This is a genomic window from Hydrogenophaga defluvii (assembly GCF_042665235.1).
Classification (GTDB): domain Bacteria; phylum Pseudomonadota; class Gammaproteobacteria; order Burkholderiales; family Burkholderiaceae_C; genus Hydrogenophaga; species Hydrogenophaga defluvii_A.
The window spans coordinates 1-57671 of sequence record NZ_JBHTBZ010000016.1 but is presented as its reverse complement, the minus strand read 5'-3'; the positions used below and the strand labels follow the sequence as shown (position 1 = coordinate 57671).

Annotated in this window: 47 protein-coding genes and 1 pseudogene (1 of these 48 running past the window's edge); 26 read left to right on the top strand and 22 right to left on the bottom strand. The window is 65.9% G+C overall.

What is annotated here, in order from left to right:
• On the bottom strand, positions 1-1522 hold the 5' portion of the coding sequence (locus tag ACFQU0_RS07435; RefSeq protein WP_382199541.1) for a GspE/PulE family protein. It extends 365 nt beyond the left edge of the window; the window shows 1522 of its 1887 coding nt (coding positions 1-1522); the start codon lies at positions 1520-1522; the stop codon falls past the left edge of the window.
• A 142-nt stretch (positions 1523-1664) separates the two neighbouring features.
• Here ACFQU0_RS07435 and ACFQU0_RS07430 point away from each other — a divergent pair, with 142 nt between their 5' ends.
• Entirely contained in the window at positions 1665-3584 is a 1920-nt protein-coding gene (locus ACFQU0_RS07430) for a sensor domain-containing diguanylate cyclase (protein ID WP_382199540.1), read from the top strand.
• A 16-nt stretch (positions 3585-3600) separates the two neighbouring features.
• Here ACFQU0_RS07430 and ACFQU0_RS07425 read toward each other — a convergent pair whose 3' ends face one another.
• From ACFQU0_RS07425 to ACFQU0_RS07400, 6 genes are all read right to left on the bottom strand, one after another.
• Entirely contained in the window at positions 3601-4122 is a 522-nt protein-coding gene (locus ACFQU0_RS07425; RefSeq protein WP_382199539.1) for an LPS-assembly lipoprotein LptE, read from the bottom strand.
• A gap of 2 nt (positions 4123-4124) precedes the next feature.
• A complete protein-coding gene (leuS, locus tag ACFQU0_RS07420; protein ID WP_382199538.1) occupies positions 4125-6812 on the bottom strand; it encodes a leucine--tRNA ligase in 2688 nt (895 codons plus the stop codon).
• A 62-nt stretch (positions 6813-6874) separates the two neighbouring features.
• Positions 6875-7321: an ExbD/TolR family protein gene (locus ACFQU0_RS07415; protein WP_382199537.1), complete on the bottom strand. Its 447-nt coding sequence runs from the start codon at positions 7319-7321 to the stop codon at positions 6875-6877.
• Positions 7318-7986 carry a MotA/TolQ/ExbB proton channel family protein gene (locus ACFQU0_RS07410; protein ID WP_382199536.1) on the bottom strand — a complete coding sequence of 223 codons (669 nt, stop codon included), beginning with the start codon at positions 7984-7986 and terminating at the stop codon, positions 7318-7320. Before ACFQU0_RS07410 ends, ACFQU0_RS07415 begins: the two co-directional genes overlap by 4 nt.
• A gap of 16 nt (positions 7987-8002) precedes the next feature.
• Complete coding sequence (dapB, locus tag ACFQU0_RS07405; protein WP_382199659.1) at positions 8003-8767, bottom strand: 4-hydroxy-tetrahydrodipicolinate reductase; 765 nt, start codon at positions 8765-8767, stop codon at positions 8003-8005.
• 35 nt (positions 8768-8802) lie between these two features.
• On the bottom strand, positions 8803-9405 hold the full coding sequence (locus ACFQU0_RS07400; RefSeq protein WP_382199535.1) for an outer membrane protein assembly factor BamE: 603 nt from the start codon (positions 9403-9405) through the stop codon (positions 8803-8805).
• 104 nt (positions 9406-9509) lie between these two features.
• Here ACFQU0_RS07400 and fur point away from each other — a divergent pair, with 104 nt between their 5' ends.
• Positions 9510-9944 (top strand): ferric iron uptake transcriptional regulator, encoded by a 435-nt coding sequence (gene fur / locus ACFQU0_RS07395; RefSeq protein ID WP_382199534.1) that lies wholly within the window; start codon positions 9510-9512, stop codon positions 9942-9944.
• Positions 9945-10060: 116 nt separating this feature from the next.
• On the opposite strand, the gene hprK is transcribed toward fur, so the two are convergent.
• From hprK to ACFQU0_RS07375, 4 genes are all read right to left on the bottom strand, one after another.
• On the bottom strand, positions 10061-11005 hold the full coding sequence (gene hprK / locus ACFQU0_RS07390) for an HPr(Ser) kinase/phosphatase (RefSeq protein WP_382199533.1): 945 nt from the start codon (positions 11003-11005) through the stop codon (positions 10061-10063).
• A gap of 34 nt (positions 11006-11039) precedes the next feature.
• Positions 11040-11510: a PTS sugar transporter subunit IIA gene (locus ACFQU0_RS07385; protein WP_382199532.1), complete on the bottom strand. Its 471-nt coding sequence runs from the start codon at positions 11508-11510 to the stop codon at positions 11040-11042.
• Positions 11511-11626: 116 nt separating this feature from the next.
• Positions 11627-11956, bottom strand: a complete 330-nt coding sequence (hpf, locus tag ACFQU0_RS07380) for a ribosome hibernation-promoting factor, HPF/YfiA family (RefSeq protein ID WP_382199531.1) — start codon at positions 11954-11956, stop codon at positions 11627-11629.
• 127 nt (positions 11957-12083) lie between these two features.
• The gene (locus ACFQU0_RS07375) at positions 12084-13385 is read right to left on the bottom strand and encodes an MFS transporter (RefSeq protein WP_382199530.1); all 1302 of its coding nucleotides are present in this window, start codon (positions 13383-13385) and stop codon (positions 12084-12086) included.
• Positions 13386-13424: 39 nt separating this feature from the next.
• On the opposite strand from ACFQU0_RS07375, the gene ACFQU0_RS07370 reads away from it, so the two are divergent.
• Both ACFQU0_RS07370 and corA read left to right on the top strand, forming a co-directional pair.
• Positions 13425-14660 carry a patatin-like phospholipase family protein gene (locus ACFQU0_RS07370; protein WP_382199529.1) on the top strand — a complete coding sequence of 412 codons (1236 nt, stop codon included), beginning with the start codon at positions 13425-13427 and terminating at the stop codon, positions 14658-14660.
• Positions 14661-14875: 215 nt separating this feature from the next.
• Positions 14876-15862, top strand: a complete 987-nt coding sequence (gene corA / locus ACFQU0_RS07365) for a magnesium/cobalt transporter CorA (RefSeq protein WP_382199528.1) — start codon at positions 14876-14878, stop codon at positions 15860-15862.
• A gap of 22 nt (positions 15863-15884) precedes the next feature.
• Here the strand turns inward: corA and ACFQU0_RS07360 are convergent, their stop codons facing one another.
• Entirely contained in the window at positions 15885-19019 is a 3135-nt protein-coding gene (locus ACFQU0_RS07360; RefSeq protein WP_382199527.1) for a CHASE2 domain-containing protein, read from the bottom strand.
• A gap of 454 nt (positions 19020-19473) precedes the next feature.
• Between ACFQU0_RS07360 and ACFQU0_RS07355 the strand changes: the two genes are divergently transcribed.
• The 10 genes from ACFQU0_RS07355 (at position 19474) to hutG (ending at position 30248) form a co-directional block, all read left to right on the top strand.
• Complete coding sequence (locus ACFQU0_RS07355) at positions 19474-20430, top strand: ABC transporter substrate-binding protein (protein WP_382199526.1); 957 nt, start codon at positions 19474-19476, stop codon at positions 20428-20430.
• Between the two features lie 5 nt (positions 20431-20435).
• A complete protein-coding gene (locus ACFQU0_RS07350; protein ID WP_382199525.1) occupies positions 20436-21272 on the top strand; it encodes an ABC transporter permease in 837 nt (278 codons plus the stop codon).
• Positions 21269-22051, top strand: coding sequence for an ABC transporter ATP-binding protein (locus ACFQU0_RS07345; protein WP_382199524.1), 783 nt, complete (start codon positions 21269-21271; stop codon positions 22049-22051). The genes ACFQU0_RS07350 and ACFQU0_RS07345 overlap by 4 nt, the downstream gene beginning before the upstream one ends.
• Positions 22052-22060: 9 nt before the next feature.
• Complete coding sequence (hutC, locus tag ACFQU0_RS07340) at positions 22061-22855, top strand: histidine utilization repressor (RefSeq protein WP_382199523.1); 795 nt, start codon at positions 22061-22063, stop codon at positions 22853-22855.
• Positions 22856-22941: 86 nt separating this feature from the next.
• Complete coding sequence (hutH, locus tag ACFQU0_RS07335; RefSeq protein ID WP_382199522.1) at positions 22942-24483, top strand: histidine ammonia-lyase; 1542 nt, start codon at positions 22942-22944, stop codon at positions 24481-24483.
• A gap of 27 nt (positions 24484-24510) precedes the next feature.
• Complete coding sequence (gene hutU, locus ACFQU0_RS07330) at positions 24511-26208, top strand: urocanate hydratase (RefSeq protein WP_382199521.1); 1698 nt, start codon at positions 24511-24513, stop codon at positions 26206-26208.
• A 2-nt stretch (positions 26209-26210) separates the two neighbouring features.
• Positions 26211-26795, top strand: a complete 585-nt coding sequence (locus ACFQU0_RS07325) for a HutD/Ves family protein (protein WP_382199520.1) — start codon at positions 26211-26213, stop codon at positions 26793-26795.
• The gene (hutI, locus tag ACFQU0_RS07320; protein WP_382199519.1) at positions 26792-28033 is read left to right on the top strand and encodes an imidazolonepropionase; all 1242 of its coding nucleotides are present in this window, start codon (positions 26792-26794) and stop codon (positions 28031-28033) included. The genes ACFQU0_RS07325 and hutI overlap by 4 nt, the downstream gene beginning before the upstream one ends.
• Positions 28030-29424, top strand: coding sequence for a formimidoylglutamate deiminase (locus ACFQU0_RS07315; RefSeq protein WP_382199518.1), 1395 nt, complete (start codon positions 28030-28032; stop codon positions 29422-29424). Before hutI ends, ACFQU0_RS07315 begins: the two co-directional genes overlap by 4 nt.
• Positions 29421-30248: an N-formylglutamate deformylase gene (gene hutG / locus ACFQU0_RS07310; protein WP_382199517.1), complete on the top strand. Its 828-nt coding sequence runs from the start codon at positions 29421-29423 to the stop codon at positions 30246-30248. The genes ACFQU0_RS07315 and hutG overlap by 4 nt, the downstream gene beginning before the upstream one ends.
• A 6-nt stretch (positions 30249-30254) precedes the next feature.
• Here the strand turns inward: hutG and ACFQU0_RS07305 are convergent, their stop codons facing one another.
• Positions 30255-31151, bottom strand: coding sequence for a LysR substrate-binding domain-containing protein (locus tag ACFQU0_RS07305; RefSeq protein WP_382199516.1), 897 nt, complete (start codon positions 31149-31151; stop codon positions 30255-30257).
• Positions 31152-31229: 78 nt separating this feature from the next.
• Here ACFQU0_RS07305 and ACFQU0_RS07300 point away from each other — a divergent pair, with 78 nt between their 5' ends.
• From ACFQU0_RS07300 to ACFQU0_RS07285, 4 genes are all read left to right on the top strand, one after another.
• Positions 31230-32441 (top strand): CaiB/BaiF CoA transferase family protein, encoded by a 1212-nt coding sequence (locus tag ACFQU0_RS07300; protein ID WP_382199515.1) that lies wholly within the window; start codon positions 31230-31232, stop codon positions 32439-32441.
• Between the two features lie 30 nt (positions 32442-32471).
• Positions 32472-33614, top strand: a complete 1143-nt coding sequence (locus ACFQU0_RS07295; RefSeq protein WP_382199514.1) for an acyl-CoA dehydrogenase family protein — start codon at positions 32472-32474, stop codon at positions 33612-33614.
• A gap of 133 nt (positions 33615-33747) precedes the next feature.
• Entirely contained in the window at positions 33748-35025 is a 1278-nt protein-coding gene (locus tag ACFQU0_RS07290; protein ID WP_382199513.1) for a C4-dicarboxylate transporter DctA, read from the top strand.
• Between the two features lie 47 nt (positions 35026-35072).
• Positions 35073-35774: a GntR family transcriptional regulator gene (locus ACFQU0_RS07285; protein WP_382199512.1), complete on the top strand. Its 702-nt coding sequence runs from the start codon at positions 35073-35075 to the stop codon at positions 35772-35774.
• 8 nt (positions 35775-35782) lie between these two features.
• Here ACFQU0_RS07285 and ACFQU0_RS07280 read toward each other — a convergent pair whose 3' ends face one another.
• The 4 genes from ACFQU0_RS07280 to ACFQU0_RS07265 all read right to left on the bottom strand — a co-directional run bounded on the left by ACFQU0_RS07280 (position 35783) and on the right by ACFQU0_RS07265 (position 41616).
• The gene (locus ACFQU0_RS07280) at positions 35783-36538 is read right to left on the bottom strand and encodes a 5'-methylthioadenosine/adenosylhomocysteine nucleosidase (RefSeq protein WP_382199511.1); all 756 of its coding nucleotides are present in this window, start codon (positions 36536-36538) and stop codon (positions 35783-35785) included.
• Positions 36539-36659: 121 nt separating this feature from the next.
• Positions 36660-38348, bottom strand: a complete 1689-nt coding sequence (locus ACFQU0_RS07275) for a long-chain-fatty-acid--CoA ligase (RefSeq protein WP_382199510.1) — start codon at positions 38346-38348, stop codon at positions 36660-36662.
• A 195-nt stretch (positions 38349-38543) separates the two neighbouring features.
• Positions 38544-39962 (bottom strand): Re/Si-specific NAD(P)(+) transhydrogenase subunit beta, encoded by a 1419-nt coding sequence (gene pntB / locus ACFQU0_RS07270; RefSeq protein WP_382199509.1) that lies wholly within the window; start codon positions 39960-39962, stop codon positions 38544-38546.
• 16 nt (positions 39963-39978) lie between these two features.
• Positions 39979-41616 carry a Re/Si-specific NAD(P)(+) transhydrogenase subunit alpha gene (locus ACFQU0_RS07265; RefSeq protein WP_382199508.1) on the bottom strand — a complete coding sequence of 546 codons (1638 nt, stop codon included), beginning with the start codon at positions 41614-41616 and terminating at the stop codon, positions 39979-39981.
• A 344-nt stretch (positions 41617-41960) separates the two neighbouring features.
• Between ACFQU0_RS07265 and ACFQU0_RS07260 the strand changes: the two genes are divergently transcribed.
• Genes ACFQU0_RS07260 through ACFQU0_RS07245 form a run of 4 tightly spaced genes read left to right on the top strand, consistent with a single transcriptional unit; the run spans position 41961 to position 47224 of the window.
• Positions 41961-42701 (top strand): response regulator transcription factor, encoded by a 741-nt coding sequence (locus tag ACFQU0_RS07260; RefSeq protein WP_382199507.1) that lies wholly within the window; start codon positions 41961-41963, stop codon positions 42699-42701.
• Between the two features lie 7 nt (positions 42702-42708).
• On the top strand, positions 42709-44352 hold the full coding sequence (locus tag ACFQU0_RS07255; protein WP_382199506.1) for a FecR family protein: 1644 nt from the start codon (positions 42709-42711) through the stop codon (positions 44350-44352).
• 8 nt (positions 44353-44360) lie between these two features.
• The gene (locus tag ACFQU0_RS07250; RefSeq protein WP_382199505.1) at positions 44361-46739 is read left to right on the top strand and encodes a CHASE2 domain-containing protein; all 2379 of its coding nucleotides are present in this window, start codon (positions 44361-44363) and stop codon (positions 46737-46739) included.
• Positions 46736-47224 (top strand): NUDIX hydrolase, encoded by a 489-nt coding sequence (locus ACFQU0_RS07245; protein WP_382199504.1) that lies wholly within the window; start codon positions 46736-46738, stop codon positions 47222-47224. The genes ACFQU0_RS07250 and ACFQU0_RS07245 overlap by 4 nt, the downstream gene beginning before the upstream one ends.
• A 12-nt stretch (positions 47225-47236) precedes the next feature.
• Here the strand turns inward: ACFQU0_RS07245 and ACFQU0_RS07240 are convergent, their stop codons facing one another.
• The gene (locus ACFQU0_RS07240) at positions 47237-47950 is read right to left on the bottom strand and encodes a 16S rRNA (uracil(1498)-N(3))-methyltransferase (protein WP_382199503.1); all 714 of its coding nucleotides are present in this window, start codon (positions 47948-47950) and stop codon (positions 47237-47239) included.
• A gap of 12 nt (positions 47951-47962) precedes the next feature.
• Positions 47963-49051 (bottom strand): aminoglycoside phosphotransferase family protein, encoded by a 1089-nt coding sequence (locus ACFQU0_RS07235; RefSeq protein ID WP_382199502.1) that lies wholly within the window; start codon positions 49049-49051, stop codon positions 47963-47965.
• Positions 49052-49173: 122 nt separating this feature from the next.
• On the opposite strand from ACFQU0_RS07235, the gene ACFQU0_RS07230 reads away from it, so the two are divergent.
• The 3 genes from ACFQU0_RS07230 to rsmA are packed head-to-tail and all read left to right on the top strand — an operon-like array spanning position 49174 to position 53706.
• Positions 49174-51597, top strand: a complete 2424-nt coding sequence (locus ACFQU0_RS07230; RefSeq protein ID WP_382199501.1) for an LPS-assembly protein LptD — start codon at positions 49174-49176, stop codon at positions 51595-51597.
• Positions 51590-52951, top strand: coding sequence for a peptidylprolyl isomerase (locus ACFQU0_RS07225; protein ID WP_382199500.1), 1362 nt, complete (start codon positions 51590-51592; stop codon positions 52949-52951). Before ACFQU0_RS07230 ends, ACFQU0_RS07225 begins: the two co-directional genes overlap by 8 nt.
• A complete protein-coding gene (rsmA, locus tag ACFQU0_RS07220; RefSeq protein WP_382199499.1) occupies positions 52948-53706 on the top strand; it encodes a 16S rRNA (adenine(1518)-N(6)/adenine(1519)-N(6))-dimethyltransferase RsmA in 759 nt (252 codons plus the stop codon). Before ACFQU0_RS07225 ends, rsmA begins: the two co-directional genes overlap by 4 nt.
• 188 nt (positions 53707-53894) lie before the next feature.
• Here the strand turns inward: rsmA and ACFQU0_RS07215 are convergent.
• From ACFQU0_RS07215 to ACFQU0_RS07205, 3 genes and pseudogenes are all read right to left on the bottom strand, one after another.
• Positions 53895-54308, bottom strand: a pseudogene (locus tag ACFQU0_RS07215) (barstar family protein); the annotation flags it as partial.
• Positions 54309-54335: 27 nt separating this feature from the next.
• Positions 54336-54752, bottom strand: a complete 417-nt coding sequence (locus ACFQU0_RS07210; RefSeq protein WP_382199498.1) for a guanyl-specific ribonuclease — start codon at positions 54750-54752, stop codon at positions 54336-54338.
• 217 nt (positions 54753-54969) lie between these two features.
• Positions 54970-57297 carry an NADP-dependent malic enzyme gene (locus ACFQU0_RS07205; protein WP_382199497.1) on the bottom strand — a complete coding sequence of 776 codons (2328 nt, stop codon included), beginning with the start codon at positions 57295-57297 and terminating at the stop codon, positions 54970-54972.
• 238 nt (positions 57298-57535) lie between these two features.
• On the opposite strand from ACFQU0_RS07205, the gene pgk reads away from it, so the two are divergent.
• Positions 57536-57671, top strand: a 136-nt coding sequence (gene pgk, locus ACFQU0_RS07200; RefSeq protein WP_382199658.1) for a phosphoglycerate kinase, incomplete at its 3' end; no start/stop codon positions are given.

Sequence of the window (57671 nt, the reverse complement as noted above, 5' to 3'; positions counted from 1 at the left end):
CCAGGGCCTCCAGTTCGTCCTGCGTGGCGGGTCGGGCGGTCACACAGGCCTTGCACAGGCGGCGCACCAAGCGTTGCGCGAGGATGCCCAGGAGCGAGTCGGAAAAGTTGAACGGGTCGAGGCCAATTTCGAGCAGTCGGCCCACGCTCTCGGGCGCCGAGTTGGTGTGCAGGGTGGACAACACCAGGTGGCCGGTGAGCGAGGCTTCGATGGCGATGCGCGCGGTCTCTTCGTCGCGCATTTCGCCGATCATGATGACGTCGGGGTCGGCGCGCAAAAAGGTGCGCATGGCGGCCGCAAAGGTCCAGCCGATGCGTGGGTTCATCTGCACCTGACGCAGGCCCTCCTGGGTGATTTCGATCGGGTCCTCGGCGGTCCAGATCTTGCGCCCCTCGGTGTTGATGTCGGCGATCAGCGAGTGCAGCGTGGTGGTTTTGCCGCTGCCGGTGGGGCCACACACGAGGATGAGACCGTAGGGTTTTTGCGCCAGGCGCTGCAGTTGGGTGAGGTCGCGCGGGTTCAGGCCGATGGCGTCCACCGGGATGGGCTTGGAGCCCGCCAGCAAACGCAGCACCACGTCTTCGAGGCCGTTGACGGTGGGCACGGTGACCACGCGCAGCTCGGTCTTGCTGCCACCAAAACGGGCGAAGTCGATCTTGCCATCCTGCGGCTTGCGGTGCTCGGAGATGTCCATGCCCGCCATGATCTTGATACGGGCCACCAGCGCGTAACGAAAACGCGACTCCACCTCCAGGTAGCGCTTGAGTTCGCCGTCCAGGCGCAGGCGGATGCGCACCGTCTTGGGCGCTGGCCGCGTTTCAATGTGGATATCGGAGGCCTTCTGTGCAATGGCTTCCTCGATCAGCGAGTTGATCATGCGCACCAGCGTGTTGTCGGACTCGCTGACGATGTCGCCATCGGGTTCGCTCACACCGACATCGCTGCCCGCCATCAGGTTGACGGCCAGATCTTTGGCGGCCATGCGGGTGCCCCCGATGGGTGTGGGGCTGCCCGCGCTGGCCTGGTAGGCACGCTCCAGCGCCGGCATCAGGGTGCCGGGCGCCGCCAGCACGGGCACGATGCGCATCTGCGTCATGAAGCGCAATTCATCGTGCAGGCGCTTGTCCAGCGGGTCCGCCATCAGCACCACCAGCAGGTCTTCGTGCCGCAACAGGGGCAGCACCGACTCGGCCTCGGCCACAGCGCGTGGCACCATGGCCAGGGCCTCGGGGTCAAAACGGTAGTGGCGGGCATCCACCACGCGATTGCCCAGCCAGCCGGCGATCACCTGGCGCAGTTGCGCTTCGCTGAGCACGCCCTTGTCCAGCAATTGACGGCCCAGTTGGCGGTACACGCCCAGCTTGCGCTCCTCCACCTGGGTTTGCAGCGCTTCGGCCAGTTGGCGCACCGTGATGACGCCACTTTGCACCAGCGCATCGCCCAGGTGCTGGGCGCCATGGGCCGTGGACTGGGGGTTTTGCAACAGGCGCCACAGCTCCTCAGGGCTGTGGGGCTGCGGCACGCCATGCACAGGGGGGGCGGACGCGGAGGCTTCGAGCGGATTGGGCATACCCGGTACGGTAAATGAAGCGGCAAAAGTGTCAGCCCCCGTTATAGTCGAATTGTCAAAGCTTGGGCTCCAGGCCCCTCCCCCCCGCCACGCCATGGACTCGCTGCTGCCGCCCACCCACGGCTTCACGCCTGCCAGCAACCCACGCCCACACTTCTGGGGGCTGGACGCGCTGTGGGCGCGCCTGCTGCTGGTGGGCGTGTTGTACGCCGCCACAGGCTGGTTGTCGGTGCGCTTCACGCTCTCACCGGGCGGACCGGCCATGCTGTGGCTACCGAACGCGGTGGTGCTGGCCGCCCTGCTGTTGTCGCCCCGGCGGCAATGGGGGTTTTTTGCCGCCCTGATGGTGCCCGTGGAACTGCTGGTGGACTGGGGCACCTACAGCCCGATGCAAGCGCTGGGTTTTGCCACCGCCAACATTTTGGAAGTCCTGGTCGGCGCCTACGCCATCACGCGGTTGTGCGGGCGGGTGTTCTCTGTGCAGCGGGTGGTCCACGTGGGCTGGTTTGTGGTGCTGGGCGCGGGGCTGGCCAGCGGGCTGTCGGCACTGCTGGGGGCACTGCTGCACCCACAACATCCGGAGGGCCTGGGGCTGTGGGGCCACTGGCTGGTGTGGTGGTTGGGCGATGCGTTGGGCCTGATGGTGCTCACGCCCTTGCTGCTGGACCTCTGGGGGTCACAGTTGAAGAGCGAACACCTGCACCTGCTGCGCAGCTGGCGCTGGTGGCCCGAAACCCTGTTGCTGATCGTGCTCAACCTGCTGGTGTTTGGCGAGCGCTGCACGGGTCTGGGCAGCCCGGCCCTGAGCGTGGTGCTGGTGCTGCCCGCCGTGGCCTGGCTGGCCTTGCGCCACGGCACGGTCGGCGGTGCCTGGGCCAGCCTCTGGACAGCCGCCATCGCCATCGTGCTGACCGCGGCGGAATCAGGCCCCTACGCCAGTGGCAACCTGCCTCGCAGCGACCTGCAGTTGCAGGAATTCCTGCTGGCGGTGGTGTTGTCCGCGCTGGGCCTGGGTGCTTTCGTGCTCGAAGCCCGGCAACGCGAAAACGCCTTGCGTCTGTTCCAGCGCGCGGTGGAGGCGTCGGACGACAGCATCGCCATTGCCGATGCGCAGGTGGACGATTTTCCCGTCGTCTACGTCAACCAGAAATTCCTCAGCAGCACCGGCTACCGCGCCGACGAGGTGCTGGGCCACAACTGCCGCTTCCTGAGTGCCCACGACCGCGACCAGCCCGGCCTGCATGCGGTGCGCCAGGCACTGCAACGAGCGGAGTCGGTGCAGGTGAACCTGCGCAACTACCGCAAAAACGGTGAGCTGTACTGGAACCAGCTCACACTGGCACCGGTGTTCTCCGAACGCGGCGCGTTGACGCATTTCATCGGCGTACAGCACGACATCACCGACATCAAGCGCACACAAGACGAATTGCTCGCCGCCAAGCATGCGCTCGAAACCCAAAACCAGGAGCTGGAAGACCGGGTGCAGGAGCGTACTCACGAACTGGAGTTGCTGTCCACGACAGACCCCCTGACGGGGGCACGCAACCGCCGCTACCTGATGGACCAGGCGGCACTGGAGATCGCCCGCGCGCACCGCTATGGCCACCCGCTGTCCTGCCTGTTGTTTGACATCGACCACTTCAAACGCGTGAACGATGCCCACGGCCACGACGTGGGCGACCGCGTGCTCATCGCCATCTGCATGGCGGTACAAGCCATGCTGCGCCCGGCCGACACGCTGGCGCGCTACGGCGGTGAAGAGTTTGTGGTGTTGCTGCCCGACACCGACGTGGTTCAGGCGCGCTACGCCGGGGAACGCATACGCAAGGCCATGCAGGACATGCCGGTGCCGGCACCGGGCCTGGACACGCCGCTGCGGGTCACGGTCAGTGTGGGCGTGGCCACGCTGTCGGTGCTCCATGCCGACGCCGACGCCCTCTTCAAAGCCGCCGACACGGCCATGTACCAGGCCAAGGAAGGTGGGCGCAACCGGGTGGTGGTGGCGGGAGAGTGACCCCGGCCCGTGGCGTTCAACGCTTGACGACGCTCAGGCGGCGCAGCACCTGCTGGACGATGTCGGTCTGCATGTCCTTGTACATCAGCGCTTCTTCCGCCTCTTTGCCCAGCACGGCGGTTTCGGTGAAGCTGATGTCGCGCGTCTGCAGCAGCTCGCTGTCCTCGATGAGATCGGCGCCCTGGGCGCTGCGCAGGCGAAAACGGAAGCGTGTGCGCAGCTGCAGCTCGCGCACCTGGCCCGTGGCGGTGATGCCCACCACGGCGCGCTCGCGCTGGTCGGCCAACACGTCCATCACCACGTCCACCGGTTCGCTGGCGGGCGGTGGCAGGCCGGGCTGGCGCGGTGGCTCGGGTGGCAACACGCGCACCCCCGCCTGCTCCAGGGCCCGCATCAGCTCGCGTGCCACCGGCGTGGCAAAGTTGCCAGGCGAGCGGATGGTTTCAAAGGCCAGCTTGGGCGGCTGACGCAGCTTGAAGCCGCAGCCCCCCAGCAGCGTCACACCACCAGCCAACACCACAGCGCGGCGTGTGCCCATGGTCACACCACCACGTTGACAAGGCGACCGGGCACCACCACCACCTTCTTCGGCGGAGCGCCGTTGGCGGCCTTGGCAAACGCTTCGCTGGCCAGGGCGGTGGCCTCGATGGTGGCCTTGTCGGCGCCAGCCGGCACCAACACGGAGCCGCGGTGTTTGCCGTTGACTTGCAGCACGAGTTCGATCTCGTCCTGCGCCAAGGCACCCGGATCCACCTGCGGCCAAGGTGCGTCCAGCAGCTCGCCCAGGGTGCCGGCGTAACCCAGCTCGGTCCACAGGGCGTGGGCAATGTGAGGCGTGGCTGGGTACAACACGCGCAGCAAGATGCCGAAGCCTTCGATCACCGCGACCTGTGCGCCCGCGTCGTCGAACTGCTTGAAATCCTCCAGGGCGTTGAGCATCTTCATGGTGCCGGAGACCACAGTGTTGTACTGCATGCGCTGGTAGTCGTAGTCCACCTGCTTGAGCACGGTGTGGATCTCCAGGCGCAGGGCCTTGGCGGCCTTACCGAAGGCCACATCGGCCAGGCTCTTGGCACCGGCGGCCGATTGCGCGGCGGCGGTCCAGTCGGCTTGGCCCAGCTTGACCCCCAGGTTCCAGACGCGGCGCAGGAAGCGGTAGCTGCCCTCCACGGCCGAGTCGTTCCACTCCAGCGTGGCCTCGGGCGGCGCGGTGAACATGGTGTACAGGCGCGCGGTGTCGGCGCCGTATTTCTCGATCAGGTCCTGCGGATCGACGCCGTTGTTCTTGGACTTGGACATGGTGCCCACGCCCTCGTAGTCGATGGGCGTGCCCACCGGCAGATCGCCGACCGCATTCTTCAGCTTCGCGCCAACGATCTTGCCGCCTTCGTCCAGCACATGCTCCACATCGTGTGGCCAGAAGTATTCCTTGGCGCCCTTGTCGGTGCGGCGGCTGTAGATGTGGTTGAGCACCATGCCCTGCGTGAGCAGCTTGGTGAAGGGCTCGTCGACCTTGACCAGATCCAGGTCGCGCATGACCTTGGTCCAGAAACGCGCGTACAGCAGGTGCAGGATGGCGTGTTCGATGCCGCCGATGTACTGGTCCATCGGCATCCAATAGTCTGCGCCTTCGGCCACCATCTTGTCGGCGTTGGTCGGGTCGCAATAGCGCATGAAGTACCAGGACGAATCCACGAAGGTGTCCATGGTGTCGGTCTCGCGCTTGGCCGACTTGCCGCAGATGGGGCAGGTGACACCGGCGTGGAAGCCTTCGTGTTTGTGCAGCGGGTTGCCGCTGCCATCGGGCACGCAGTCCTCGGGCAGCACCACCGGCAGGTCTTTCTCGGGCACCGGCACCGCGCCGTGTTCGTCGCAGTGGATGATGGGGATGGGTGTGCCCCAGTAGCGCTGGCGGCTCACGCCCCAGTCGCGCAGGCGCCAGGTGGTTTTCTTCTCGCCCAGCGGGCCCAGCAACTCGGCCACCTTGTCCACGGCGGCCTTGTAGGCCAGGCCGTCGAGCACGCCGCTGTTGACACACACGCCGCGTTGTTTGTCGCCGTACCAGTCGGCCCACTGGGTGGTGCTGTAGGTCTCGCCTTCCACCGCCACCACTTGCTTGATGGGCAACTGGTACTTGAGTGCAAACGCGAAGTCGCGTTCGTCGTGCGCGGGCACGCCCATCACGGCGCCGTCGCCGTAGCTCATGAGCACGTAGTTGCCCACCCACACGTCGACCTTCGCGCCGGTCAGCGGGTGCGTGACCTGCAGGCCCGTGGGCATGCCCTTCTTTTCCTGCGTGGCCAGTTCGGCCTCGGTGGTGCCACCGGTCTTGCATTCCTCGATGAAGGCGGCCAACGCGGGGTTGCCGGCGGCGGCGTGCGCGGCCAGTGGGTGTTCGGGCGCCACGGCGCAGAAGGTCACGCCCATGATGGTGTCGGCGCGTGTGGTGAACACGTACATGCGGCCATCACCGATCAGTGCGCCCGCGGCATCGCGGATGTCGTGGGTGAAGGCGAAACGCACACCTTCGCTCTTGCCGATCCAGTTCTCCTGCATCAGCCGCACCTTGTCGGGCCAGCCGGTCAGCGTGGCCTTCTCGTTGCCCATCTGGACGTGGTCCAGCAGCTCTTGTGCGTAGTCGGTGATCTTGAGGTAGTAGCCGGGGATCTCGCGCTTTTCCACCAGCGCACCGGTGCGCCAGCCGCGCCCGTCAATGACCTGCTCGTTGGCCAGCACGGTCTGGTCCACCGGGTCCCAGTTGACGACCTGGGTCTTGCGGTAGGCGATGCCTTTTTCCAGCATCTTGAGGAACAGCCATTGGTTCCACTTGTAGTACTCGGGCGAGCAGGTGGCCACCTCGCGCGACCAGTCGATGGCCAGTCCCATCGCCTGCATCTGCTGCTTCATGTAGGCGATGTTTTCGTAGGTCCACTTGGCCGGTGGCACCTTGTTTTTGAGCGCCGCGTTTTCGGCCGGCAGGCCGAAGGCGTCCCAACCCATGGGCATCAAGACGTTGTGGCCCTTCATGCGCAGGTGGCGCGTGAGCATGTCGTTGATGGTGTAGTTGCGCACGTGGCCCATGTGCAGCTTGCCGCTGGGGTAGGGCAGCATGGAGCAGGCGTAGAACTTCTTCTTGTTCTCGTCCTCGGTCACGCGGTAGGCATCGGTGGCCGTCCAGTGGGCGTGGGCTGCGCGCTCCACGTCTTGCGGGGTGTATTTGTCTTGCATGGGGGCGGGGCCAAAAAAGGGGCGCGGCCCGCCTGGGGCCGCCGTGCTGGGATTTTAGGCGCTCAGCGGGCGGTGGCCTGCGTCGGGCCAGGTTCGGCCACGAAGCCGATGCGTGACAGACCAGCCGACTGCACCTGGCCAATGAGCGCGGCCACGCGACCATAAGGCACGGTGGCGTCCACACGCAGCAGCACCTCGGTGTCGGGATCGGTGCGGGCGATCTCGGTGAGTTGGCGCTCCAGTGCATCGGCCGGCACCAGGCGTTCGTCCACGAACAGGCGCAGTTCGCGGTCCAGCACCACGGACACCGAACCTGCGGTCTTGACCGGCGCCGTGGCCTGGGCCTGGGGCAGGTCGATCTTGAGGCCGCTGACCATCAGCGGCGCGGTGACCATGAAGATGACCAGCAGCACCAGCATCACGTCCACCAGGGGCGTGACGTTGATGTCGCTCATGGGCGTAGAGCCGGCGGTGTCGAAACCGTCGCGTTCAAGCTGTCCAAAGCTCATTTCGCAGCCTCGGCGACAAGATCGCGCAAATCCCGCGCAAAGCCTTCCAAGTCGGCCTCGATGCGCGCGATGCGCCGGCCGAGCACGTTGTAGGCCAACACGGCCGGTATCGCCACAAACAGGCCCGCAGCGGTCATGACCAAGGCCTCCCCCACCGGACCCGACACCTGGGCGATGGACACCTGGCCCTGGTCGGCGATGCCAGTCAGTGCGTTGAAGATGCCCCAGACCGTGCCCAGCAGACCGACGAAGGGTGCGGTGGCCCCCACGCTGGCCAGCAGCACCTGGCCGGTGCGAAGGCGGTTGAGCACCGCGTGCAGGGCCTGGCGCAGCACGCGGGTGAGTTGGTGCGACACATCGGCCGAGGCGGCGAGGGTGGTGGGGGCATCCACCGCGTGGCGGGCCGTGTCCACCTGGTGGGCTGCCAACACCAGGGGGGCCAGCACCGCTTCGCGGTCCAGTTGCTGCAGGCGGGGCAAGGCATCGCCCAATGTCGGCGATTGCCAGAACACCGACACGCCAAGCGTGAGGTCGGCCGCCGCGCGGCGCAGCAGCCAGAACTTCCACAGCAACACCACCCAGCTGCCCACCGACATGAGCAGCAGCAGCAAGGCCACGGCACGCCCGATGGCGTCGGCCTGGGCCAGCAACTGCAGGGCGCTCATGGGCGGCGCGGAGGCGTCAGTTCAGGCCCAACACGTCGAACATGTTGAACAGGCCGGTCTTTTTGTCGGCCAGGAAACGCACCGCGCGCAGGCTGCCTTGCGCGTAGGTGGCTCGGCTGCTGGACTTGTGGGTGATCTCGATGCGCTCACCGGTGCCGGCGAACAGCACGGTGTGATCGCCCACGATGTCGCCACCACGTATGGTGGCAAAACCGATGGAGGACGGGTCACGCTCACCGGTCACGCCTTCGCGGGCGTACACAGCACAGTCCTTGAGGTCGCGCCCCAGGGCACCGGCAATCACCTCGCCCATCATCAGCGCGGTGCCGCTGGGTGCGTCCACCTTGTGGCGGTGGTGGGCTTCGATGACCTCGATGTCGTAGCCGGTGGCCAGGGCCTTGGCCGCCATCTCCAGCAACTTGAAGGTGACGTTGACGCCCACACTCATGTTGGGCGCCATGACGATGGCGGTTTGTTTGGCGTATTCGGCGATCTCGGCCTTTTGCGCATCCGTGAAGCCGGTGGTGCCGATGACGACCTTGACGCCCAGCCGCGCGCATTCGCGCAGGTGGTTGAGCGTGCCCTCGGGGCGGGTGAAGTCGATCAGGAACTGGCTGCCGGCCAAACCTTGTGCCACATCGCCGGTGATCAAGGCGCCGGTGGTCTGGCCCAGGTAAGCGGCGGCGTCCTGGCCGACAGCGGGGCTGGTGGGCAAATCCAGTGCGCCGGTGACGCTGCAGTCGTCGCTGGCGCGCACGGCCTCGATCAACATGCGGCCCATGCGACCGCTGGCGCCGGCGATACAGATGTGGTGGTTCATCGTGCGGCTCCGGTGGCCGACTCCAGCGGCGGGTAGCTGTTGGCGGGCGCTGCGGCCGGGGCGCTGGCAGGCTCGGGGGTGGCCTGCGGTGCGCCTTTGCGGTTGCTCTCGTCAAACGCCTTGAGGCTGGCTTCGCTGGCCTCCATCGCGCGCTCCTTGCCCGTGACCGGACGCACCACCAGTGAAGCGACGAACTCTGACTCGGTGGGCATGTCGTCGGCCTCGACGCGCACGAGGTTGTTGCCCTCAAAAAACACCGTCAACTTGCGCGTCTGCTCCGCTTCGCTGCTGCCGCCACGGCGGTAAGTGAACACGTAATCCCAGCGGTTGGCGTGGAAAACGCTTTGCAACAGCGGCGTGCCCAGCACGTCCCTCGTCTGCACGCGTGTCATCCCCGTCTTGAGCGCGCTCACCTGCTCCTTGGTGATGACGTTGCCCTGCACCACGTCGATTTTGTAGGGCTTGATCAGCCCACCCAGCGTGGACATGCCGGTGGCCGCATCACGGAGGGTGCCGCAGGCGGACAGGCCCAGCACCAGGACGAGGGTGAGAGCAGCGCTGGCGCGGCGCGCCACAGCAGAACGTTGGATGGGCAACATGGGCGTACACACGGTGGGGAAACGGCATGCGCCAAAGGGCGCGCGATATCATTGGTCATTGTAGCCACAGAGGGTGTTTGCCTCGCCCGGTGACCCGCCACGCCATGACCAACATCGACGAACTCAAAAGCACCGGTCTCAAGGCCACCCTGCCCCGGCTGAAGATCCTGGAGGTGTTCCAGGCCAGCAAGCAACGCCACATGACGGCCGAGGACGTGTTCCGCGTCCTGCTGGACGACCGCTCCGACATTGGCCTGGCCACCGTCTACCGGGTGCTGATGCAGTTCGAGCAAGCGGGTTTGCTCACGCGCAGCAATTTCGAGTCGGGCAAAGCGGTCTACGAACTCAATGAAGGCCAGCACCACGACCACCTGGTGTGCCTGGACTGTGGCCGGGTAGAAGAGTTTTTCGACCCGGAAATCGAGCGCCGCCAGCATGCGGTGGCCGAACAGCGCGGCTTTGTGCTGCAGGAACACGCGTTGTCCCTCTACGCCAACTGCAGCAAGACCGACTGCCCGCACCGCGCGTCGAAGCGCTAAAAAGAACGGGTGCTGGCGCGCGCCAGCGAGGTGCTTGGCCGCAGCGCAGGGCCGCCCCAAGCAAGGCCGCGCCCCCTCGGGGGGCAGCGAACCACACGAAGTGGGGAGCGTGGGGGTTAGCGATTCATCGCGTCGCGGTGGCGCTGCACAAACTGCTGGTAGGTGTCGATCCCGCGCAATTGCAGCACCATGTTGCGCACCGCCGCTTCCACCAGCACAGCGATGTTGCGCCCGGCCACCACCTGGATGACCGATTTGCGCACGGGCACACCCAGCACATCCTGGTACATGGGCTCGTGGGGCAGGCGCTCGTAGTCGCGCTCCAGGGTCTCGGCCCGCACCAGGTGGACGATGAGCTTGAGACGCATCTTGCGGCGCACGGACGTTTCGCCAAAGATGGCCTTGATGTCCAGCAGGCCGATGCCACGCACCTCCAACAGGTTTTGCAGCAACTCCGGGCACCGGCCCTCAATGGTGGTCTGGTTGGTGCGGTACAGGTCCACCGCGTCGTCAGCGATCAGGCCGTGTCCACGCGAGATCAGCTCCAGGCCCAACTCGCTTTTGCCCAAGCCCGACTCGCCGGTGATCATCACACCCACACCCAGGATGTCCATGAACACCCCGTGCATGGACACCCGCTCGGCAAAGTGCCGCGACAGGTAGGCGCGCAACACATCGATGACAAATCCGGCCGACTCATGGGTGGCAAACAGGGGAATCTGGGCCCGTTCGCACATCGACACCAGCGCATCGGGCGCGGTCTGGCCGTCGGCCACTACCAGCACAGGCGGCTCCAGCGTGACAATGCGCGACACCCGGCGACGGCAGTCTTCCGGCGTGGCGTTGGTGAGGTAGCTCACCTCGCGTTCGCCCAGCACCTGCAACCGGTACGGATGGATGTAGTTGAGGTAGCCCACCAGATCGGCACCCGAACGTGCCATGGTGACGGCGACTTCGTCGAATCGTCGTTCGGAAGCGATTTGCCCCGCAATCCACTGCCAGTGCAGCGACTCGCGGTGCTGCTCAAACAGCACATCGGCACTGACAACGGCAGCCTTCATGCGGGCAGCGCGGGCAAAAAAGGACGTGGACCGCTTAGGCGGTCGCGTGCGCCGATTGCCAGTTGGCGATCAAGGCGTGGAGTGCCGCCGCCTGATCCGAGGTCTTCATCTGCTCGCGCAGGCTGCTGTCGCTCAACAACTCGGCAATTTCCGACAGGATTTCGAGGTGTTTTTGGGTGGCCGCTTCCGGCACCAGCAAAAAGATCATCAAGGTGACGGGCAGCTCGTCCGGCGCATCAAACCCGATGGGGTTGAGCAGCTGGAACACCGCCGCCAGGGGCTGTTTGAGCCCTTTGATGCGGCCGTGCGGGATGGCCACGCCATGGCCCAGGCCGGTCGAGCCCAGCCGCTCACGGGCAAACAGGCTGTCGGTGATCAGCGCACGGTTGAGACCATGCTGGGTTTCAAACAGCAAGCCAGCCTCTTCAAAGGCACGTTTTTTGCTTGTGGCATCGACGTGGACCAGCACCTGTTCGGCGGGCAATATGGCGGAAAGTCGGTTCATCGGGGGCCTCTCGGACCGCGAATTATGCCCAGTTGGGGGGATTAGGCTAGACGTGGGCCACAAAAAAGCCGCTTGACAAGGCAAGCGGCTTGTTGCAGTGCAGCATTACCCAGGTATCACATCAGCCGTTTGGCGGCTTCGTGGTGGTGCTCCTGGGTCTTGTCCTTGTAACGCAGCACCTGGCGGTCCAGCTTGTCGGCCAGTTCGTCCACGGCAGCGTACAGGTCAGCGTGAGAGCTTTCGGCAAACAGATCACGGCCTTTCACATGGATGTTGCATTCGGCGCGCTGGCGCAAATCCTTTTCCTTGAGTTTGTCCACCGTCAGCAGCACTTTGATATCGACCACCTGGTCGAAGTGCCTTGAAATGCGATCGAGCTTGCTGGTGACGTAGGTGCGCAGTGCCGGGGTAACTTCCAGGTGATGTCCGCTGATCGTCAAGTTCATAAAGAGCCTCCTTAGCTCTGGGTTGACACGGCCGCCACCGGTTGAGGGCAGCGACCACACAAATCCTGTGCAACCACTATGCCCCCTCGGATGCTGCAGCGCAATCCCGCACTGCAACATGAGCAAGTCAGGGGGCCTTTGCTTGCGCTGCCACCGGCTTTGGGCCAGACTGCTGTGTGTGCAGCTTGAGCCCTTTGGCCACCCAGATGCTGGCCAAACTGGCAACGCACCCCAGCAAAGACGCCACCCAGTAGTGGCGCAGGAGTCCGTTGTCGTCGCGCGAGATGATGAAACCACCCACCAAGGCCGCCAACCCCATGGCAGCCGATTGCACCGCGCCGTTGAAAGCCATGAAGGTGCCCCGCCGTGCGGGATCGGCCGCCGACGCCAGGATGGCCATGCCTGGAATCATGCGTCCGCTCATGACCACAAACTGCGCGGTGGACAACACCACCACCGCCACCAGGGCCAGCAACGGCACGGGGGCCGCCAGCGGCTGGTCGGTGGCCCAGGCCCAGACGGCCGGTCCCAGGGCGATGCCCAGCAGTGGCACCAGCACCGCCAGCGCCAGCCACCCGAACACCCGCACTTTGCCGTGGCGGTCGGTCCACCGCCCGACCCAGCGCGCGGTCAACAACGACCCGATGCCGCCAAACAGGTAGAGCAACGGGATCTGGTGGTCTTGCAGCCCAGCGTTGCTGGTGGTGAACAAGGTGATGTAGGGGATGGTGGTGAAGCCGGTGGCCATCAACAAACCCGAAAACAGGAAGGCCCGGCGGTGGTTGGCATCGGCCAACACCTCGCCCATGCCACGCCAGACGCCGCTGGGGCTGGCACCGCCCGACAGGTGGTGGCGCAGCGCCGGCAGGCTCCACGCCGCCGCCAGCGCCAAAACCGCACACAACAAAGCGATGGCAATGAATGGCATGTGCCAGCCGGCCCACGCGGCCAGCCACAGCCCGCCCGGCACGCCGGCCACCGTGGCCAGCGAAAACGCGGACATCACCACCGCCGCAGCGCGGCCCCGCCGCTCGAAAGGAACCACGTCGGCCACGATGGTGTGCGCCAGCGCGGTGAGCACGCCACCAAAGGCGCCTGCGGCAATGCGTGCCACCATCAGGCTGCCAAACGTGGGCGCCAGCCCACAGGCCAGGGTGGCCAGTGCAAAGCCGCCGTACAACACCAACAACAGGCGCTTGCGGTCAAAACGGTCGATGTAGCCCGCCGCCAGCAGGCCAGACACACCGGCAGCGAAGGTGTAAGACGACACCAGCAGCCCGAACTGTGCGTCGCTGATGCCAAAAAGCCGCGTCAGCTGCGGCCCCAATGGCATCATGATCATGAAATCGACGATGTGGGTGAACTGGATGCCCGCCAACGTGAGCAGCAGGCCCAGTTCACGGCGTCGGCTGTACAAGGCTGGCGTCATGGGTGAAGTTCAAAAAATACAAACGGCCGGAACCGAACAATGTCGCTGGACACGCTGATCGCATCGCACCTGTTGGCACCGGCACGCCCGCCGCGCGCCAGCGGTGCCGCCGCACTGGTTTTGATGGGGGGCGGCGCGCGCACCGCCTACCAGGCGGGGGTGCTGCGGGCCATCGCCCACATGAAGCCGGCCACCGCAACCGAGGTTTTTCCGTTCCAGTTGCTGCTGGGCACCTCGGCCGGCGCCCTCAACGCGACCTACCTCGCCAGCCAGGTGGCACAAGGCTGGGCCGCACTGCCGGCACTGGCCGCATTCTGGCTGCAGCTGCGGTCGGCACAAGTCTACCGCCTGGACGCACCACGCTGGTCGCGCACCCACTTCCTTCTGGCGGGGCTCACGCTGGCGCGCCAGGTGAGGGCCCACCGCGCCCTGCTTGACACGTTGCCGCTGGTGGACACCTTGCACCGCGCCATCGATCTCAGCGCCATCGAACGCGCCTTGCAGAGCGAGGCGCTGCAAGCGCTGGCGGTCACGGCGTCCAGCTACAGCAGCGGTGAACACTGGACCTTCTGCCAGGCCGGCCCCAACCTGCCGGCCGAGCCCTGGCACCGCCCCGGCCGGCGCGCCGATTTCCAGCCGGTGACCATCGAACACCTCATGGCGTCCAGCGCCATCCCTTTTCTGTTTCCCGCTGTGCCACTGTGGGTGGATGGGCACAAAGAGTATTTCGGCGACGGCTCCATGCGCCAGCTCTCGCCCTTGTCGCCCACCATCCAGCTGGGCGCACGCAAGGTGCTGGTGATTGGTGTGGGCCAACCACAGCGGGCAGGTTTGGCGGGCAGCGCGCGCGCGCCCGATGCCGAACCCACCGCCGGCACCATCGCCGGCCACGCCATGGCCAGCGTCTTCCACGACACCCTGATGACCGATGTGGAACAGGCCCAGCGCGTGAGCAAAACCCTGGCCAGCCTGCCACCCGAACTGGCACTGGCCCTGCCTTACCGGCCGGTGGAGGTGCTGGCCATGCAGCCCACGCAGTCGCTCGACGAGATCGCGCTGCGGCACGTGAGCGAGCTGCCCGCCGCCACCCGCAACACCCTGGAGGGCCTGGGCGCCCTCAACACCCAGCGCGGCGTGGGCGCCAGCGGTGCGGCGCTGGCCAGCTACCTCTTGTTCGAACCCGGCTTTGTGCAGGCGCTGATCACGTTGGGCGAACAGGACGCCTATGCCCGCCGGGCCGAACTGGAAGCGTTTTTTGACACACCACCGACTTGACGCGGTGCCATAATCGCGCCAGTTTTTGTGAACGGAGCACCCCTTGGACAGCACACCCAGTTGTGTGCTTTCAGTTCCCGCCACGCGGCACTGACCCGACATCGAGCCCGATGAGGCCGGTGGGCACCGCGCGCGGCAGCTGAAAGCACCCCGCCCCCACCGCCACCCGGCCCCGGGTGGCCCCCGTACATCGTCGCCCGACCGGAAGCCCGCGCATGCTCAACGTCTTCACCCTGGCCAATGGCCGCCTGTTCCAGGAAGAGATCGAATCCCTGGAAGAACTGGCCCAGTTCAAACCCATCTGGGTCGACCTGGAATCGCCCACGCTCGAAGAGCGCCGCTGGGTGCGCCAGCACTTTGGCCTCAACATCCCCGACGACGCGATGGACGAGGACATCGAGGAGTCAGCCCGTTTTTTTGAAGAAGACAACGGCGAACTGCACATCCGATCCGACTTCCTGATCGACGACGACGAGCAGCCGCGCGCGGTGCGCGTGGCCTTCATCCTCAACCAGCACAACACCGAGCTGCGTGGCCACGGCGTGCTGTTTTCCATCCACGACGAAGATGTGCCGGTGTTCCGCCTGCTGCGCATGCGCGCGCGCCGCATGCCAGGGCTGATCGAAGACGCCAAGGAAGTGCTGCTCAAACTCTTCGACGCCGACGCCGAGTACTGTGCCGACACGCTGGAAGACATCTACGACCAACTCGACCTCGTGAGCCGCCAGGTGCTGGCCGGCAACGTGACCGACAACAAAGCCGGCGAAGTGCTGGCCGCCATCGCCCGCCACGAAGACATGAGCGGGCGCATCCGCCGCAACGTGATGGACACGCGCCGTGCGGTCAGCTTCATGATGCGCACCCGCATGCTGAGCGCCGAGCAGTTTGAGGACGCACGCCAGATCCTGCGCGACCTCGACTCGCTCGACAGCCACACCGCCTTCCTGTTCGACAAGATCAACTTCCTGATGGATGCCACCGTCGGCTTCATCAACATCAACCAGAACAAGATCATCAAGATCTTCTCGGTGGCCAGCGTGGCGCTGCTGCCGCCCACGCTGATCGCCAGCATCTACGGCATGAACTTCCAGTACATGCCGGAGCTGAACCAGACCTGGGGCTACCCGGCCGCGCTGGTGCTGATGGTGGCCTCTGCGGTGGGGCCGATGCTGTATTTCCGCAAGCGCGGCTGGCTGAAATAAAGCGGGCCGCCGCGCAAAGCCCTCAGCCCACAAACGCGGAAATGTCCACCTCGTCGATCTGCTCAGGCGACAGAAACCGCTCGGCGTAACGCATGTAGATGCCAGAGGTCAGGAACAGATCAAAGATCACCGGATCGATGTGCTGGTCTTTCTTGAAGAAACTCAGGATCTTGATCGACTCCGACAAGGTTTTCGCTTTTTTGTAGGGCCTGTCGCTGGCGGTGAGGGCCTCAAAAATATCGGCGATGGCCATGATGCGCGAAGGCACCGACAGCGCCTTTCCGTCCAGTTTGCGCGGGTAGCCGGTGCCGATCAGGGTTTCGTGGTGGGTGCCCGCGTACTCAGGCACACGCTTCAGGTTTTTGGGCAGGGGCATTTGTTCCAGCATCACAATCGTCTGGATCACGTGTTCGTTGATCTTGAAACGCTCCTCATCGGTCAGGGTGCCGCGCCCGATGCCGAGGTTGTGCAATTCGCCGTGGTTGTAGAGGTGGTCGGGCACCTTGAGCTTGAAACCGTACTTGGCGTCGAGCGCCTTGTTGGGTGGGCGTTCAAACAGGTGGCAGGGTTTGTCGGCCAACAGGTGCTCACACGCCGGCAAGGGCGGCACCGGCATGCTCTCAAAGCGCTTGAGCTCTTCGTGCGACAGGCCCAGGCGGTCATCGAAGTGGCGCAACCAGGTGTGCTCGGCGATGCCGCGCAGGCGCGCGACCTTGTCTGGCGCCATGAACTCGCCACCCAGGTTGCATTCCGCCACAAAGGCGAAGTCGGCCATGAGCTGGGCCTGGCGCGCCTCGAACCGCGCCTGCGCCTCGTCCGCAGGCTCCTGGCGCTCGTGAATCGCTTGCAGCCGTTCGATCTGGGCGTCGCGCAACAGCACTTCGAACCGCGTGCGGATCTCGTGGATGCGGTTGAAGATGGTTTCCAGTTTGGTCGCTTTGTCCACCACATATTCGGGGGTGGTCACCTTGCCACAATCGTGCAGCCAGGCGCCAATGCGGAACTCGCGCCATTCTTCGTCGGTCTTGAACTCGAAATCCGCCAGCGGCCCCTCCTTGACCTCGCAGGCGGCCTTGGCCAGCATCATGGCCAGCTCCGGCACCCGCTCACAATGGCCACCGGTGTAGGGGCTTTTGGTGTCGATGGCGCCGGCGATGATCTTGATCATCGAATCCATCAGCGCCAGCTGCGCCTCCAACAGGTTCTTGTTTTCAATCGCCACCGCAGCCTGCGCCGCCAGCGCTTCCACAAAACCCACGGTCTCCGAGTCGAAGGGAATGGGCTCGCCGGTGGCGGTGTCGAGGCAGTTGAGCAGCTGCATCACGCCCATGACTTGGCCGTCGTCCGCACGCAAAGGCACATTGAGCATGGACACGACCTGCAGGCCCGACGCCTCGCTGAAGCGGCGGGTGCCGGAGAGGTCCAACGCGGTGTAGGTGCGCACGTCATCGATCACCACACTTTTGCCGGTCAAGGCCACATGGGTGGCCACGTAGCTGTGGCACGGCTCGCCCGTCAACGGGTCGTGCAAGGGCAGCTCATGCATTGGCAACGGGTCGGTTTGGGTGCGCAGGCCAAACGCCAGGGTGTCGCGGTCGCTCACCAAAAACAGGGTCGCCGCCTGGCAACGGGCGATCTCGCGCGCACCCTCCAGGGTGCGCCGCAGCAGCAGTTCGCGCGTCTGGGCCCGCCCCAGGGCGATGCCGTTGTCCACCAGCCGCGCCAGTTTGGCACGCGCCTCACCCAGGCCTTTGGTCATGGCGCTGCCGATCAGCAAAACCACCACCAGCGCGAGTCCGACCGCCAGGTTGGCGGCATCGAACAAAAGGCCTGCCCCGACAAACAGCACAAACCCCAAGACCAACAACACGGCGGCGGCGCCGATGGCATAACCAAACGCCACCTGTGGACGGCTTTTGATCACCGAAGCCAAGCGGGTGTTGGGACGGGGCACCAGCCAGATCAGCCCCCCCCCGAGCAAGACCAGCAAGCCGGTCTCCATCCAGGCAAACCACCAGGGGCGGACCAGGAACACACCGTCAAACAGCGCCTCGACGGCCTGCGCCTGGATTTCGATGCCGGGGACCGGCTCGCCCAAAGGCGTCACATGCACATCGCTCAGGCCAAAACCGGTCAACCCGATGAGCACCAGTTTGTGCCTGAACAGGGCGGGGTCTGCCTGACCGCGCAACACATCCACCGCCGACACGTTGCGCGCCAACCCCGCCGCCTGAGAGGCGTAATGCAGGTAGAAGTCGCCCCCGGGTTGGGTCGGCGCCTGCAGATCGGCCACCTGCACCGACGACACCCCTCGGGGACCGGTGTCCACCGTGATCAGGGGCGAACCGGACGCCACGCGGAACATCTCCATGGCCAGCCCGGGCACCAGCTGGTCGCCCACGTAAGCCACCAGCGGCAAGCGGCGCAGGCCCGCACCGTGGGCGTCCACACTGAGCAGGGCTTGACCACGGCTGGCCGCCTGCAACATCGGCAGGCTGGCGAGCACGTGCGGAAAGTGGCGCAGGTGGCTGCGCGGATCGCCCCCCACGGTGCGCATGGGCACGGCACGCAAGTTGGCCACGGTGGCACCGGAGGGAAACTCGAACCCGGCCGCCACCAGCACCGAAGGTGCCTGCGCCAGGGCCTGGGCCAGCACCGCGTCGCTGCTGGGCAAGGCACGCAACGCCTCGCGCAGCGCCAGGCGATCGGGTGGCACGCGATCGGCCAGCCGATCGGGCGAGTTCTGGTCCGCTTCGGGCATGTAGACGCCCAGGCCGATGGCGGCCGCCTCTTGCTCGTTGACCGCACGCACGAGGTCGGCCATGCGGTCGCGCGGCCAAGGCCATTGGCCGAGCGCGCTCAGGCTTTTTTCATCGATGGCCACCACGGTGACGGGCTGGCTCTGGGGTTGGCGCGGCGCCACCTTCTGGTAGGCGTCGAACACCGCATCGCGCAAACTGTTTTGGGGGTGCGCCGCAACATCCAGCGCCACACGCAAACCATCAGGCAGGGGCGCACGCGCACCGTCTGGCAGCTCCGAGTACAGGCCCAAAACCACCAGACAGGCCAGCACCGCCGAAGCCAGCGGCCGACCACCGCCGCCGCCCAGAATGCGTCGGATCACAAGCACCACGGCTCGCCCGCCGAATGTCTGCATATGGGGCACTCCGATAAAGGGAAGCAAACGCTTCGATGACCAGGCGCCTCCATTGTGAGGCCACGTTTACATTTTCAGTGTGGCTCGCCGTGTGCCGCCGAGGTGCGTCTGCTGTGCCATCCGCCCCCCGTTTGCACAGGTCCGTGGGTTGCCGGGCTGAAACGCCCACTTCCGAGAACGTCGCACAGCCTGGCACACAAGCTGCTGTAGGGTTTGACCTTCGCTAACATAGATCTGTCTATACAGCAAGATGGTGCATCTCCGGATGTGCCCCGCACCGGACCGGTGCAGCATTCACCCATCCGGTGCCTGTGGCGCTTGTCTCACTCAGAGCAACGCAACAGGTGGCCGGTTTTGTGTTTGCCCACGCTTGTATAGACAGGTAAACTTGCCCTGCCCAGGGAGCGAAGGTTTCCATGCCGCCCCGGCGGTGTTTTTTTCAAAGGATGTTCTGATGCGCACGTCACTCGTGAAGACCGCGGCCTTGCTGGCCTGCACCGCCGCCCTGTCCACCGCCGCCCAGGCGCAGGAAACCAAAATTGCGCTCGGCATGTCGGGTTGGACCGGTTTTGCCCCGCTGACCCTGGCCGACAAGGCCGGCCTGTTCAAGAAGCACGGCCTGGACGTCGAACTGAAGATGATCCCGCAGAAGGACCGCCACCTGGCCCTGGCCTCCAAGGCCATCCAGTGCGCGGCCACCACGGTGGAAACGCACGTGGCCTGGAACACCAACGGTGTGCCCATCGTGCAGATTTTCCAGCTCGACAAATCCTACGGTGCCGATGGCATCGCGGTGCGCAACGACGTCAAATCGTTTGCCGACCTCAAGGGCAAAACCATCGCGGTCAGCGCGCCCGGCACGGCCCCGTATTTCGGTCTGGCGTGGATGCTGAGCAAAAACGGCATGAGCATGAAAGACGTCAAGACCGTGTCGCTGGAACCGCAGCCGGCCGCACAAGCCTTCGTCACCGGCCAGAACGACGCCGCCATGACCTACGAGCCCTACCTGTCCACCGTGCGCGCCAACCCGCAAGCCGGCAAGATCCTGGCCACCACGCTGGACTACCCCATGGTGATGGACACCGTGGGCTGCGCGCCCGAGTGGCTCAAGGCCAACCCCAAGGCCGCTCAAGGCCTGGCCAACGCCTACTTCGATGCGCTGGAGATGATCAAGGCCGAGCCCGCCAAGGCCAACGAGATCATGGGTGCCGCCGTCAAGCAATCGGGCGAGCAGTTCGCCAAGTCCTCGGCCTACCTGCGCTGGCAAGACAAAGCCGCCAATCAGAAGTTCTTTGCGGGCGAACTGCAGGCCTTCATGAAGGACGCGGCCGCCATCCTGCTCGAAGCCGGTGTCATCCGCAAGATGCCGGACAACTTCGACGCCATGCTTGACACCAGCTTCATCAAGTGAGCACCATGAGCACCACCACCTCCGTGGCGGTGCCACCGCCCGCCCCGGCCGCGCGCCGGCGGCGTGGCCTGGCCCCGCTGGAGCCCGTCAGCGCCTCGTCCAAGTGGATGTTGGGCCTGGGCTTTTTTATCGTCTTCTTCGCCGTCTGGGCCTTTGCCACGCTGGGTGGCTATGTGTCACCCACCTTCCTGGCCAGCCCCATCACCATGGCGCAGGAAGGCTGGTTGCTGTTCACCGAATACAACTTCATCCACGACATCGGCATGACCGTGTGGCGCGTGTTCGGCGGCTTCATCCTGGCCGCCATCGTCGCCGTGCCGCTGGGCATCGCCATGGGCGCACACAAAGGCGTCGAGGCCTTTTTTGAGCCCTTCGTCTCCTTCTGCCGCTACCTGCCGGCTTCGGCCTTCATCCCGCTGCTGATTCTGTGGGCCGGCCTGGGCGAACTGCAAAAGCTGCTGGTCATCTTCATCGGTTCGGTCTTCCAGATTGTGCTGATGGTGGCCGTCACCGTGGGCGCTGCACGCAAGGATTTGGTGGAAGCCGCCTACACCCTGGGCGCCAACAACACCGGCATCGTGCGCCGCGTGCTGATTCCGGGCGCCGCGCCCGAGGTCGCCGAAACCCTGCGCCTGGTGCTGGGCTGGGCCTGGACCTACGTCATCGTGGCCGAGCTGATCGGCTCGTCGTCGGGCATCGGCCACATGATCACCGACAGCCAGGCGCTGCTCAACACCGGCCAGATCATCTTCGGCATCATCGTCATCGGCCTCATTGGCCTGATCTCCGATTTCGCCTTCAAGGCCTTGAACCGCCGCCTGTTTGCCTGGAGTTCGCTGTGAGCACGAAGTTGTCCATTCAAGGCGTCTCGCGCGTCTTCACCAGCCCCAAAGGCGCCAAGACCCAGGCACTCACGCCGGTCGATTTCGAGGTGCGGGAGAACGACTTCGTCACCATCCTCGGCCCGTCGGGCTGTGGCAAGTCCACCATGCTGCGCATCGTGGCCGGCCTCGACCACCCCACCACCGGCCGCGTGCTGCTGGACGGCCAGCCGGTGGACGGCCCGGGCGCCGACCGGGGCATGGTGTTCCAGAGCTACACCCTGTTCCCCTGGCTCACCATCGAGCAGAACATCCGCTTCGGCCTGCGCGAGCGCGGTTTGCCCGAGGCGCAGCAGAAAGAACGCACCGACTACTTCATCGCCAAGGTGGGCTTGCGCGGTTTCGAGCACCATTTTCCCAAGCAGCTCTCGGGCGGCATGCAACAGCGCACGGCGATAGCCCGGGCACTGGCCAACGACCCCAAGATCCTGCTGCTCGACGAGCCCTTTGGCGCGCTGGACAACCAGACCCGCGTGCTGATGCAAGAGCTGCTGCTCGGCATCTGGGAGTCGGCACAGAAGACGGTGCTGTTCGTCACCCACGACATCGACGAGGCCATCTTCATGGCCAACCGCGTGGCGGTGTTCAGCGCCCGGCCGGGCCGCATCAAGACCGAGCTGGCGGTGGACTTTCCGCACCCGCGCCACTACACCATCAAAACCTCGCCCGAGTTCATGGCGCTCAAGGCGCGGCTGACGGAAGAGATCCGCGCCGAGTCGATGGCCGCCGCCGAACACTGACCCGTGGCCATGCCCCGAAGCCCCACCGCTCACCCCGCCCGCGCCAAGCGCCACGCCGCCCCCAACCAGGCGGCTCCGGCCTCATCCGTGGCGCTGTTCCAGCAGGTCAAAGACCACATCTCGCGCAAGATCCAGGACGGCTCGCTGCGCGCGGGTGACCGCCTGCCTTCGGAACACGAGCTGGTGGCGCAGTTCGGCATGTCGCGCATGACGGTCAACCGCGCGCTGCGTGAGTTGGTGGAGCAGGGCCGCATCGTGCGGGTGGCCGGTGTGGGCAGTTTTGTGGCCGAACAGAAGCCGCAGTCCACCCTGCTGCAGATCGCCAACCTGGCGAGCGAGATCCGCGCACGTGGCCACGACTACCGCTGCGAGATGCTGGTGGTGGAACGTGTGGCGGCCACCCTGGACGTGGCCACCGCGCTGGACGTGCGCACGGGCGAATCGGTCTTCCATTCGGTGTGTGTGCACATGGAGGATGGCCTGCCCATCCAGCTGGAAGACCGCTACGTGAACCCCCGTGTGGCGCCGGACTACCTGCAACAAGACTTCAAGCAGCAGCAGCCTTCGGAGTACCTGGTGCGCAACGTGCCTTTCGACGAGATCGAGCACGTTGTGGATGCGGTGCTGCCCACCGCCGAACAGGCGGCCCGCCTGCAAATGGACGCCGCCCAGCCCTGCCTGCTGCTGACGCGCCGCACTTGGACACGCGGTGTGCCCGTGACCCTGGTGCGCTGTTTGCACCCCGCCACGCGCTACCAGCTGGGCAGCCGTTACAAGTCCGACGGCAACCCGGTGAGCACCTGACCCACCACTGATCGGTTTTACACATTTGCCCTCTTGCACGGGCGTCCATTTCGGCTGATACTAACTTGTATATACAGGAGCAAACAATGTCCACTTCCCCGCTCACGCTGACACCCGGCCAGGTGCCCCTGGCGCACTGGCGCGCCATCTACCGTGGTGCCGACTTGCGGCTGGACCCGGCCTGCGCCGAAGCGGTGGCCGCCAGCGCCGCCACGGTGGAGCGCATCGTGGCGCGAGGCGAGCCGGTCTACGGCATCAACACCGGTTTTGGCAAGCTGGCCAGCGTGCGCATCGAAGCGGCCGACCTGGAAACCCTGCAGCGCAACATCGTGCTCTCGCACGCCGCCGGCGTGGGCGAGGCCACACCCCAGCCAGTCACCCGCCTGATGATGGCGCTCAAGCTGGCCAGCCTGGCCCAGGGTGCTTCGGGCATCCGCCCAGCCACGCTGGCCCTGCTCGAAGCCATGCTGGCGCGTGGCGTCATCCCGGTGGTGCCGGCGCAAGGCTCCGTGGGCGCATCGGGCGACCTGGCCCCGCTGTCGCACATGACGGCGGTGATGATCGGCGTGGGCGAGGCCGACACGCCCACGGGCCGCTTGCCCGCCATCCAGGCCCTGGCCAGCGTCGGCCTGGCACCCGCCGTGCTCGGCCCCAAGGAAGGCCTGGCTTTGCTCAACGGCACGCAGTTCTCCACCGCCAACGCGCTGGCCGGCCTGTTCGAAGCCGAGCGCCTGTTCCAGTCGGCGCTGCTGACGGGCGCCCTGGCCACCGACGCCGCCAAGGGCTCGGACGCGCCGTTTGACCCGCGCATCCACACCTTGCGCAAACACAAGGGCCAGATCGCCACCGCCGAAGCTTTGCGCCAGTTGTTGCTGGGCAGCGCCATCCGCGCCTCGCACCTCAAGGGCGACGAGCGCGTGCAAGACCCGTACTGCCTGCGCTGCCAGCCGCAGGTGATGGGCGCCTGCCTGGACGTGTTGCACCACGCTGCATCGTTGCTGGAAACCGAGGCCAATGGCGTGTCGGACAACCCGCTGATCTTCAGTGCCGACAACGGCGGCGAAGCGCTTTCGGGCGGCAACTTCCACGCCGAACCGGTGGCCTTTGCGGCCGACATGATCGCCATGGCCATCTGCGAAATCGGCTCGCTGGCCGAGCGCCGCATCGCCATGCTGGTGGACCCTGCGCTCTCGGGCCTGCCGGCCTTCCTCACGCCCAAACCGGGGCTGAACTCGGGCTTCATGATCCCACAGGTGACGGCCGCTGCCCTGGTGTCGGAAAACAAGCAGCGCGCCTACCCGGCCAGCGTCGACTCCATCCCCACCTCGGCCAACCAGGAAGACCACGTGTCCATGGCCGCCCACGGCGCGCGCCGCCTGGCCCCCATGGCCGAAAACGCCATGGCCGTCATCGCCATCGAGTGGCTGTGTGCCGCCCAGGGCTGCGACTTCCACGCGCCGTTGACGACCAGCGCGCCGCTGGCCGCCGTGCACGCCGCGCTGCGCGCGCAGGTGCCACACCTGAGCGACGACCGCCACATCCAACCCGACATGCAGGCCGCCATCGAGATGGTGCGCAGCGGCGCACTGATCGCTGCCGCCCGCGCCGAACTGCCTGCCATTGCCTGAAAACTTCTCTTCACCCAGGAGCCGACCATGACAACCAACACCGATCCCCGCCTCGACCCCAGCCGCGTGATTCGCGCGCCCCGCGGCAGCACGCTCACCTGCAAGAACTGGATTGCCGAAGCCGCCTACCGCATGATCCAGAACAACCTCGACCCCGAGGTGGCCGAGAACCCGCAGCACCTCGTGGTGTACGGCGGCATTGGTCGCGCTGCGCGCGACTGGGCGTGTTTCGACCAGATCTTGGCCTCGCTGAAAGACCTGAACGACGACGAGTCGCTGCTGGTGCAATCGGGCAAACCGGTGGGCGTGTTCAAAACACACAGCAACGCACCGCGTGTGCTCATCGCCAACTCCAACCTGGTGCCCAAGTGGGCCAACTGGGAACACTTCAATGAGCTGGACCGCAAGGGCCTGTTCATGTACGGCCAGATGACGGCCGGCAGCTGGATTTACATCGGCAGCCAGGGCATCGTGCAGGGCACCTTCGAGACCTTTGTCGAAGCCGGCCGCCAGCACTACAACAACGATCTCTCGGGCAAGTGGATCCTCACCGCCGGCCTGGGTGGCATGGGAGGCGCGCAGCCGCTGGCCGCCACACTGGCCGGCGCGGTGTCGCTCAACATCGAGTGCCAGCAGAGCAGCATCGACTTCCGCCTGCGCACGCGCTATGTGGACAAGCAGGCGCGCGACATCGACCACGCCATCGAGCTGATCAAGGAACACACGGCCAAGAAGGAAGCCATCTCCATCGCCCTGTTGGGCAACGCCGCCGAGGTGTTGCCCGAACTGGTGAAGCGCGCCCAGGCCGGTGGCATCAAGCCCGACCTCGTGACCGACCAGACCTCGGCCCACGACCTCATCAACGGTTACCTGCCGGTGGGCTGGACCGTGGCGCAGTGGAAGGCCGCGCAGCAAGACCCGTCGCAGCACAAGCGCCTGACCGAAGAAGCGGCGAAGGGCTGCGCGCAACACGTGCAGGCCATGCTGGACTTCCAGGCCATGGGCATCCCCACGGTGGACTACGGCAACAACATCCGCCAGGTGGCGTTTGACCAGGGCGTGAAAAACGCCTTCGACTTCCCCGGCTTCGTTCCTGCCTACATCCGCCCGCTGTTCTGCGAGGGCAAAGGCCCGTTCCGCTGGGTGGCGCTGTCGGGCGATCCGGAAGACATCTACAAGACGGACGCCAAGATCAAAGAGCTGTTCCCGAACAACAAACACACCCACCGCTGGCTGGACATGGCGCGCGAGCGCATCGCTTTCCAGGGCCTGCCCGCACGCATCTGCTGGCTGGGCCTGGGCGAGCGCCACTTGGCCGGCCTGGCTTTCAACGAGATGGTGAAAAACGGCGAGCTCAAGGCCCCCATCGTCATCGGCCGCGACCACCTGGACACCGGCTCGGTGGCCAGCCCCAACCGCGAGACCGAGGCCATGAAAGATGGCACCGACGCCGTGAGCGACTGGCCGTTGCTCAACGCCCTGCTCAACACGGCGGGCGGCGCCAGCTGGGTCAGCCTGCACCACGGCGGTGGCGTGGGCATGGGTTACTCGCAGCACTCGGGCATGGTCATCGTGGCCGATGGCACCGACGCTGCCGCCGAGCGCCTGGCGCGCGTGCTGGTCAACGACTGCGGCTCGGGCGTCATGCGCCACGCGGATGCGGGCTACGATCTCGCGATCGAAACCGCGAAAAAACAGGGCCTCAAGTTGCCCATGATCCGCTGAACATGGCCCTCCACCGCTTCGACCGATCCACCCTGCCCGCCACGCCGTGGAAAAACGGTGGCGGCGTCACACGCGAAATCGTGTGCCAGCCGCCAGGCGCGGGCATGGACGCCTTCGACTGGCGGGTGAGCATCGCCCACATCGCCAGCGATGGGCCGTTCTCGGCCTTCGCGGGTGTCGATCGCATCATCACGCTGCTGGAAGGCGCGGGTGTGCGCCTGCACTGCACCGATGGCGCCCCCGACCTCACATTCGACCACGCGCTGAACACCCCGCTGGTGCCCTTTGCCTTCGCGGGCGAGGCGCCGGTGATGGGCACGCTGCTGGACGGCGCCTGCCACGACTTCAACGTGATGACCCGCCGCGCCGCCTGCCGTGCCGGCGTGTGGGTCTGCCGTGGCGACACCACCACCGCAGCGCCAGCCGGCCTGTTGATGGCGGTGCGCGGCACCTGGTCGGCCGGCGAACACACCCTGGCACCGGGCGAGGGCCTGTGGTGGAGCGATGAAGCGCTGACCTGGCCGTTGTCCTGCCCCGAACCCGACGCGGCCCTGCTGGCCGTCGCCATCCACCCCGCGACACCATGACCCCTTTTGCCCAACTGCCCAGCGCCGACGGCGTGTGGACCGATCTGCGACTCGCTCCGGAAGCCCTCGGTGAGGGTTCGACCGCCGTGGACGATGCCGCCATCGTGGTGCAGCACGGGCACATCGTGTGGGTGGGTGAGCGCCGCGCCCTGCCGGCCGCCCACGCACAAGGACCACAACACGCTGGCCACGGTGCCCTGGTCACGCCCGGCCTGATTGACTGCCACACCCACCTGGTCTACGGCGGCCAGCGCGCCAACGAGTTCGCCATGCGCCTGGCCGGCGCCAGCTACGAAGAAGTGGCGCGCGCGGGCGGTGGCATCGTTTCCAGCGTGCGCGCCACACGCGCCGCCAGCGAAGACGAGCTGTTTGCCTTGGCCGCGCCGCGCCTGCAAGCCCTGTTGAACGAGGGCGTGTGCGCGATCGAGATCAAGTCGGGCTACGGCCTGTCGCTCGAACACGAGCGCGCCCAACTGCGCGTGGCACGCCGCCTGGGCGAACACTTTGGCGTGACGGTACGCACCACCTTCCTGGGCGCCCACGCCCTGCCGCCGGAATACGCGGGCCGCAGCCAAGCCTACATCGACACGGTCTGCCACGAGATGATGCCGGCCTTGGCCGCCGAAGGCCTGATTGATGCGGTGGACGTGTTCTGCGAGACCATCGGCTTTTCGCTGGCCGAGACCGAGCAGGTCTTCCGTGCCGCACAACGCTTGAGCCTGCCGGTCAAGCTGCACGCCGAACAACTGTCGGACATGGGTGGCTCGGCACTTGCCGCGCGCTACGGTGCGCTGTCGTGCGACCACATCGAACACCTGAGCGATGCGGGCATTGCCGCCATGAAGCAGGCCGGCACCGTGGCCGTGCTGCTGCCCGGCGCCTACTACTTTTTACGCGACACCCACCTGCCGCCGATTGCCGCGCTGCGCGCCGCTGGCGTGCCCATGGCCGTGTCCACCGACCACAACCCCGGCACCTCGCCCACGCTGAGCCTGCTGCTCATGCTCAACATGGCCTGCACGCTGTTCCGCCTGACCGTGCCCGAAGCCGTGGCCGGCGTCACCCGCCATGCGGCGCGCGCCCTGGGCCTGCAACACAGCCACGGCCAGATCGCCGTGGATCAGCCCGCCAACTTCGTGCTTTGGCCCCTGGGCGAGGTGGCCGAGCTGGCCTACTGGCTGGGCCAACACCCTCAACCCACCGTGGTGCGCCAAGGCCGCATCACATCACACCCATGACCCAAGCTCTTTTCGCCGAACACGCGCTGCTGCCCACCGGCTGGGCGCGCGATGTGCTGCTGCAATGGAATGCCGCCGGCCAGCTCAGCGCGGTCACGCCCAACGCATCCGCGCCCGCAGGCACACAGCGTGCCGCAGGCCCCGTGCTGCCCGGTTTGCCCAACCTGCACTCGCACGCCTTCCAGCGCGCCATGGGCGGCCTCACCGAGTACCGTGGCGCCGCGCAAGACAGCTTCTGGAGTTGGCGCGAGCTGATGTACCGCTTTGCCGGCGCCATCACGCCCGAGCAACTCACCGCCATCGCCACCGGCCTGTACGTGGAGATGCTGGAAGCCGGCTACACCAGCGTGTGCGAGTTCCACTACGTGCACCACGAAGCCGATGGTCGGCCCTACGCCGACGACCGCGAGCTCTCGCTGTGCCTGCTGCGCGCCGCGCAAAACGCCGGCATCGGCCTCACCCTGCTGCCGGTGCTGTACCAAACCAGTGGCTTTGGTGGCACGCCACCCAGCGCCGGCCAACGCCGCTTCATCCGCCGCACCGGCAACATGCTGGCGCTGCTGCAAGCGCTCAAGCCGCTGTGCGACGCCCAAGGCGCACGCCTGGGCCTCGCGCCCCATTCGCTGCGCGCCGTGCCGCCCGAGGCGCTGCGCGAAGCCGTTGACGGTTTGACGGCGCTCGACGCCACCGCCCCCATCCACATCCACATCGCCGAGCAAACCGGCGAAGTGGACGCCTGCCTGGCCTGGAGCGGCCAACGCCCGGTGCAGTGGCTGCTGAACCACGCACCCGTGGACGCGCGCTGGTGCCTGGTGCACGCCACCCACATGGACGCCGACGAATACCGCCGCGCCGCGCAAACTGGCGCCGTGGCCGGCCTGTGCCCCACCACCGAAGCCAACCTGGGCGACGGCATCTTTGACATGGCGCAGTGGCGTGCGGGCCGTGGCCACTGGGGCGTGGGCTCGGACAGCCACGCCACCGTGAACGCCGCCGAAGAACTGCTGATGCTCGAATACAGCCAGCGCCTGGCCACCCGCCAGCGCAACGTGCTGGCGGGCGACCGCCACGCCTATGTGGCCACCGCCATGACACTCGATGCTGTGGCCGGCGGCGCCCAGGCCAGCGGCCGCGCAGTTGCGGGCCTGGCCGTGGGCCAACAAGCCGACCTGGTGGTGCTGGACGCCGAGCACCCCTTGCTGCAAGGCCTGCCCACGGCCGATGCCATGTTGTCGGCCCACGTGTTTGCCAGCCACCGCCAGTCGGCCATCGCCGAGGTGTGGGTGGGTGGGCAGGCACGGGTGTCGGCGGGCCGGCATGCCTTGAACCATTCCGCGCGCGCCGCTTTCAACACCGCGCGCCGCCAACTGCTGGAGGACACCCAAGCATGAGCCCTGCCGTTCGCTTCACCACCACCGAGCCGCCGTTCCGATTCCGCCAGGGCACGCGCCCGCTGCTGATCTCCATGCCGCACGTGGGCACCCATGTGCCGCCCGCGCTGGCCGCGCGCCTGACCGACGAGGCCCAGGGCGTGCCCGACACCGACTGGCACCTGGAGCGCCTGTACGACTTCGCCGACGCGCTGGGCGCCTCGGTGCTGGTGGCCACCCATTCGCGGTATGTGATCGACCTCAACCGCCCGCCCGACGGTGCCAGCCTCTACCCCGGCCAGAGCGTGACCGGGCTGTGCCCGGTGGACACCTTCGACGACACGCCGCTGTACCGCGACCCGGCCGATCATCCGACCGAAGCGGAAATCGCCGCGCGCCGCGACGCCATCTGGCGGCCGTACCACGCGAAGCTCACCGAAGAGCTGGCGCGCCTGAAGGCGCACCACGGTGTGGCGGCGCTGTGGGACGCGCACTCCATCCGCTCGGTGCTGCCGCGCTTTTTTGAAGGCCGCCTGCCCGACCTCAACCTCGGCACCGCCGACGGCGCCAGTTGCGACCCCGCGCTGGCCGCGCAATTGTTGGCCATCGGCCGCGAGGCCACCGGCTACACCGCCGTGCTCAACGGCCGCTTCAAAGGCGGCCACATCACCCGCCAGCACGGCAACCCGGCACAGGGCATCCACGCGGTGCAGCTGGAGATGACACAGGCGTCCTACATGATGGAGCGCCAGCCTTTTGACTATCTACCCGACGTGGCGGCGGGCATCCAGCCCACGGTGCGCCGCATGTTGGACGCCGTGCTGGCGTTTGTGGAGCGCCGCTGACGCCTCTCAGCCTGCCGCCGCCAGGTGCTCACGCGCCACCTGCACAAAGGCTTCTGCGGCCGGGCTGAGCGGCACCGAGGCAGACGCCGCCAGCACCAGCCGCTGCGGCGGCACCTTGCCTGACAGCGGCTTGCAGACCAAGCGCCGGCCGTCGTAGCTGACGTCGCGGCTGGGCCGCGTGGTCAACAGCGACAGCCCATGTCCGTGCGCCACCAGCGCGCGCACCATCTCCAGCGACCCGCTTTCCATCACCACCTGCGGCCGCACCCCGGCATGCGCCAGCAGCGACAGGAAGTACTGCCGGCTGTGCGGCAGGTCGATCAGCACCAGGGGTTCATCGGCCAGGTCGCGCAAGGCCACCGACGCGCGTTTGGCCAGCGCGTGCCCCACCGGCATCAGCACGTAAGGCGCCTGCGCGCCCACCTCGTGCAAGGCCACGGCGCGCTGCAGGCCCATGTCGTACAGCAGGGCCAGGTCCAGGGTGCCACGCTCCAGCCGCGCCAGCAGGGTTTCGGTGTCGCCCTCGCCCAAGCGCAGCTCGACCTGGGGAAACCTTTGACTGAAACGCCGCATGAGGGCTGGCAGGTGCATGGGGGCCAGCGTGGACAGGCCGGCCACACACAGGCTGCCCGCCACGCCCTGCCCAGCGGGTGCGTCCAGCGCCTCCGCCTGCGTCAGCAGGGCTTGCGCCAGGGCGCTGCGGCGCGCGCCTGCCGTGGTCAGCTCCAGCCCTTGCGCGTGGATGCGGTGGAACAGCTTTTCACCCCAGTGGGATTCCAAGGTGGCGATGGCGTGCGAGATGGACGGCTGCGAGACGTGCAGGGCCAAGGCCGCCTGCAAGGTGCTGCCGTGGCGGGCCGCGGCCACGAAGTAGCTGAGTTGACGCAGGGAGACGTGGAGCATGGTTGAATCTGTTTTGTTGATGCAGTGGTTCAAAACTCTGTATTTTCTTTGATGCAGTCATGGGCCTAGCATGGCCGCATGTCTTCTGAACACCCCCTTCCCACCGGCCCGCTCGCGGGCCTGCGCATCGTGGACTTCACCCGCGTGTTGTCCGGCCCCTTCTGCACCGCCTTGTTGGCCGACCTGGGCGCCGAGGTCATCAAGGTGGAGCCACCACAAGGCGACGACTACCGCGCCATCGGCCCCATGCGCAACGGCGAAAGCGCCTTGTTCAATGTGATGAACCGCAACAAACACAGCGTGGTGCTGGACCTCAAATTGCCCGACGCCCAGGCGCTGGCGCGCGAGCTGTGTGCCACGGCCGACGTGGTGGTGGAGAACTTTCGCCCCGGCGTGGCCGACAAGCTGGGGATTGGCTACGCCGCGGTGCGGGCCATCAACCCGCGTGTGGTGTACGCCAGCATTTCGGGCTTCGGCCAAACCGGGCCGGCCGCGCACCGCCCGGCCTACGACATCGTGCTGCAGGCCATGAGCGGGCTGATGGAAGCAACGGGTTCGCCCGACGGCCCGCCCACGCTGGTGGGTGAAGCGGTATCCGACGTGGTGAGCGGGCTGTTTGCCAGCTGGGGCGTGCTGGCCGCGCTGCTGGGGCGCGAGCGCAACGGCCAGGGCACCCATGTGGACGTGGCCATGCTGGACGCGACGCTGGCCTTCACCGCCACCTCGGTGTCGCGTTTTCTGTTCACCGGCCGCAACCCGGTGCGGGTGGGCAACCGTCACCCGCTCTCGGCGCCCTTTGGCGTGTACGCCGCGGCCGATGGCCACTACGTGCTCGCCGTGCTCAACAACAAGCTGTTCGCTCAGTTGTGTGCCGTCATTGGCCAGTCGGCTCTGGCCGCAGATCCGCGTTTTGCCACCGATGAGCTGCGCTCGTTGAACGAACCCGCGTTGCGGGCCGCCATCGAGGCCTGGTCGGATACGTTGACGGTGGATCAGGTCGTCTCGCACCTGGAAGCGGCCGCCGTACCCACCGCGCCCATCTGGAACGTGGAGCAGGCCTTGAACTCACCCCAAAGCCAGCACCGTGGCGTGTTGCAGGCGGTGGACGACCCGCAGCTGCCTGGCCTGCGCCTCCCCACGCAACCGCTGCAGTTCTCGGCCTACGAACGGGCTGCTGTGCAACGCGCCCCCCGCCTGGGCGAACACACCGACGTGACCCTGCAACGTGTGCTGGGCCTGGCCGCTGGCAAGGTGGCCGAGCTGCGCGCGCTGGGCGCCTTCGGGCATTGACGGCATCGATTTGTTTTTTTGGAGCACCCCATGACCCCCCGATTTGGCATCCACCCCGACGACCAGGCTCTGGCCGACGCCATCACCCGTTTTGCCCAGGCCGAGCTGGCCCCTCACGCGCACGAGGTGGATGAATCCGCCTTGTCCACCGTGCGTTACGTGACCGCGCTCGCCGAACTGGGCGTGATGGGCATGAACCTGCCTGAGCGCTGGGGCGGCCCTGGCGCCACGCCCACCGCTCTGGTGCTCTCGCTGGCGGCCATCGCCCAGGCCTGCACCGCGACCGCCTCCATGATTGGCGCGCACTACCTGGCCACCGACTCCCTCCTCATCGGTGGCGACGATGCGCTGCGCGAGCGCTACCTGCCCGACGCAGCAAGTGGCGCCAAGCTGGGTGCTTTTGCGCTGACGGAACCGCGCGCAGGCTCCAACCCCGCCGACATGGCCACGCGCGCGGTGCGCGAGGGGGACCACTACCACCTCAGCGGCACCAAACACTTCATCTCCAATGCGGGCGAGGCCGATTTCATCGTCGTCTATGCCAAGACCGACCCGGCAGCCGGCCACCGGGGCATCAGCGCGTTTGTGGTGGACAAGGGCACACCCGGGCTGCAAATCTCCGCGCCCGAGAAGCTCATGGGCATACGCGGCGGCCATGCCTTTGAGGTGGCGCTGGACTGCCGCGTGCCGGCCACACAACGCCTGGGCGATGAGGGCACGGGCTTTCGCACCGCCATGAAGGTGCTGGACAACAGCCGCATGGACGTGGCGGCCAACTGCCTGGGCCTGGGCGAGGCCGCGCTGGCCGCCGCCGTGGACTGGGCCCGCCAGCGCCAGGTGGGTGGCGAGCCGCTGGCGGCCAAACAAGGCATCCAATGGAAACTGGCCGACATGAAAACCCGGCTGGAGGCGGCCTGGCTGCTGACGCTGCAGGCCTGCGCCAAGCGGCAGGCGGGGGTGCCGTACTCGATGGAGTCGTCGATGTGCAAGCTCTACGCCTCCGAGGCGGCCGCTTTCATCACAGACGAAGCGTTGCAAATCCACGGCGGCTATGGCTTCACTCGCGAGCTGCCGCTGGAGCGCTACGTGCGCGACGCCCGCATCATGCGCATCTACGAGGGGTCGTCCGAGATTCAGCGCACGGTGATTGCACGTGGGGTCCTGCAGCACTGAACCCACAGAGCCTGTTCCCGCAGCCGACCAGCGGTGGGCCGCACCTAGGGAAAGCCCTTAACAATCAGCGCACTTTCTTGCCTACATTCTTGCATACAAGCTTTGTATGTCTGAAATGGAGAAAGGTGCTGTCATGCCGAAGTTTTTCAAGTCCTTGTTTGGGCAGGTCCTGCTGGCCCTGCTGCTGGGTGTCGCCCTGGGTTTTGCCGTGCCCGAGTTCGCGGTCAAGCTCAAACCCCTGGGCGACAGCTTCATCAAGCTCATCAAGATGATCATCCCGGTGCTGGTCTTCTGCGTGGTGGTGCATGGCATCGCCGGCGCGGGCGACCTCAAGCGCGTCGGGCGCGTCGGCGTGAAGGCGCTGATCTACTTTGAGGTGGTCACCACCATCGCCCTGCTGCTGGGCCTGGTGCTGGCCTTCTGGTTCCAGCCCGGTGTGGGCATGAACGTGGACCCCAACGCGCTGGACGCCAAGGCCATGAGCGCCTACGCCAGCAACGCCGACAAACTCACCAGCGGCGGCACGGTGGAGTTCCTGATGAAGCTCATCCCCACCACCGTGGTGGCTGCCTTTGCCACGGGCGATGTGTTGCAGGTGCTGCTGTTCGCGGTGCTGTTCGGCTGCGCCCTGGCGATGCTGGGCGAGCGTGGCGCACCGGTGGCCAACTTCATCGACACGCTCTCGCACGTGTTGTTCAAGATCATGGGCATCATCATCAAACTGGCGCCCCTGGGCGTGCTGGGTGCCATCGCCTTCACCGTGGGCAAGTACGGCCTGGGCTCACTCAAGCAGCTGGGCATGCTGGTGGTGCTGTTTTACGTGGCGGTGATCTTCTTCGTCTTTGGCATCCTGGGCCTGATCATGCGACTGGCCGGCTTCAGCATCTTCAAGCTGCTGCGCTACCTGCGCGAAGAATTGGCGGTGGTGTTCGCCACCACCTCGTCGGACAGCGTGCTGCCGCAGATCATGGCCAAGCTGCGTGGCATGGGCATCAAAGACTCGACCGTGGGCCTGGTGATCCCCACCGGCTACTCCTTCAACCTCGACGCCTTCTCCATCTACATCACGCTGGCGGCGGTCTTCATTGCGCAGGCCACCAACACGCCCATTTCCATGACCGACCTGATGACCATCCTGGCCATCTCGCTGGTCACCTCCAAGGGCGCGCACGGCGTGCCGGGTTCAGCCATCGTGGTGCTGGCGGCCACGCTGCAGGCCATTCCGGCCATCCCGGCCATCGGCCTGGTGCTGGTGCTGTCTATCGACTGGTTCATGGGCATCGCCCGCGCCCTGGGCAACCTGATCGGCAACTGCGTGGCCACGGTGGTGGTGGCGGCCTGGGAAGGTGACATCGACCGCGACACGGCGCACGCGGTGCTGGATGGCCGCCAACAGCCCGTGCTGGATTGAGGCCCGGTCAAGATGCAGCAAGGCGCTGCGCGTACAGTTCGATGGTCATGACCACCCAGAACGAAATCGCCCAACGCGTTGTTGAATCGATCTTGGCCCAGCAGCTCGCACCGGGTGCGCGGTTGGGCGAACAGGAGTTGGCTGACCTGTTTCAAGTCAGCCGCACCATGGTGCGCGAAGCGTTGATGCAATTGCAGGCCAGGGGTTTTGTGGAGGTGAGGCCTCGCCGTGGGTGGTACGTGGTCGAACCTTCGGTGGCAGAAGCTCGGGACGCCTTTGCCGCGCGGCGCATCGTGGAGTCGGGCATCCTGAGCCAGCCGGATGTGGTGCCGGAGGAAGGCCGTTCGCTCCAATCGGTGGCGCTGGCCCTGCGCCGACACATCGACCAGGAGCGTCAGGCCATACAAGGCACCAATGCCGCCACGCGCGCCTTTTTGCTGGCGGATTTCCACGTGTGCCTGGCCGAAAACCTCGGCCACCGCTTGTTGTGCGATGTGCTGCGCGATCTCACCGCCCGCACCACGCTGGCGGCCACGCTCTACCAGTCCACACACGATGCGCGTCAGTCATGTGACGAACACGCTGCCATCGTCGAGGCGCTGGAGGCCGGCGACCTGCCCTTGGCACGTGCGCGCATGCTGGCCCACATCGGCCACGTGGAAGATGCGTTGAGCGCCGAGGTGCCGGCGCGCGAAGACCGGCTGCGCCAGGCACTGACGCCTGTCTCTGCCGCGCACAAAAAGCGCTGACCCCGTCGTCAGAGCAGGTTGAGCGCCTTGCGGATGATGCGTGCGCTGTAGTGCCGCGCGACCTGCTCCAGAAACCTCGGGAAATCGACATGGGCCTCGTTGTCGGCCCGGTCGGAGATGGTGCGCACCGCCCCAAAGCCGACGCCAAAATCGCGGCACACCTGGGCCACGGCGGCGCTCTCCATGTCCACCGCCAGGGCCTCGGGCAGGGCGGCGCGCAGCGCCTCGCACTCGGTGTTGCTCGACACAAAACGGTCCCCGCTGACGATCAGCCCCTGGTGCACCGAAGGCCGGTGCAAACCGAGGCTGGCCAGCGTGGTCGCATCCAGCAGGTTGGGCAGCCAGGTCACGGCGTCTTCGGCCGCCTCTTTGAGCACCTGGGTGAGCACACCGTCGGCCTGCAGGCGGGTGATGCCTTGGCCCGGCAGCTCAAAACGCGGAAACAGCGGCGACACATCCATGTCGTGTTGCACAAAACCGTTGCCCACCACCACGTCGCCCACCTCCACGCCCAGAGCCAGGCCGCCGGCCACCCCGGTGAAGATCACCTGCTCGGCTTTGAAGTGGTCGATCAACAAGGTGGTGGTGGCCGCCGCCGCCACCTTGCCCATGCCGCTGAGTGTGGCCACCACCTCGTGGCCGTGCAGGTGCCCGCTCCAGAAGGTGCGCCCACCCACGGTGCGCTTGTGTTCGTCGGGCATGAGCGTGAGCACTTCGGCCAGTTCGGCGTGCAGCGCGCTGACGATGGCAATGTGTTGTCCCATGGCGGTGCCTCACAAAAAAACAGCGCCCCGGTGAAAGCCGTGGCGCTGGCATTGTGCGATGGAAGCGCTGAAATGCACAACCGCCACGCGGGCGGTTGTTTGACTCAGCGCAAGCGCAGCATCACTTCTTGTCGCGCAATTCGCGGCGCAGGATCTTGCCCACCGGCGTCTTGGGCAGCTCGGTGCGGAACTCCACCACCTTGGGCTGTTTGTAGCCAGTGAGGTTGGCCTTGCAGAACTCGCGCACCATCTGTTCGGTCAGGGCATCGCTCTTTTTCACAATGACCAGTTTGACGGCCTCGCCCGATTTGTCGTCAGGCACACCCACCACGGCGCATTCGAGCACGCCGTCCATTTTGGCCACCACGTCTTCCACCTCGTTGGGGTAGACGTTGAAACCGCTGACCAGCACCATGTCTTTTTTGCGGTCCACGATTTTGAAATAACCGCGCTCGTCCATCACGCCCACGTCGCCGGTCTTGAAGAAACCGTCGGGTGTCATGACCTTGGCGGTTTCATCGGGGCGTTGCCAGTAGCCGGCCATGACCTGCGGGCCCTTGATCGCGATCTCGCCGGGTTGGCCCATGGGCACGTCGTGGCCTTCGTCGTCGAGACACTTCATGTGGGTGCCGGGAATGGGCACGCCGATGGTGCCGGTGAAGTCGGTGCTGGTGACAGGGTTGCAACTGGCCGAGGGGCTGGTTTCCGACAGGCCATAGCCCTCGCAAATGGGGCAGCCGGTTTTCTCCAGCCACAACTTGGCCACAGCGCCCTGCACCGCCATGCCACCGCCCAGCGAGACCTTGAGGTTCTTCCAGTTGACGGTGCCGAAATCGGGGTGGTTGGCCAGGCCGTTGAACAGCGTGTTGACCGCCGGGAAGCTGTGGAAGGTGTGTTTGGACAGCTCCTTGAGCACGGCCGGGAGATCGCGCGGGTTGGGGATGAGCAGCACCTTGCCGCCGTTGCGCATGCTCAGCATCATGCAGACGGTGAAGGCGAAGATGTGGTACAGGGGCAGGGCGCACACGGTGGTGATCTGCTCGCCCGAAGGCACCTTGGTCATCACCGGGCTGTTCCAGGCTTCGGACTGCAACACGTTGGCGATGACGTTGCGGTGCAGCAGCACCGCGCCTTTGCTCACGCCGGTGGTGCCGCCGGTGTACTGCAGCACAGCCACATCATCGGCTTTGGTCTCGGGCCGCTTGAGCGTGCCACGTGTGCCCTTGGCCACCGCGTCGTTGAAGCGCACCGCCTGGGGCAGGCTGAAGGCCGGCACCATCTTCTTCACGTTGCGCACCACGTAATTGACGATGGCGCCCTTGAGCAAGCCCAGCATGTCGCCCATGGCGCAAAGCACCACGTGTTTCACCGGCGTGGCGGCGATGCACTGCTCCAGTGTGCTGGCAAAGTTCTCGATGATGACAATGGCCTTGGAGCCCGAGTCCTTGAGCTGATGTTCCAGCTCGCGCGGCGTGTAGAGCGGGTTGACATTCACCACCACAAAACCCGCACGCAACACCGCCGCCACCACCACAGGGTATTGCGGCACGTTGGGCATCATGATGGCCACACGATCACCCTTGACCAGGCCCAGGCCCTGCAGGTAGGCACCAAAAGCCACCGACAGGCTGTCGGTCTGCGCGTAGCTGAAGTCCTTGCCCATGAAGTGGTAGGCCGTGCGGCTGGCGTACTTCTGGAAGCTCTCCTCCATCAGCGCCACCAGCGAGCCGTACTGCGCCACATCCACATCAGCAGGCACCCCCTCGGGGTAAGCCGACAGCCAGGGGCGCTCTTGGGTCGAGGAAGGCATGAAGTCTCCGAATCAGTTGATGTGAAAAACAGGCGACACAACCCGTGTTGTGCCAAGCCACTCGCCACATTGTGCCGCGTCAGTCGGACGTCAGGCTTCGTGTTTTTCCCCTACGCCGAACCGATACGCCTGTCTAAAAACGGCACAAAAAAGGAGCCCGAAGGCTCCTGCGTGACCAGAGCGGGCGGAGCCCGGTCAGGTCCGCAACGCCCCCAGCACCTCGTCCAGCATCTTCTTGGCATCGCCAAACAGCATGCGGTTGTTCTCTTTGTAGAACAGCGGGTTGTCCACGCCGGCGTAGCCGCTGGCCATGCTGCGCTTCATCACGATGCTGGTGCGGGCCTTCCACACTTCAAGCACCGGCATGCCGGCGATGGGGCTGGTGGGGTCGTCCTGCGCGGCCGGGTTCACGATGTCGTTGGCGCCAATCACCATGGTCACGTCGGTGTCGGGGAAGTCCTCGTTGATCTCGTCCATTTCCAGCACGATGTCGTAGGGCACCTTGGCCTCGGCCAGCAGAACGTTCATGTGGCCGGGCATGCGACCCGCCACCGGGTGGATGCCGAAGCGCACGTTCACGCCCTTCTCGCGCAGCAGCTTGGTGATTTCGAACACCGTGTGCTGGGCCTGGGCCACGGCCATACCGTAGCCGGGCACGATGACCACGTTTTTGGCTTCGCGCAGCATCTCGGCCGTTTCCACCGCGCTGACCGGTGTCACCTCGCCCTGCGGCTCGGCTGCGGCGCCTGCGGCTGCCTTGGGTGCGGGAGCACCGCCACCGAAGCCCCCGGCGATCACGCTGACGAAGTTGCGGTTCATGGCGCGGCACATGATGTAGCTCAGGATCGCACCCGAAGAGCCCACCAGCGCGCCCACCACGATCAGCAAATCGTTGCTGAGCATGAAGCCGGTGGCCGCCGCCGCCCAGCCCGAGTAGCTGTTGAGCATGGACACCACCACCGGCATGTCGGCGCCGCCGATGGCCATCACCATGTGCATGCCGAACAGCAGCGCGATCACGGTCATCACCAGCAGCGGCATCATGCCGGCCTGGATGTCGTGGGCATGCAGGAATTCGCGACCAAACCAGATGACCACCAGCAGGCCGGCCAGGTTGAGCCAGTGGCGCGCTGGCAGCAGCAGCGGCTTGCCACCGATGCGCCCGCTGAGCTTGCCGAAGGCGATGATGGAGCCCGAGAAGGTGACCGCGCCGATCAGGATGCCGACGTAGATCTCCATCTCATGGATGGCTTTTTCGGCCGGGGTGGCGAACACGGTGGATGTGTCCACATAGCTGGCAAAGCCCACCAGACAGGCCGCCAAGCCCACCAGGCTGTGCATGAGTGCGACCAGCTCGGGCATTTGTGTCATCTGCACCTTTTTGGCAGCGAAGAGACCAATGGCCCCGCCGACGACCAGCGCGCCAACGATGTAGGGAATGCCAGCGGCGGTCACACGCGGACCGAGCACGGTGGCCAGCACGGCGATGGTCATGCCGACCATGCCGAACAGGTTGCCGCGGCGGGCGGTTTCGGGGTTGGACAGGCCGCCCAGGCTGAGGATGAACAGGATGGTGGCGCCGATGTAGGCCATGGTGGCCAGACTGGAGGTCATGGGATCGGTCCTCTTCTTATTTGCGGAACATCGCCAGCATGCGGCGGGTGACGGCAAAGCCGCCGAACATGTTGATCGCGGTGAGCACCAGCGCCAGCACGGCGCAGCCCAGGATCAGTGTGTTGGGCCTGTCGGCGGCACCGGCCGCGTCCAGCGGCGGCGCCACTTGCACCAGGGCCCCAATGGCGATGATGGAGCTGATGGCGTTGGTCACGCTCATCAGCGGCGTGTGCAGCGAAGGTGTGACGTTCCACACCACCATGTAGCCCACGAAGCACGCCAGCACGAAGACCGTGAAGTGCGACAGAAAGGAGGCCGGCGCGTACATGCCCACCAGCGCGAACAACACGGCACCCAAACCAAACACCATGGCCAGGCTCTTGGCCGACATCGGTTCACCGGGGCCATGGCCATGGGCCGGCGCCTTGGGGGCGGCAACTGCGGGCTTGGCCGGCGGCTTGGGGGCGGCAGCAATCGGCGGCGCCGGCCAGGTGATTTCACCGTCTTTGATCACCGTCAGGCCACGGATGGCGTCGTCCGCCATGTTGACGTTGATCACGCCGTCCTTGGTCTTGCACAGTTCTTCGCTAAGGCGGAACAGGTTGGTCGCGTACAGCGTGGACGATTGCAGCGCCATGCGCGAAGCCAGGTCGGTGTAGCCGACGATGGTGACGCCGTGGCGCACCACCGCTTCGCCAGGCACGGTGAGTTCGCAGTTGCCGCCTTGTTCGGCCGCCATGTCCACGATCACACTGCCGGGCTTCATGCTGCGCACCATCTCGGCGGTGATGAGCTTGGGTGCCGGCTTGCCGGGAATGAGCGCGGTGGTGATGATGATGTCCACCTCACGCGCCTGCTTTGCGTACATCTCGCGCTGCGCGGCCTGGAAGCCTTCGCTCATGACCTTGGCGTAGCCGCCACCACCCGAGCCCTCTTCCTCGTAGTCCACCTTCACGAACTCACCGCCCAGCGAGACCACCTGGTCGGCCACCTCGGCGCGGGTGTCGTTGGCGCGCACGATGGCGCCCAGGCTGGCGGCCGCACCGATGGCGGCCAGCCCCGCCACACCGGCACCTGCGATGAACACCTTGGCCGGCGGCACCTTGCCGGCGGCGGTGATCTGGCCATTGAAGAAACGGCCGAACGCGTTGGCCGCCTCGACCACGGCGCGGTAACCACTGACGCCCGCCATCGACGTCAGCGCGTCCATCTTCTGCGCGCGGCTGAGCGTGCGCGGCAACGCATCGATGGCCAGCACCGTCACTTTGCTGGCGGCAAGCTGCTGCATCAGGTCGGGGCTCTGGGCCGGCCAGACAAAGCCGATCAGGGTCTGCCCTGCGTGCATCAGCGCCACCTCGTCAGAGGTCGGCGGGCGGACCTTGAAGACGATGTCGCTGCCGTTCCACAAGTCGGCCGTTGTCGACGCAATGCTGGCACCGGCCGCGCGGTAGTCGTCATCGCTGAGGTTGGCCAGATCACCGGCGCCGCTCTGCACCACCACCTGGAAGCCCAGCTTGATGAGCTTGGCCACCACATCGGGCACGGTGGCCACCCGCTTTTCCCCCGGAAAGATTTCGCGGGGCACACCAATGCGTTGCACGGCGGTGGCGGCCGCGCCGGCTGCGGCTGTCTCTGTGGATGCGCCAGAAGTCATAGAGAGATCCTCAAAACAAAAGGGGAGGCCGATTGAAAGCAACGGGAAGGTCGAGCACCAACAGAAAACCGCCGATCATGCCGGCGGCCTCGCGCTCCACCTTGGTCGATATGCCAATGAGCGTGTGTCTCCTCCAGTTGGAGAGTTGAACCTGAATGCTAACTTACTGGCTCGGCCTCGCTGGTGAGAAGTCAAATCGGCCCGCCAAAGTTCAAAATTGCGCACCATGAATTGACAATTGTTCACCCTGCCCTTTCACACAAAAACAGGTGATATCGTTAAAATTTATGGCACGGCGCGAACAAAATATTCACAATCGCGCACGGTAGGGGAGAGAAAATCACATGCGAGTCGCTGCACTAGACGATGACGTCGACCAATTGGAGTTGACGAAATACACGTTGCAGGCGGTCGGTCACGACTGCCACGTTTTTCAGGATGGAGACAGCCTGTTGCGGGAATTGCGACGGGAGTCTTATGACCTGCTGGTCCTGGACTGGTCCCTGCCCGACATGTCGGGGCCTGAAATTGTCCAATGGATCAGGGACAACCTGACGGAACGCATCCCGATCCTGTTTCTCACCAACCGGCGTGAAGAGCGTGACATCGTCGAGGGGCTGTCCTGTGGCGCCGACGATTTCATGATCAAGCCCATGCGCGTGGGCGAGCTGGTGGCGCGGGTGCAGGCGCTGCTGCGCCGCGTGTACGCCGAGCCCTTGCCCACCGAACAGGTGTGGGGCCGCTACAAATTCATGCCCATCGGCCCCCGGCTGGAAATAGACGGTAAGGCGGTGTTGCTGACCCAGAAGGAATTCGACATCGCCCTGTTCCTGTTCCGCAACAAAGGCCGGCTGCTGTCGCGCCGCCACTTGCTGGAAAGCCTCTGGGGATCGTCCAACCCGCCGGGCACCGAGCTGATGTCGCGCTCGCTGGACACCCACATTTCGCGTATCCGCAGTGTGCTCAACCTGCGGCCAGAAAACGGCTACCGCCTCAGCGCCGTGTACGGCCAAGGCTACCGGCTGGAATCGATAGGGAACGAAGACTATGAAGCCGACGCCCAACTTGCCCAGTCGCAAGCCTGATGCCTGGTTGAAACGCACCGCCTGCCAAGGTGCTGTGGCCACGCTGTTGGTGGCGACAGCCTGGCCCGCGCTGGCGGACACCCAACATCGCGTTGTTGCCGGTGACACGCTGTGGTCCATCGCAGAACAACACACCGGTGAAGCCACCCAGTGGCGTGTGCTGCAAAACGCCAACCGTCTGGCCAACCCGCACCAGTTGCGCATCGGTCAGGTGCTGAAGGTTCCTGCGGGTGCTGCGGCCTTGCCTGTGGCCAACGCATCGGTGGTGTTTGTGCAAGGTGAGGTGCTGGCCACCGGGCCAGACGGCCAGCAGGTCGGCACGCTGCGCACCGGCACCACGGTGCCGGAAGGTACCCTGATCGAAGTGCGCGACAAGGCCTTTGTGCGCCTGAAGCTCGCCGATGGATCGGCATTTGGCTTGTCATCGGGCGCCACCGCGCGGCTGGAGCGGTTGCGCCGTGACGACGGCACACAACAAAGCCACACCGTGATCCGCATGCTGTCGGGACGGGTGGAAAGCGACGTGGTGCCCCGGCAGCATCCACAAACCCGTTTTGACGTTCACACCCCCATTGCGGTGGCCAGCGTCCGTGGCACGCGTTTTGGCGTGTCGGTCTCGCCCAACGAGGCCACCAGCGAAGTCGCTTCTGGCAAGGTCGCGGTGCGGTCCCTGCTCAACCGCCGGCAGACCACCACCCTGGCAGCCGGCGACGGCGCGCGGGTCGGCACCACAGGCGGCCTGCAACGCGGCGCGCTGTTGCCCGCAGCCGATCTGTCGGCCCTGCCCACCGCCTGGGACGATGGCGAGTTTGTGTCGTTTGCCCTGCCAACGCAGCCCCAGGCCCGGGCCTACCGCGCGCGGGTGCTGCGGTCCGACACACCGGGTGCCGTGTTGCGCGAAGCCTGGGTGACCGACCCCACCGTGTTGTGGCAGGCGCTGGACGATGGCCAGTACACCTTGACCGTTCAAGGCCTAGACACACTTGGGCTGTTGGGCCAAACCGCTGAGCACCATTTCCAGGTGCAAGCCACGCCGGCCGCGCCCCTGTTCCGCCTGCCAGCCGCAGGCACCACCGTCAGCGGTTCCGGCCTGACGCTGCGTTGCACCGAGTTGCTCGACGTCGCTGGCTACCGCATCCAGGTCGCCAGCGACACGTCCTTCAAGCAGCCACTGGTGGACGTCACCCGGCCCGACCGTTGCGAGCATGTGGCCCAGTTGCCACCAGGCAGCTACCACTGGCGTGTGGCCAGCCTGGTGGCCGGCGCCCTCGCTCGACAAGGGCCGTTCAGTCTTCCAAGCGCTTTTGTGGTGAGTGCAGACGCGCCAACCGCAGGCACGGACGCCGACACCACCTTCTGGTCGCCTCGGAGTGGGTTGAGCTACCGCGTCCAACTGGCCGCCGATGCCGGCTTCACCCGCGTGCTGAGCGACGATTGGGTAAGCGGCAGCCAGGTGACCTTGCCCGCCGGTGCGCAAGACGTTTACCTGCGCTGGCAAAGCCGCGATGCGCAAGGCCGCACCAGCCGGCTGTCGGCCGTGCACCGTGTGACGCCGAACAACACCGGATTGCGCACAGAGGACAACCAGCCAGTCAAGGGCGGCGACAACACGATTGGCACGGGCAACAGCCCGCTGCAACAGCCTCGTTGAACCCTTCCATGCCCGAGCGCCGGTCTTACCGCCACGTGCGCTGGGGCGAATGGCTGCTCATGACAGCGGCCGTGTTGCTCATGATCGTGGGCCTGCAGCACACCAGTCTGCTGGCCCGCGCCGACCGGCTGCTGCAGGACGCGCTGGTTCGCATGTTGCCGCGTGACGTGTCGCAAAGCCCGGTGGTGCTGGTGGGCATAGACGACAAAAGCATCGCCACGCTGGGCCGTTGGCCATGGCCACGCACCTTGCATGCCGGGCTGATCGAACGCATCAGCGCCGGCGAGCCGGCGGCCATTGGTCTGGACCTGCTGCTCTCCGAGCCCGATTCGCGGCAACCCGAAAACGACCACCACCTTGCCCAGGCACGGCAACACAGTGGCAAGGTCGTGTTGCCCATGATGATGCAGAACATGGGCGGGCAGGCGGTCGCGGTGCAACCACTGATTGAGTTTGCCAAACAGGCGGCCGCCATCGGGCATGTGCACCTGCCGGTGGACGAAGACGGCGTGGCCCGACAGGTCTATCTGCGCGAAGGCCAAGACCCCTTGTGGTGGAACCACTTTGGTGTGGATCTGTTGCGGCTCGGCGGCCACTGGCCGCTTGACAAGGCGCTGCCCGGCTCGCCCACGGTGGAGCCCAGCACGCTCGACCCCGTGTCGCGCCAGGTGCTGGCGTGGCAGCGCAGCCACCCAATCAACATCGCCTTTGCCGGGCCACCCGGCAGCTTTCAGCGTTACGCCTACGTGGACGTGCTCGACGGCACGGTGCCACCCGAGACCTTTCGCGGCAAGCTGGTGCTGGTGGGCGCCACCGCCACCGGCATCGGAGACCTGTACGCCACGCCGGTCACCGACGCACAGCGCCTCATGCCCGGTGTGGAAATCACCGCCAACCTGGTGGACGCGTTGTTGCAGAACGTGACCCTGGTGCAAGCACCCGCATGGGTCAACACCTTGTTCAACATCCTGCCGGTGCTGCTGGCGCTGTCCGCATTGGCGTTCACCTCGCCACTGGCCGGGCTGTTGCTGTGCGTCGGCCTGATGGCCTTGATGGCAATGGCCACGGTGGTCAGCGGTTTGTGGCTGCAGGTGCAACTGGGGCCGGTGGCCGGTGCGCTTGGGCTGGCCGTGTCCTACGTGTTGTGGAGCTGGCGCCGCATGGATGCCGCCACCCGCTACCTGGTGGCCGAGTACCGGCACTTTCAAAACAGCGGCCTCGGTCTGCCCTTGTCGTCGCGCCGGCGGCCATCGCGCGGCGACTTCCTCGACCGCCGCATCGAAGCCCTGACCAGCGTGACCCACCAGCTGCGCGACCTGCACCGCTTTGTCAGCGACAGCCTCAACGGCTTGCCCGATGCGACGCTGGTGTGCGACACCGACCTGCACATCGCCCTGGCCAACGCCGCCGCCGCACGCCATTTCAACGCGCACCACGAACAAGACCTCAGCGGGCGCCCACTGCACCGCCTGACCGACGACCTGGTCAGCCGCGAGGGCCTGCCCCACCACCTCGCCGACCACTTGCGCCACGCCACGCTGGAACCCGGGTCGCTGGAAGCACTCGACCGCCGAGGGCGCGATCTGCTGGTGAAATGGGCACCGTCCTTCAGCGCCAGCGGCGTGCACACGGGCTGGATTCTGAGCCTGGTGGACGTGACCCGGATGCGCACCGAACAGCGCCAGCGCGATGACGCGATGCACTTTCTGAGCCACGACATGCGCTCGCCACAGTCGGCCATCCTGACCTTGGTGGATCTGCTGCGACAAGACCCCGAGGCCATGAGCCCGGCGCAGTTCCAGGACCGCATCGAGCGCCATGCGCGCAAGGCGCTCGCCTTGTCGGATGACTTCATCAACCTGGTGCGCGCGCAATCGCGCGACTACGAGCTGGAGGCGTACAACCTCAACGACCTGCTCAGTGAAGCCATGGACGACGCCTGGGAGCCCTCGCAGGCCAAGCGCATCAAACTGGAGTTCGTCGGACCACACGACCTCAAGGAGAGCCTGGTGGACCGCGAGCTGTTCGCGCGCGCGCTGGCCAACTTGGTGGGCAATGCCATCAAGTATTCGCCCGAAGGCACCCGCGTGCGCTGTGGCGTCCAGGCCCAAGGCACATTCTGGGAAGTGTGGATTCAGGACGAAGGTCCGGGCATCTCACGCGAGGCGCAGGTGCACCTGTTCCGGCCGTTTTACCGCGTGCAGCAGGGCATTCGCACGGAGGGCACGGGCCTGGGACTGCCCTTCGTCAAAACCGTGGCCGTGCGCCATGGTGGCCAGGTCACCCTGACCAGCGACACCGGCCAGGGTTGCCGCTTTGCCTTGTTGCTGCCTCAGGCCGGGCTCGACCCCGTGCCAGCAGACGACCCGGATAATCCGGGCGCATGACAGAACGCTGGAAACCCCACGTCACCGTGGCCGCGGTGATCGAACGCGATGGCCGCTACCTGCTGGTGGAGGAACACACCCCCGACGGCCTGCGACTGAACAACCCGGCCGGTCACCTCGACCCCGGCGAGCGGCCTGAAGATGGTTGCGCGCGCGAGGCGCTGGAAGAAACGGCCCACCACTTCACGCCCACGGCGCTGGTGGGCCTGTACCTCACCCACGCAGCCGCCACACCCGCGCAGCCTCAAGGCATCACCTACCTGCGGCTGGCCTTCAGCGGCGAGTTGGGCACGTTCGAAGCCGGACGGGCACTCGACAGCGGCATCGTGCGCACGGTCTGGATGACACTTGACGAGGTGCGTGCCAGCGCGCCAAGCCACCGCACGCCGGTGCTGCTGCAGTGTGTGCTGGACCACCACGCTGGGCGCCGCTACCCACTGGACTTGGTGTACACCCACCCATCGGCCGTGTACGCCCGGCGCTGAAGGCGGGCGGGATCAGGCGCTGGCCAACACCAGCGCCGCCAGGGCCGCCGTCTCAGACCGCAGCACCGCCGGCCCCAGGCTGGCCGGCACAAAACCGGCCGCCAACAACCGGTCCTCCTCGCTGGTGCTGAGGCCGCCCTCGGGGCCCAACGCCACACACAACGATGCCGGTTGTGCGGCCAACAGGGTGGGCGCCGGGCGCACCCCATCGCGCAAGGACAACACCCAGCGGTCCCCCGCTGCTGGCAAGGTCGCCAGCCAGGCCGGCAGTTCGCGCACCGGCGCCACCAGGGGCACGCGGTTGCGGCCTGACTGCTCACAGGCGGCTTCGGCCACCGCCTGCCAGTGCGCCACCTTCTTCTCGGCGCGCTCACCCTTGAGCCGCAGCACACAGCGCTCGGTCAGCAGCGGCTGTATGTGAGCCACGCCCAGTTCGGTGGCCTTCTCCACCAGCCAGTCCATGCGCTCATTGGCAGGCATGCCTATGGCTAACGTCACCGGGCGCGCGGACGCACGTTCGATGGCCAGGTGGGCGCCCACCTGCACCACCACGTCGCTGCGTCCCATGCGCACCACGCGGGCCTGAAATTCGCCTCCGTGGCCGTTGAACAAGGTGATGTCATCGCCAGGCTGCAGGCGCAGCACCTGCACATGCCGTGCGGCCCCAGGGGGCAGCAACAACTCGGCGCCGGTGTGCAGGTTGGCAGGGCAAAAAAAACGCGGCATGGCTGCGGTGGCTCAAACGCGCCCAAAAGCGTAGCCGCTCAGGCCCTCCAGGCCCTCGACCCGGTCGATCACTTGCAGCAGTGGGCCGAGCTGGCGGTAGCGGCTGGCGGTGTGGCGGATGTACTGGATAAAACGCGGCGTGTCGGCCAAGTACTTGGGCTTGCCGTCGCGCAGGGTCAAACGGGCAAAAATGCCGGCCACCTTGAGGTGGCGCTGCAGGCCCATCCACTCCACCGCGCGGTAGAAGGCGCCGAAGTCCTCGCTCCAGCCGTCGAAGTCCAGCAGGCCGGTCTTGCGGGCCTTCTCCCAGTAACGCACGGTGACGTCGATGACAAAAGGCTCTTCCCAACTCAGGAAGGCGTCGCGCATGAGGCTGGCGATGTCGTAGGTGATGGGGCCATAAACCGCGTCCTGAAAATCCAGCACACCGAGCACGCGGGCGCTGTCGGCGTCGGGCGCACCCGCTGGTGCCATCAGGTTGCGGGGCATGAAGTCGCGGTGCACAAACACCTGGGGCGCGGCCAGGTTGACCTTGACGATTTGGTCGAAGGCCGACAACAAGGTCTGGCGCTCCTTGTCGTCCAGCACCGCGCCTTTGTGTTTGTCGAGGTACCAGTCGGGAAAAAGCTGCAGTTCGCGGCGCAGCAAAGCCTCGTCGTAGGCAGGCAAGACACCGGCGCGGGAGGCTTGCTGCAAACGCAGCAGGCTGTCGGTGGCGTGGCCAAACCAGGGCAATGCCGCATCAGGGCGCTCCGGGTCCAGGTGTTCCAGCAAGGTGCTGTTGCCCAGGTCGCTGAGCAGCATGAAGCCCTGCGTCTCGTCCCACTGCCGCACTTGCGGCACGTTCAGGCCCGCCGACCCCAGCAGCCGCGCGATGCGCACAAAGGGTTCGCTGTTTTCAACACTGGGCGGCGCGTCCATGACGATGTGGCTGCCGCCCTGGGCATCATCGATGCGGAAGTAGCGGCGAAAAGACGCGTCGGCAGAGGCCACGCGCAGGGTCTCGGGCGCCAGTCCATGGGCGAGCGCCACCTGCGCCAACCATCGCTCAAAGGCCTGTTGGCGTTGGGGATCGGACCAGGCAATAGAAGAGGAGGACATGGCGCGTGAAAAAAAGTGGGGCAGCCGCAGGTAAGGGCACCACACGCGGCCATAGGATAATCCGCGACGATTCTACAAACGGCCGCCAACCCCACCCGCGCGCCACGATGCCCAGGTCTGCCTTGAAACGCTCCCGTCAGCCCCACACCCCCTCTGCTGCGCCCGCCTTGGGTCGGATCGCCGCTGCGGTGCGTCAGGCCGTGCGGCGCGGCGGCCTCGCCGGTGCCATGGTGCTGACGGCATCGGGCGTGGCGCACGCACAAACACCGGCCGACGAGCCACCGGCGCTGCAGCTCCAACCGTCGTGGCAGCTGCTCGACCGGCTGACGCCCGACGCGCAACGGCTGGCGCCCAGTTTTGTGTCGGCCCAACGCATGAGCGGCAGCGGCAACGGCGTGACCACGCTGGAAGGCGAGGTGGTGCTGCGCCGCCACGACGCCGTGGTCCGCGCCGACAAGCTCGACTACAACGAAACCGACCAGCAGTTGCACGCGCAGGGCCAGGTCCGCATCGTGCGCGATGGCAACCTCTACGAAGGCCCCGAGCTGCAACTGCAACTCGACACCCACACCGGGTTTTTCTTGCAGCCCACGTTTTCGCTGCTGCGCGGCGGCCAGGGTGAGGCCGAACGGCTGGACTTCATTGACGAGAACCGCTCGGTGGCCCGCCGGGCCAGCTACACGACCTGCACGCGCCGCCCCGGTCCGAGCTGGCTGCCCGATTGGGTCGTCAGCGCCGCCAGCATCGAGTTTGACCAGGCCGAAGAGGTGGCCTACGCCACCAACGGCGTGCTGAAGTTCAAGGACGTGCCGTTGCTGGCAGCGCCCTACCTGAGTTTCCCGATCAGCGACAAGCGCAAGTCCGGCCTGCTGCCGCCGACGCTGAACATCGACAACATCAGCGGGCTGGAACTGACGCTGCCGTACTACCTGAACCTCAGCCCGCAACGCGACGCCACGTTGTACCCGACCCTGATGTCGCGCCGGGGCATCGATCTGGCCGGCGAGTACCGCTACCTGGACACCCGCTACCACGGCCAGCTGCGGGGTGCCTACATGCCCGACGACAAGCTGCGCGACAGCAGCCGCTGGGCCTACGCCGCACAACACAACCAGGTGCTGGACACACCGTTGGGGCTGGGCCCGGTGGGCCTGCGCCTCAACCTCAACCGCGTCAGCGACGACGACTACTGGCGCGACTTTCCGCGCAGCATGACCTCGCTGACCTCGCGCTTGCTGGCCAACGAAGGCGTGTTGTCGTGGTCACGTGGCCCCTGGGCTGTTTCGGCCGGCGCTTACCGCTGGCAAACGCTGCAGGACGTTGATGCGCCCATCGTGGCACCCTTTGACCGCCTGCCATCGCTCACCGCCCGGTTTGCCCAGACCGACCAGACCCTGGCCGGTGGACGCGGGTGGGACTGGTCCCTGCACACCGAAGCCACGCGGTTTTCGTCTGACCGCATCCAGACGGGCAACAACCTGGACGGCACCCGCTTGCTGGGCATCGGCGCCATTTCGCGCACCTGGGCCACGCCCGCTTGGTACCTGACGCCCCGCCTGCAAGTGCATGCCACGCAATACCAGACACAAGCCGCCATGGCAGACGGGCGCCGCACCGCCTCGCGGGTGTTGCCCACCTTCAGCGTCGACACGGGCCTGTTTTATGAGCGCGACACCCGATTTTTTGGCCGCGACGTGACCCAGACGTTGGAGCCCCGGGTGTTCTACGCCCACACGCCCTACAAAGACCAGCGCCTGCTGCCCAACTACGACGCGGCGGCCTTCGACTTCAACCTCGCCACCATCTACACCGAGAACCCCTACGGTGGCCAAGACCGCATTGCCGACGCCCACGTGCTGACGCTGGGTGCCACCTCGCGGCTGATCGACCCCGGCAGTGGCCGGGAGCTGGCCAAGTTTGGGGTCGCTCAGCGTGTGCGCCTGAGCGACCAGAACGTGTTTCTGCCGGGCGCCCAGCCGGTGGCCGAGCGCCTGAGCGACATCCTGGTGGGTGCGCGGCTGAACTGGACACCACAGTGGTCCTTCGAGTCCAACGTGCAGTTCAACCCCAAGAGCCAGGAGTCGGTGCGCACCACCCTCAGCGCGCGGCACACGCCGGGCGACTACCGCGTCGTCAGTGCCGCCTACCGCCTGCAACGGGGCACCAGCGAGCAGCTCGATGTGGGCTGGCAATGGCCGCTGAGCTGGGGCGGCGACCTGCCCGACAGCCGCGAGGCCGGCGGCGGTCTGGGCGCCGGCCGCTGGTACAGCGTGGGCCGCGTCAACTACAGCGTGCCTGACCGCAAGGTGGTCGATCTCGTGGCGGGCTTTGAGTACGATGCGGGTTGCTGGATCGGCCGGGTGGTGGTCGAAAGCCTGCAGCGCAGCCTCAACTCGGCCAACCGCCGCATCTTGTTCCAACTGGAATTCGTGGGCTTCACCCGCGTCGGTTCCAACCCACTGAAGACGCTCAAAGACAATGTGCCCCGCTACCAGTACCTGCGTGAAGAAATCAACCCGCCGTCGCGCTTCAGCCGCTATGAGTGAACCTGTGCGACGCACCTTGGTGTGGGCCGCGCTGGCGCTGACCTGTGGCCTGGCGTCCGCACAGACACTGCGCCTGCCCAGCGGCGGCGCCAACCTGTTGGCCGCGCCGCCCGCCGGCGCCCGGGAGGCCGATCACATCACCGCCGTGGTCAACAGCGTGCCCATCACCGCCAACGAGGTGCGCGACCGCGCCGCCTCTGTCGAACGGCAGTTGCGAGAGCGTGGCGAAGCGGTGCCACCGCGCGACGCCTTGCTGCGCGAAGTGCTGGAGCTGCTGGTGGTGGAACAAGCCCAGCTGCAACGCGCCGAAGAAATAGGCATCAAGATCGAACCAGCGGTGCTCGACCAGGCCGAAGCGGCAGTGGCCGAGCAGAACCAGATGGATCTCAAGACCTTCCGCGAGCGGCTGGCCCGCGAAGGCATGGACAGCAGCCGCCTGCGTGAGCAAATTCGCCGACAGATCACCCTGCAGCGCCTGCGCGAACGCGAAGTCGAGGCCACGCTGCGCGTGACCGACCGCGACGTGGACAACTACCTGCAAAGCCAACCCGCGGCACCCGCGGGTCCAGAAGAAGTCAACCTGGGTCACATCCTGGTGGCGCTGCCCGAAAGGGCTGCACCCGCCGAGGTGGCTTCGCGCCTGGCCCGCGCCATGCGCGCCAGCGAACGCGCCTCAGCGGGTGAAGACTTCGCCAAGCTGGCGCAGGAGTTCTCGGAGGGACCCGAGCGCCAACAAGGTGGCGCCATGGGCTTGCGCACGGCCGACCGCTACCCCGAGCTGTTCATCGAATCCACCCGCAGCCTCAAACCGGGCGAAGTGGCCGGCCCGGTGCGCAGTGGTGCCGGCTTCCATGTGCTCAAAGTGCTGGAGCGCAAAAGCACCACAACGGCCCCTGTCGATGCCACCGTCACCCAAACCCGCGCCCGCCACATCCTGCTGCGCGCGTCACGCCAGACGACGCCTCAGGCGGCGACCGAGCAGATGCGCAATTGGCGCAACGACATCGTCAGCGGCAAAGCCGACTTTGCGACCCTGGCCCGCGAACACAGCCAGGACGGCTCCGCCAAAGCCGGCGGCGATCTGGGCTGGGCCAACCCCGGCCTGTACGTGCCGGAGTTTGAAAACGCCATGAACGCACTTGCCCCGGGCGAGGTGTCCGAACCGATCATCTCGCGTTTTGGTGTGCACCTGATTCAGGTGCTGGAGCGCCGACAAACCAAGCTGGGCCTGAACGAAAAACGCGACGCCGCGCGCCCCCAGGTGCGCGAGGCGATGCTGGAGCGCGCTTACGCCGAGTGGGCACGCGACCTGCGCGCCAAAGCCTACGTGGAATACCGCGAGCCGCCGCGATGAAACACCAGGCCCGCAAACGTTTCGGGCAGCACTTCCTGAGCGACGGCGGCATCATCGATGCCATCGTCCAGGCCATCGGGCCGCGCCCCGGCGACGCCATGGTCGAAATTGGCCCCGGATTGGCGGCACTCACCCAACCGCTGGTGGAGCGGCTGGGGCGGTTGACCGTGGTCGAACTTGACCGCGACCTCGCGGCGCAATTGCGAAAGCACCCCCAACTGGAGGTGATCGAATCGGACGTGCTGAGGGTGGATTTCCGAGCGATGGCCGCTCAGAAAGGCCGGCTGCGCGTCGTGGGCAACCTGCCCTACAACATCTCAAGCCCCATCCTGTTTCACCTGCTGCCCGTGGCCGACGTGGTGCTGGACCAGCACTTCATGCTGCAAAAAGAGGTGATTGATCGCATGGTGGCGCGCCCGGCCACCGCACAGTATGGGCGCCTGAGCGTGATGCTGCAGTGGCGCTACGACATGGAGGACGTGTTGTTCGTGCCACCCGAAAGTTTTGACCCACCCCCTCGGGTGGACAGCGCGGTGGTACGCATGGTGCCGCTGGCCACGCCGCCCGCGCTCAACCCCCAACTGCTTGAAGACATGGTGCAGGTGGCCTTCAGCATGCGCCGCAAACTGCTGCGCCACAGCCTGGGCAAGTGGCTGGAAGCCCAACAGTTCAGCGGCACATTCGACCTGCAGCGCCGAGCTGAAGAAGTGCCTGTGCACGAGTACGTTGCGCTCGCACAAGCTGTGCAGGCGTAAAAAAGCCGCTGCGTTTGCAGCGGCTTTTGGCAGTGAGCGGCAGATCAGGCCGCAGCCAGCCAGTACCCGGCGTTGAACGGGCTGCTCATGCGCAGCGCCATGGGGCTCACGTCCACCAACTTGTCGGTGGGCATGGGTTCGTCGGCGGCCGCCTCCACGGTTTCGCCCTTGGGCGAGCGGGCCACGGAGAACGAGTAAAAGCAACGGAACGGGATTTTCCGGTCGGACCAGTAATCGGCCACGTCGCGGAAAATGTCGAGCAGCTGCTCGCGCGCTTCCTTGTCGAATTTAGCGTGGGCCGGAATGTGCTCCAGCACCACGATGAAACCCGTCTGCGGACCCGACTTGTGCACCAGGTCGGTCATGCTGTCGTAGAGCGCGTCGAAGTTCTTGCCGAACGTGGACGGCAGGGTGTACTGGGCGGCGATCAGGTCGAGCACGTCCTGCTTGCTCTGGGCCGTGGCCAGGTTGGCGTACAAAAAGTGGTGACCCAGCTGCTCCGCAGCCGCCTGAAGGTCTTTGATGCTGTAGGCGCGAATCGACTGAACGATGTTGGTGCGAACCGTACGAAGTGGCGTGTCCATCTCCGTCTCACTTTCCATAACTAAAAGTTAAAAATCTGTCTCCGATCACTGCACGATGCGCTTGAAGCTCGCGTAGTGGTCTTCGGTGTAATAACAGGCCTCGGGCGTCTGAACCTGGGTGCCACCACAAACGATGCGACGGGCACCGCGGTGGCTGAGGCCGGGGGTAGGCACCGTGTACTCGCGGTAGAAACCACGTTTGTGCCGGGGCAACAAACGCTCGCGGTTGCCAAACACCGTCCCGTCTTTCTCGTACCGGAAAGGGCCGCCTTGCCTGATCTGGACCATCACATCCCGTCCTTGGGGTGGCAACGCTGCCAGCGCGATGGTGTCCGACGGGGCGCGGGTGACCAGCGGGGAAGACGCCTCGGGCGAGGTGCGCGCCTGCACACCCAACACCGCAGCCACCGCCAACGCGGCCACCGCCACCCAGGCCTTGGCCCCAGCCTTTTTCCGGTTCATGAAAAAAACCCTGCTCCTGACGCAATCAACCCGGTCCGAAAGCCCTGCCAACCATGTGTTGACCAAGGGTTTGCGAGCCCGGGTTAACCCTTAAATTCAAGCCTGCAAGTGTGCCTGAAATGCGACAGAAACGCAAGCCCATGCCCTGAAAGCGGGCAGGGCATCGCGGACAAAATTGCCTGGTTACAGAAAAGTTTGTGTGCGCAAACTTCTTTGATCAGGCTTGTCGCATCGCATTGGCATCGGCCACCGTCAGCGCCGTCATGTTGACGATGCGGCGCACCGTGGTGCTGGCGGTCAGCACATGCACCGGTTTGGCCGCGCCCAGCAGCACCGGGCCAATGGCGATGTTGCCGCCCGCCGCTGTCTTGAGCAGGTTGTAGGCGATGTTGGCCGCGTCCATGTTGGGGAAGACCAGCAGGTTGGCGTCACCGCTGACGGTGCTGTTGGGCATCAGGGCCTTGCGGGCGGCACCATCGAGGGCCAGATCGCCGTGCATTTCGCCGTCCACTTCCAGCCAGGGCGCCTGTTCGCGCAGCAGCGCCAGGGTGCGGCGCATTTTGATGGCGCTGGGCTGGTCGCTGTTGCCAAAGTTGGAGTGGCTCAACAGCGCCGCCTTCGGCTGGATGCCAAACCGCAGCATTTCCTCGGCCGCCATCACGGTGATTTCGCACAACTCTTCGGCGCTGGGGTCGTGGTTGACGTGCGTATCGACCAGGAACACCTGGCGGCCAGGCAACATCAGCGCGTTCATGCAGGCGTAGATGCGCACGTCCTGCTGGGTGCTGGGGCTGCCGCCTTCTGCCTTGCCGATCACCTGGTCGATGTGCACCAGGTGCTGCTGGGTGGTGCCCCAGGTGCCGCAGATCAGGCCATCGACCTCGCCCTTGCGCAGCAGCATGGCGCCAATCAGTGTGAGGCGGCGGCGCATCTCGATCTTGGCCAACTGCACGGTCACGCCCTTGCGCTCCATAAGCTGGTGGTAGGTCTGCCAGAAGTCGCGGTAGCGGTGGTCCTGCTCGACGTTGACGACGTCGTAGTCCAGCTCCTCCTTGAGGCGCAAGCCGAACTTTTCGATGCGCTGCGCGATCACGGCCGGGCGGCCGATCAGCGTGGGCCGGGCCAAGCCTTCGTCCACCACCACCTGGCAGGCACGCAACACGCGTTCTTCTTCACCCTCGGCGTAAGCAATGCGCTTGTTGGCCGCACGCTTGGCCGCCGCGTAGATGGGCTTCATCATGGTGCCCGAGGCGAACACGAAGCTTTGCAGCTTGTCGCGGTAGGCCGCCAGATCGGCGATGGGGCGCTGGGCCACGCCGCTGTCGGCCGCCGCCTGCGCCACCGCTGGCGCAATCTTCATCATGAGACGCGGGTCGAAGGGCTTGGGGATCAGGTACTCGGGGCCAAAGGCCAGCTTTTCGCCGGCGTAGGCTGCGGCCACCACCTCGCTCTGCTCGGCCTGGGCCAGTTCGGCGATAGCGTGCACGGCCGCAATTTCCATCTCATCGGTGATGGTGGAGGCGCCGGCGTCGAGCGCGCCGCGGAAGATGTAGGGAAAACACAGGACGTTGTTGACCTGGTTGGGGTAGTCGGTGCGGCCGGTGGCGATGATGGCGTCGTCGCGCACCGCCTTCACGTCTTCAGGGGAAATCTCAGGATTCGGATTGGCCAACGCCATGATGACCGGCTTGGCCGCCATCTTGGCCACCATCTCCTTCTTGAGCACACCGCCGGCGGACAGGCCCAGGAAAATGTCGGCGCCTTCAATCACCTGCGACAAGGTGCGCTGATCGGTCTTCTGGGCGAACTGGATCTTGTCCTCGTCCATCAGCTCGGTGCGCCCGTCGTAGACCACACCGGCCAGGTCGGTCACCCAGATGTTTTTGCGCGGTATGCCCAGCTTGACCAGCAGGTTCAGACAGGCCAGCGCGGCGGCGCCAGCGCCCGAGGTGACCAGCTTGACGTTGGCAATGTCTTTGCCCACGACCTTGAGGCCGTTCATGATGGCCGCGCCCACGCAGATGGCGGTGCCGTGCTGGTCGTCGTGGAAAACCGGGATCTTCATGCGCTCGCGCAGCTTGCGCTCCACGTAGAAGCAGTCGGGCGCCTTGATGTCTTCGAGGTTGATGCCACCGAAGGTGGGCTCCAGCGAGGCGATGATCTCGACCAGTTTCTCGGGGTCTTTTTCGTTGATCTCGATGTCGAAAACGTCGATGCCGGCGAACTTCTTGAACAGCACGCCCTTGCCCTCCATCACCGGCTTGGACGCCAGCGGGCCGATGTCGCCCAGACCCAGCACGGCCGTGCCGTTGGTGATGACGGCCACCAGGTTGCCCCGGCTGGTGTACTTGAAGGCGTTGGCCGGGTCGGCCACGATTTCTTCGCAGGGTGCGGCCACGCCGGGCGAATAGGCCAGGGCCAGGTCACGCTGGTTGGTCAGCTGCTTGGTGGCGGCAATGGCCACTTTGCCGGGCGTGGGGAACTCGTGGTACTCGAGGGCGGCCCGGCGCAGCTCGGCGCGCTTGTTTTCCTGATCCTGTGACATGTGCGATGCGTCTCCAATGGGTTCGAGCCCGGCGCCTGCCGGCCCGAGGGTGCGCCATTGTAGGTGGGCATCCGGTGCAAACCCTAGTAAGCAAGACCACGTACACGGTGGTTTCGCTTTTGACTTTTTGTGCGGTAGCCCGGCAACCGTTTCGCCCTTGAAAGGCTGACGAAAAGTGTGACTCCTACAATCCTCCGCTGACCCCTTTTTGCACACTTTCTGCCCAGTTGCCACCGCCATGAACTTCATCCGTTTCTCCGACCTGTGTGCCCAAGGCCGTGCCCAAGGCCAACGCGTCTTCATCCGCGCCGACCTCAATGTGCCCCAAGACGACAGCGGCGCCATCACCGAGGACACCCGCATCCGCGCCAGCG

Coding starts and splice junctions, on each gene's coding strand:
- ACFQU0_RS07275 (WP_382199510.1), bottom strand. CDS start 38,348: ATGCCTTCCTCGACCCAAGAGCGCCCCTGGCTGTCGGCTTACCCCGAG.
- corA (WP_382199528.1), top strand. CDS start 14,876: ATGCTCAACGTCTTCACCCTGGCCAATGGCCGCCTGTTCCAGGAAGAG.
- ACFQU0_RS07325 (WP_382199520.1), top strand. CDS start 26,211: ATGGCCCTCCACCGCTTCGACCGATCCACCCTGCCCGCCACGCCGTGG.
- ACFQU0_RS07205 (WP_382199497.1), bottom strand. CDS start 57,297: ATGTCACAGGATCAGGAAAACAAGCGCGCCGAGCTGCGCCGGGCCGCC.
- rsmA (WP_382199499.1), top strand. CDS start 52,948: ATGAAACACCAGGCCCGCAAACGTTTCGGGCAGCACTTCCTGAGCGAC.
- ACFQU0_RS07430 (WP_382199540.1), top strand. CDS start 1,665: ATGGACTCGCTGCTGCCGCCCACCCACGGCTTCACGCCTGCCAGCAAC.
- ACFQU0_RS07425 (WP_382199539.1), bottom strand. CDS start 4,122: ATGGGCACACGCCGCGCTGTGGTGTTGGCTGGTGGTGTGACGCTGCTG.
- hutI (WP_382199519.1), top strand. CDS start 26,792: ATGACCCCTTTTGCCCAACTGCCCAGCGCCGACGGCGTGTGGACCGAT.
- ACFQU0_RS07295 (WP_382199514.1), top strand. CDS start 32,472: ATGACCCCCCGATTTGGCATCCACCCCGACGACCAGGCTCTGGCCGAC.
- fur (WP_382199534.1), top strand. CDS start 9,510: ATGACCAACATCGACGAACTCAAAAGCACCGGTCTCAAGGCCACCCTG.
- hutG (WP_382199517.1), top strand. CDS start 29,421: ATGAGCCCTGCCGTTCGCTTCACCACCACCGAGCCGCCGTTCCGATTC.
- hutC (WP_382199523.1), top strand. CDS start 22,061: ATGCCCCGAAGCCCCACCGCTCACCCCGCCCGCGCCAAGCGCCACGCC.
- leuS (WP_382199538.1), bottom strand. CDS start 6,812: ATGCAAGACAAATACACCCCGCAAGACGTGGAGCGCGCAGCCCACGCC.
- ACFQU0_RS07250 (WP_382199505.1), top strand. CDS start 44,361: ATGCCCGAGCGCCGGTCTTACCGCCACGTGCGCTGGGGCGAATGGCTG.
- ACFQU0_RS07305 (WP_382199516.1), bottom strand. CDS start 31,151: ATGCTCCACGTCTCCCTGCGTCAACTCAGCTACTTCGTGGCCGCGGCC.
- ACFQU0_RS07415 (WP_382199537.1), bottom strand. CDS start 7,321: ATGAGCTTTGGACAGCTTGAACGCGACGGTTTCGACACCGCCGGCTCT.
- ACFQU0_RS07240 (WP_382199503.1), bottom strand. CDS start 47,950: ATGCCGCGTTTTTTTTGCCCTGCCAACCTGCACACCGGCGCCGAGTTG.
- hutU (WP_382199521.1), top strand. CDS start 24,511: ATGACAACCAACACCGATCCCCGCCTCGACCCCAGCCGCGTGATTCGC.
- ACFQU0_RS07290 (WP_382199513.1), top strand. CDS start 33,748: ATGCCGAAGTTTTTCAAGTCCTTGTTTGGGCAGGTCCTGCTGGCCCTG.
- ACFQU0_RS07210 (WP_382199498.1), bottom strand. CDS start 54,752: ATGAACCGGAAAAAGGCTGGGGCCAAGGCCTGGGTGGCGGTGGCCGCG.
- hpf (WP_382199531.1), bottom strand. CDS start 11,956: ATGAACTTGACGATCAGCGGACATCACCTGGAAGTTACCCCGGCACTG.
- ACFQU0_RS07350 (WP_382199525.1), top strand. CDS start 20,436: ATGAGCACCACCACCTCCGTGGCGGTGCCACCGCCCGCCCCGGCCGCG.
- ACFQU0_RS07315 (WP_382199518.1), top strand. CDS start 28,030: ATGACCCAAGCTCTTTTCGCCGAACACGCGCTGCTGCCCACCGGCTGG.
- ACFQU0_RS07300 (WP_382199515.1), top strand. CDS start 31,230: ATGTCTTCTGAACACCCCCTTCCCACCGGCCCGCTCGCGGGCCTGCGC.
- ACFQU0_RS07265 (WP_382199508.1), bottom strand. CDS start 41,616: ATGACTTCTGGCGCATCCACAGAGACAGCCGCAGCCGGCGCGGCCGCC.
- ACFQU0_RS07375 (WP_382199530.1), bottom strand. CDS start 13,385: ATGACGCCAGCCTTGTACAGCCGACGCCGTGAACTGGGCCTGCTGCTC.
- ACFQU0_RS07400 (WP_382199535.1), bottom strand. CDS start 9,405: ATGTTGCCCATCCAACGTTCTGCTGTGGCGCGCCGCGCCAGCGCTGCT.
- ACFQU0_RS07360 (WP_382199527.1), bottom strand. CDS start 19,019: ATGCAGACATTCGGCGGGCGAGCCGTGGTGCTTGTGATCCGACGCATT.
- ACFQU0_RS07285 (WP_382199512.1), top strand. CDS start 35,073: ATGACCACCCAGAACGAAATCGCCCAACGCGTTGTTGAATCGATCTTG.
- ACFQU0_RS07260 (WP_382199507.1), top strand. CDS start 41,961: ATGCGAGTCGCTGCACTAGACGATGACGTCGACCAATTGGAGTTGACG.
- hutH (WP_382199522.1), top strand. CDS start 22,942: ATGTCCACTTCCCCGCTCACGCTGACACCCGGCCAGGTGCCCCTGGCG.
- ACFQU0_RS07245 (WP_382199504.1), top strand. CDS start 46,736: ATGACAGAACGCTGGAAACCCCACGTCACCGTGGCCGCGGTGATCGAA.
- hprK (WP_382199533.1), bottom strand. CDS start 11,005: ATGAAGGCTGCCGTTGTCAGTGCCGATGTGCTGTTTGAGCAGCACCGC.
- dapB (WP_382199659.1), bottom strand. CDS start 8,767: ATGGGCCGCATGTTGATCGAGGCCGTGCGCGCCAGCGACGACTGCAGC.
- pntB (WP_382199509.1), bottom strand. CDS start 39,962: ATGACCTCCAGTCTGGCCACCATGGCCTACATCGGCGCCACCATCCTG.
- ACFQU0_RS07385 (WP_382199532.1), bottom strand. CDS start 11,510: ATGAACCGACTTTCCGCCATATTGCCCGCCGAACAGGTGCTGGTCCAC.
- ACFQU0_RS07225 (WP_382199500.1), top strand. CDS start 51,590: ATGAGTGAACCTGTGCGACGCACCTTGGTGTGGGCCGCGCTGGCGCTG.
- ACFQU0_RS07410 (WP_382199536.1), bottom strand. CDS start 7,986: ATGAGCGCCCTGCAGTTGCTGGCCCAGGCCGACGCCATCGGGCGTGCC.
- ACFQU0_RS07355 (WP_382199526.1), top strand. CDS start 19,474: ATGCGCACGTCACTCGTGAAGACCGCGGCCTTGCTGGCCTGCACCGCC.
- ACFQU0_RS07370 (WP_382199529.1), top strand. CDS start 13,425: ATGTCGCTGGACACGCTGATCGCATCGCACCTGTTGGCACCGGCACGC.
- ACFQU0_RS07235 (WP_382199502.1), bottom strand. CDS start 49,051: ATGTCCTCCTCTTCTATTGCCTGGTCCGATCCCCAACGCCAACAGGCC.
- ACFQU0_RS07280 (WP_382199511.1), bottom strand. CDS start 36,538: ATGGGACAACACATTGCCATCGTCAGCGCGCTGCACGCCGAACTGGCC.